The 41,351-nt window shown below is 70.6% G+C and carries 37 protein-coding genes and 1 riboswitch; of the genes, 9 read left to right on the top strand and 28 right to left on the bottom strand.

Features of this window, described 5'->3' with window-relative positions:
* Nucleotides 1–153: 153 nt before the first annotated feature.
* From AB0C82_RS00985 to AB0C82_RS01045, 13 genes are all read right to left on the bottom strand, one after another.
* Nucleotides 154–816 carry a hypothetical protein gene (locus tag AB0C82_RS00985; protein WP_362834960.1) on the bottom strand — a complete coding sequence of 221 codons (663 nt, stop codon included), beginning with the start codon at nt 814–816 and terminating at the stop codon, nt 154–156.
* Nucleotides 817–851: 35 nt separating this feature from the next.
* Nucleotides 852–1,430, bottom strand: a complete 579-nt coding sequence (locus AB0C82_RS00990; RefSeq protein ID WP_362834962.1) for a GNAT family protein — start codon at nt 1,428–1,430, stop codon at nt 852–854.
* 16 nt (nt 1,431–1,446) lie between these two features.
* On the bottom strand, nt 1,447–3,690 hold the full coding sequence (locus tag AB0C82_RS00995) for an MMPL family transporter (RefSeq protein ID WP_362834964.1): 2,244 nt from the start codon (nt 3,688–3,690) through the stop codon (nt 1,447–1,449).
* Nucleotides 3,691–3,991: 301 nt separating this feature from the next.
* Nucleotides 3,992–6,100: a phosphocholine-specific phospholipase C gene (locus AB0C82_RS01000; protein WP_362834966.1), complete on the bottom strand. Its 2,109-nt coding sequence runs from the start codon at nt 6,098–6,100 to the stop codon at nt 3,992–3,994.
* A gap of 225 nt (nt 6,101–6,325) precedes the next feature.
* Nucleotides 6,326–7,834: an Asp-tRNA(Asn)/Glu-tRNA(Gln) amidotransferase subunit GatB gene (gene gatB / locus AB0C82_RS01005; protein WP_362834968.1), complete on the bottom strand. Its 1,509-nt coding sequence runs from the start codon at nt 7,832–7,834 to the stop codon at nt 6,326–6,328.
* A 16-nt stretch (nt 7,835–7,850) separates the two neighbouring features.
* Nucleotides 7,851–8,084: a hypothetical protein gene (locus AB0C82_RS01010; protein WP_362836957.1), complete on the bottom strand. Its 234-nt coding sequence runs from the start codon at nt 8,082–8,084 to the stop codon at nt 7,851–7,853.
* Nucleotides 8,085–8,089: 5 nt separating this feature from the next.
* Nucleotides 8,090–9,592 (bottom strand): Asp-tRNA(Asn)/Glu-tRNA(Gln) amidotransferase subunit GatA, encoded by a 1,503-nt coding sequence (gatA, locus tag AB0C82_RS01015; RefSeq protein ID WP_362834970.1) that lies wholly within the window; start codon nt 9,590–9,592, stop codon nt 8,090–8,092.
* Nucleotides 9,593–9,597: 5 nt separating this feature from the next.
* On the bottom strand, nt 9,598–9,894 hold the full coding sequence (gatC, locus tag AB0C82_RS01020) for an Asp-tRNA(Asn)/Glu-tRNA(Gln) amidotransferase subunit GatC (RefSeq protein WP_003966094.1): 297 nt from the start codon (nt 9,892–9,894) through the stop codon (nt 9,598–9,600).
* Nucleotides 9,895–10,081: 187 nt separating this feature from the next.
* Complete coding sequence (locus AB0C82_RS01025; RefSeq protein WP_362834972.1) at nt 10,082–12,250, bottom strand: bifunctional diguanylate cyclase/phosphodiesterase; 2,169 nt, start codon at nt 12,248–12,250, stop codon at nt 10,082–10,084.
* Nucleotides 12,251–12,601: 351 nt separating this feature from the next.
* The gene (gene ligA, locus AB0C82_RS01030) at nt 12,602–14,794 is read right to left on the bottom strand and encodes an NAD-dependent DNA ligase LigA (protein WP_362834974.1); all 2,193 of its coding nucleotides are present in this window, start codon (nt 14,792–14,794) and stop codon (nt 12,602–12,604) included.
* 30 nt (nt 14,795–14,824) lie between these two features.
* Nucleotides 14,825–15,850, bottom strand: a complete 1,026-nt coding sequence (locus AB0C82_RS01035; protein ID WP_362834976.1) for a methionine synthase — start codon at nt 15,848–15,850, stop codon at nt 14,825–14,827.
* Between the two features lie 35 nt (nt 15,851–15,885).
* The gene (locus AB0C82_RS01040) at nt 15,886–16,575 is read right to left on the bottom strand and encodes an SDR family oxidoreductase (RefSeq protein ID WP_362834978.1); all 690 of its coding nucleotides are present in this window, start codon (nt 16,573–16,575) and stop codon (nt 15,886–15,888) included.
* 29 nt (nt 16,576–16,604) lie between these two features.
* A complete protein-coding gene (locus AB0C82_RS01045) occupies nt 16,605–17,144 on the bottom strand; it encodes a TIGR00730 family Rossman fold protein (protein WP_362834980.1) in 540 nt (179 codons plus the stop codon).
* Nucleotides 17,145–17,231: 87 nt separating this feature from the next.
* Between AB0C82_RS01045 and AB0C82_RS01050 the strand changes: the two genes are divergently transcribed.
* Together AB0C82_RS01050 and AB0C82_RS01055 are read left to right on the top strand one after the other, a co-directional pair.
* Entirely contained in the window at nt 17,232–17,567 is a 336-nt protein-coding gene (locus AB0C82_RS01050) for a DUF427 domain-containing protein (RefSeq protein ID WP_362834982.1), read from the top strand.
* 106 nt (nt 17,568–17,673) lie between these two features.
* A complete protein-coding gene (locus AB0C82_RS01055; RefSeq protein ID WP_362834984.1) occupies nt 17,674–18,474 on the top strand; it encodes an alpha/beta hydrolase in 801 nt (266 codons plus the stop codon).
* Between the two features lie 12 nt (nt 18,475–18,486).
* Here AB0C82_RS01055 and mnmA read toward each other — a convergent pair whose 3' ends face one another.
* Nucleotides 18,487–19,617 carry a tRNA 2-thiouridine(34) synthase MnmA gene (gene mnmA / locus AB0C82_RS01060; RefSeq protein ID WP_362834986.1) on the bottom strand — a complete coding sequence of 377 codons (1,131 nt, stop codon included), beginning with the start codon at nt 19,615–19,617 and terminating at the stop codon, nt 18,487–18,489.
* 61 nt (nt 19,618–19,678) lie between these two features.
* Here mnmA and AB0C82_RS01065 point away from each other — a divergent pair, with 61 nt between their 5' ends.
* Nucleotides 19,679–20,371, top strand: coding sequence for a peptidoglycan recognition family protein (locus AB0C82_RS01065; protein ID WP_362834988.1), 693 nt, complete (start codon nt 19,679–19,681; stop codon nt 20,369–20,371).
* On the opposite strand, the gene AB0C82_RS01070 is transcribed toward AB0C82_RS01065, so the two are convergent.
* The 3 genes from AB0C82_RS01070 to AB0C82_RS01080 form a co-directional block, all read right to left on the bottom strand.
* Nucleotides 20,364–21,533 carry a cysteine desulfurase family protein gene (locus AB0C82_RS01070; RefSeq protein WP_362834990.1) on the bottom strand — a complete coding sequence of 390 codons (1,170 nt, stop codon included), beginning with the start codon at nt 21,531–21,533 and terminating at the stop codon, nt 20,364–20,366. The two genes, AB0C82_RS01065 and AB0C82_RS01070, sit on opposite strands and share 8 nt — an antisense overlap.
* Before the next feature lie 144 nt (nt 21,534–21,677).
* The gene (locus tag AB0C82_RS01075) at nt 21,678–22,025 is read right to left on the bottom strand and encodes a DUF4190 domain-containing protein (protein ID WP_362834992.1); all 348 of its coding nucleotides are present in this window, start codon (nt 22,023–22,025) and stop codon (nt 21,678–21,680) included.
* A 34-nt stretch (nt 22,026–22,059) separates the two neighbouring features.
* Nucleotides 22,060–22,215 carry a hypothetical protein gene (locus tag AB0C82_RS01080; protein WP_362834994.1) on the bottom strand — a complete coding sequence of 52 codons (156 nt, stop codon included), beginning with the start codon at nt 22,213–22,215 and terminating at the stop codon, nt 22,060–22,062.
* Nucleotides 22,216–22,320: 105 nt separating this feature from the next.
* Between AB0C82_RS01080 and AB0C82_RS01085 the strand changes: the two genes are divergently transcribed.
* Nucleotides 22,321–22,947, top strand: coding sequence for a TetR family transcriptional regulator (locus tag AB0C82_RS01085; protein WP_362834996.1), 627 nt, complete (start codon nt 22,321–22,323; stop codon nt 22,945–22,947).
* A 93-nt stretch (nt 22,948–23,040) separates the two neighbouring features.
* Here the strand turns inward: AB0C82_RS01085 and AB0C82_RS01090 are convergent, their stop codons facing one another.
* Nucleotides 23,041–24,024, bottom strand: a complete 984-nt coding sequence (locus AB0C82_RS01090) for a LuxR family transcriptional regulator (RefSeq protein ID WP_362834998.1) — start codon at nt 24,022–24,024, stop codon at nt 23,041–23,043.
* A 141-nt stretch (nt 24,025–24,165) separates the two neighbouring features.
* Between AB0C82_RS01090 and AB0C82_RS01095 the strand changes: the two genes are divergently transcribed.
* A complete protein-coding gene (locus AB0C82_RS01095) occupies nt 24,166–25,578 on the top strand; it encodes an aminopeptidase P family protein (RefSeq protein ID WP_362835000.1) in 1,413 nt (470 codons plus the stop codon).
* 18 nt (nt 25,579–25,596) lie between these two features.
* Here AB0C82_RS01095 and AB0C82_RS01100 read toward each other — a convergent pair whose 3' ends face one another.
* The 10 genes from AB0C82_RS01100 to AB0C82_RS01145 form a co-directional block, all read right to left on the bottom strand.
* A complete protein-coding gene (locus tag AB0C82_RS01100) occupies nt 25,597–26,457 on the bottom strand; it encodes a thioesterase family protein (RefSeq protein ID WP_362835002.1) in 861 nt (286 codons plus the stop codon).
* Nucleotides 26,458–26,542: 85 nt separating this feature from the next.
* Nucleotides 26,543–27,202: a trimeric intracellular cation channel family protein gene (locus tag AB0C82_RS01105; protein ID WP_362835004.1), complete on the bottom strand. Its 660-nt coding sequence runs from the start codon at nt 27,200–27,202 to the stop codon at nt 26,543–26,545.
* 19 nt (nt 27,203–27,221) lie between these two features.
* Complete coding sequence (locus tag AB0C82_RS01110) at nt 27,222–28,481, bottom strand: dipeptide ABC transporter ATP-binding protein (protein WP_362835006.1); 1,260 nt, start codon at nt 28,479–28,481, stop codon at nt 27,222–27,224.
* Nucleotides 28,482–28,507: 26 nt separating this feature from the next.
* Nucleotides 28,508–29,608 (bottom strand): ABC transporter ATP-binding protein, encoded by a 1,101-nt coding sequence (locus AB0C82_RS01115; protein WP_362835008.1) that lies wholly within the window; start codon nt 29,606–29,608, stop codon nt 28,508–28,510.
* Nucleotides 29,605–30,603, bottom strand: a complete 999-nt coding sequence (locus AB0C82_RS01120) for an ABC transporter permease (RefSeq protein WP_362835010.1) — start codon at nt 30,601–30,603, stop codon at nt 29,605–29,607. The genes AB0C82_RS01115 and AB0C82_RS01120 overlap by 4 nt, the downstream gene beginning before the upstream one ends.
* Nucleotides 30,604–30,720: 117 nt before the next feature.
* The gene (locus AB0C82_RS01125) at nt 30,721–32,514 is read right to left on the bottom strand and encodes an ABC transporter substrate-binding protein (RefSeq protein WP_362836959.1); all 1,794 of its coding nucleotides are present in this window, start codon (nt 32,512–32,514) and stop codon (nt 30,721–30,723) included.
* A gap of 58 nt (nt 32,515–32,572) precedes the next feature.
* Complete coding sequence (locus AB0C82_RS01130) at nt 32,573–33,571, bottom strand: ABC transporter permease (RefSeq protein WP_362835012.1); 999 nt, start codon at nt 33,569–33,571, stop codon at nt 32,573–32,575.
* Between the two features lie 352 nt (nt 33,572–33,923).
* Nucleotides 33,924–34,727, bottom strand: a complete 804-nt coding sequence (locus tag AB0C82_RS01135; protein WP_362835014.1) for an enhanced serine sensitivity protein SseB C-terminal domain-containing protein — start codon at nt 34,725–34,727, stop codon at nt 33,924–33,926.
* Between the two features lie 143 nt (nt 34,728–34,870).
* On the bottom strand, nt 34,871–35,641 hold the full coding sequence (locus AB0C82_RS01140) for an enhanced serine sensitivity protein SseB (RefSeq protein ID WP_362835016.1): 771 nt from the start codon (nt 35,639–35,641) through the stop codon (nt 34,871–34,873).
* Between the two features lie 79 nt (nt 35,642–35,720).
* Nucleotides 35,721–36,425 carry an AAA family ATPase gene (locus AB0C82_RS01145; protein ID WP_362835018.1) on the bottom strand — a complete coding sequence of 235 codons (705 nt, stop codon included), beginning with the start codon at nt 36,423–36,425 and terminating at the stop codon, nt 35,721–35,723.
* 129 nt (nt 36,426–36,554) lie between these two features.
* A riboswitch (glycine riboswitch) is annotated at nt 36,555–36,652 on the top strand.
* 155 nt (nt 36,653–36,807) lie between these two features.
* Here AB0C82_RS01145 and gcvT point away from each other — a divergent pair.
* The 4 genes from gcvT to AB0C82_RS01165 all read left to right on the top strand — a co-directional run bounded on the left by gcvT (nt 36,808) and on the right by AB0C82_RS01165 (nt 41,307).
* Complete coding sequence (gene gcvT / locus AB0C82_RS01150; RefSeq protein ID WP_362835020.1) at nt 36,808–37,935, top strand: glycine cleavage system aminomethyltransferase GcvT; 1,128 nt, start codon at nt 36,808–36,810, stop codon at nt 37,933–37,935.
* A gap of 118 nt (nt 37,936–38,053) precedes the next feature.
* A complete protein-coding gene (gene gcvH / locus AB0C82_RS01155; RefSeq protein ID WP_362835022.1) occupies nt 38,054–38,431 on the top strand; it encodes a glycine cleavage system protein GcvH in 378 nt (125 codons plus the stop codon).
* A gap of 18 nt (nt 38,432–38,449) precedes the next feature.
* Complete coding sequence (gene glyA / locus AB0C82_RS01160; protein ID WP_362835024.1) at nt 38,450–39,709, top strand: serine hydroxymethyltransferase; 1,260 nt, start codon at nt 38,450–38,452, stop codon at nt 39,707–39,709.
* Nucleotides 39,710–39,921: 212 nt separating this feature from the next.
* Nucleotides 39,922–41,307, top strand: a complete 1,386-nt coding sequence (locus AB0C82_RS01165) for an L-serine ammonia-lyase (protein ID WP_362835026.1) — start codon at nt 39,922–39,924, stop codon at nt 41,305–41,307.
* Nucleotides 41,308–41,351 lie beyond the last annotated feature (44 nt).

Consider the following 41,351-nt stretch of genomic DNA (forward strand, 5'->3'; position numbering starts at 1 on the left):
GGCGAGTGCCGCATCTCCAGGCGGCGGGAGCCTTAGAAGGGCGTTCCCGATGCCCTACGCCGCACCGGGACCCGGGGCGGATGCCCTAGGCGGGTCGGGGACACCGGGCGCGGGACCGGACCACGGCTCCGGCCGGTGCCTCTGGGGGGAGCGTCAGCCGCCGGTCGTGGCGGCCGCGGAGGGCAGCGAGACGAACAGGTCGAAGTACATGCCCACCGAGATCAGTACGCCGAGCACGCCGAGGGCGACTCCCGCCAGGGCGACGGCGCGGATCCAGCCGGGCTGCGGGTGCCTGGCGGGTGCGCCGAAGGCGGGGCGCACGAGGACGAAGACGCCGACCAGCAGGGCGAGCAGCGCGAACAGACCGTTGACCAGGGCGGTGGTGTGCCAGGCGTCCCCGTAGATCTCGGAGATCTGCTGGGCCGCGCTGCCGCCGCCGGAGGTCTTGATCTGACCGATCAGGGTCTCCCTCTCGGCGGCGATGCGACCGGTCCAGGCGCCGGTGAGCGAGACGATGCCGAGTCCGGCGGCGACGACGGCCGCGGCGCCGGCGCCGAGACCGGAGGCGGCTGCCGCCTCGGCCTCGGCGTACTCGTCGAGCTCCAGGTCGTCGTCGTCCGTGAGGTCCGCGGCGCCGTCGCTGACGTCGTCGTTCGCGTCGTCACCCGCCTCGTCGTTCGCGTCGTCGCTCGCGGTCGTACCGGTGCCGGCGGCCCCGGTCGTGTCCTTCGTGGCGATCGTGTCAGTCGCCGTCTTCTCCTCGCGGTCGTCGTCGACGGCGGGAGCGGCGGAGTTCTTGGAGGTGGAGGTGTTCATGCGCCGCACGCTAGGGGTCCTGGATGAGAACCCTCTTAACGTTCGGCCCCGTCCGGCTGCCCGTCGCGCCGAGCACGCCATTCCGGCGCCAGGACGGACCAGATCTCCGAATCGTGACGCTCTCCCCGGTAGAGGTAGCGCTCGCGCATCACTCCGTCGCGCGTCATCCCGAGGCGCTCGGCGACCGCGATGCTGCGGTGGTTCGCCGAGGAGGCGACCCACTCCACCCGGTGCATCCCCCGCGCGTCGACCGCCCAGTCGATCAGCTTCCGCATCGCCCGGGTGATCAGACCACGCCCCTCCCCCGCCGGTTCGAGCCAGCAGCCGACCTCACAGTTGCCGGCCGCGGCCTCGAACGTACGGAACAGGACGCCGCCGACCAGCGTGCCGTCCAGCCAGATGCCGTAGAGCCGGCCGGTGTCGGCCGCCTGGCTGTCCGCGTACCGCTGGAGCAGGGCCCGCGCCGAATCGAGGTCGGCCGCGGCCGCGGCGAAGGGGATCCAGGGGTCGACGAGCTCGCGCGCCCGGTCCATGTGGTTCAGGAACTCCTGCGCCTGCCAGGTCTCCAGCGGGCGCAGCTCCGCCCCGTCGTCACCCAGGGATATCGCGAACATCATGCTCCTCCGGTGGTCAGTGAACGGGCTCGGCGGGCTCGGCCCGGCCGGGCCGGTGCTCCGTTTCCCCGTCCTCACTCGAACGCGTCCCCGGGATCTTCGCATGTGCCGGCTCACGGTCCGGCGGCTCGATGCTGATCCGTGGCAGCCGCCGGTCCAGCCAGCCGGGCAGCCACCAGTTAGCACCGCCGAGCATGTGCATCAGGGCGGGTACGAGCAGGGTGCGCAGGACGAACGCGTCCAGCGCGACGGCCACGGCGAGCGCGATGCCGAACATCGCGATCACGCGGTCACCGCTGAGCACGAAGGCGAGGAAGACCGAGATCATGATCACTGCGGCCGAGTTGATCACCCGGCTGGTCTCGGCGAGGCCGACGCGGACCGCCCGCCTGTTGTCGCCGGTCTCCAGCCACTCCTCGTACATCCGGCCGACCAGGAAGACCTGGTAGTCCATCGAGAGCCCGAAGAGCACCGAGACCATGATCACCGGCAGGAAGGGTTCGATCGGTCCCGCGCTGCCGAGCCCCAGCAGCTCGCTCCCCCATCCCCACTGGAAGACCGCGACCACGACGCCGAAGGAGGAGGCGACGGCTGCCACGTTCATCACGGCGGCCTTCAGCGGAATGCCGATCGAGCGGAAGGCCAGCAGCAGGAGCAGACAGCCGAGTCCGATGACCACGCCGACGAAGAGGGGCAGCTTGTCGACGATGATCTCGGCGAAGTCGTCGTAGCTGGCGGTCACACCGCCCACATGGGCCTGGAGCGAGGTGTTCTCCACCGCCCCGGGCAGCACGTCCGCCCGCAGCCGGTCGACGAGCTCACTGGTCTGCTGCGACTGCGGCGCCGAGTCCGGAACGACGGTGACGAACGCCGTGTCGCCGCTGCTGTTGTACGTCACATGGCTGACCGAAGCGACGCCCTCGGTGTCACGCAGGGTGTTGGGCAGCGCGTCCAGGGCGAGCCGGTCATCGGCGCCGTCCAGCTGGGCGGCGATCGTCAGCGGCCCGTTCACCCCGGGCCCGAAGCCCTCGCCCAGCAGGTCGTAGGCCTGCCGGGTGGTGGCGGTCGCGGGATTGTTCCCCTGGTCGGACGTGCCCAGATGCAGCCCGAAGGCGGGCAGGGCCAGGACCAGCATCACCACGGCGGCGACCGCGCCGAGCAGCTTGGGGTGCCGTTCCACGAAGGCGGACCAGCGGGCGGCGAAGCCGGTCGGCAGCTCGGGCTGCGGCCCCTTCTCGGCGAGCTGCCTGCGCTCGCGCCGGCTCAGGGCACGCATCCCGATGAAGGAGAGCAGTGCGGGCAGCAGGGTCACGGAGGCGGCGACGGTCAGCACGACGGTGAGAGAGGCGGCGATCGCGACCCCGTTGAGGAACCCGAGCCGCAGGACGAGCATCCCGAGGAGCGCGATGCAGACGGTGGCCCCGGCGAAGACGACGGCGCGGCCGGTCGTCGCGACGGCGTTCTGCGCCGCTTCGGTGACCGGGAGTCCGCGCTTCAGGCCTCTGCGGTGCCGGGTCACGATGAACAGCGCGTAGTCGATGCCGACGCCGAGCCCGATCAGCATTCCGAGCATCGGGGCGAAGTCGGCCACCGTCATCACATGGCCGAGCAGCACGATGGCCGCGTAGGCCGTGCCTACCGACACGAGCGCGGTGGCGATGGGCAGCATGGCCGCTGCGAGCGAGCCGAAGGCGAGGAAGAGGACGACCGCCGCGACGACCACCCCTATGGCCTCGCTGAGGTGGGCCGAGGGCGCTTCGGTGAGGGCGACGGCCGAACCCCCGAGTTCGACCCGGAGCCCGTCGCCCGACGCCGCCTTGGCGGTGTCGACGAGGGCCTGCGCCTGTTCCGGCGCGATGTCGTCGGCCTGCTGGTCGAAGGTGACCGTGGCGTACGCGGTACGGCCGTCGGCACTGATCTGGCCGGCGCCCTCGGCTCCGTACGGACCGGTGACGCCGCCGATGCCGGGCAGCTCGTCGATCGCGTGGAGTGTCCTGGTCATCGTCTGCTCGACGTCGGTGGCTCTGACGGTGGAGCCGCTGGTGTGCCAGACGACGGTGTCGGTGTCACCGCCGAGATCCTTGAAGCCCTGCTGGAGGAGGGCCGTGGCACGGCCGGACTCGGTTCCGGGCACCTCGTAGTCGTTGGAGTAGGCAGAACCCGCGAAACCCGCTGCGGTGGCCGCGCCGCCGAGGGCGAACAGCCAGATGAGGACGGCGACGAGCCGGTGCCTGAGACACCAGCGGGCAATGGCAGCCAACGGACGTGCTCCCTGAGGGTTCGTGGTTCTCCATCGGGAGGTATAGGGAACTTCCCGTCAAAGAACTCATGACCTGAGAACTGTCACTCTGACAGCCAAACCTGATCGTTTGCCCCTTTCGTGTCGATGCTCACAAGGGTTGATATTTCCCCTACACGCCCCATTGGCCCCATACGCTTACGCCCCAGTGACCCCACCAGCCCCACCTGCCCCACCGGCCTACGCGTCCCTCTGACACACGCGTGGGCGGGCGCCCGGTCCGGCGCCCGCCCACCCGTCAGCCCGCGTCGGCAGTCTCGTGTCAGCCCGAGACGCTCGCCCTGCCGTTCTCGATGTGGCCCATCAGCCGCCGCCGGAACGCCGTGTCGCCGTCGACCGAGACCGCAAGGTCGTACCAGCCGCGCGCGTCGGCCGCCGAGTGCACGACCGTACGGCTGCGCCCCGGCTTCACCGTGATGCGCCGGGTCCAGCCCCGCAGATCCTCCTCGTCGACGTACCCGAGAGGCCGCACGGTGAAGGTGAGCGTCCGCCGGCCCGTGTTACGCAGAGTGAGATACAGATCCCGCTCATGGGCGTCGAGCCGCGAGCCGACCTCCGCGTCGCCCCCGGCCGCACCCTCGAACTCGCGACGGAAGCCGTTCGGCCCGGTGATCGTGAACCGGTAGGCGTCCCCGGTGAGGGGCACCGTCCACTGGGCCGTACCCCTCACATCGCGGTGCTGCGGGGCGGGGAACTCACCGGCGTAGGGATAGAGCGTGAAGTGCGCCGAGGAGCGCCCCGAGTTGCTGAGACCCACCTGCACGGCCCCGTCCGTGACCCATGCCTGCGCGTCCGGCTGGTAGGGCAGCGGCCTCGCGGGACGCGTCCCTGCCTCCGGTACGGGCATCCGCTGGACGGCCGGCGGCTTCGGCTGCCAGCGTCCGCCGAACACCGGAACGGCCGCCGGGCGGTCCACCTCCGGCTGCCGCCCGCTCCGCGAGAAGTCGAACGCGGAGGTGAGATCGCCGGTGACCTTGCGCCGCCAGTCGCTGATGTTCGGCTCCTTCACCCCGGTCCACCGCTCCAGGAAACGGATCACCGAGGTGTGGTCGAAGACCTCGGAGCAGACGTGGCCGCCGATGGTCCACGGCGAGACGACCAGCATCGGCACCCGCACACCGAGCCCGGTGGGCTTGCCGTCCCAGCGCTCATCGGCCACCTCGGGCGGCGCGACGGGCGGCGGCACGTGGTCGAAGAATCCGTCGTTCTCGTCGTAGTTGACGAAGACCGCGGTGTGCCGCCACACCTCGGGGTGGCGGCCCAGCGCGTCGAGCACCTTGTAGAGGATCGTCGCGCTGTGCACGGGGGAGGAGACGCTCGGGTGCTCGGAGTCCACGGCCGACGGCACCAGGTACGAGACCTCGGGCAGCGTCCCCGCCGCCACGTCCTGGGCGAACCGGTCGGCCAGCGTGCCCGTCTCCACCCGGCGCAGCCCGCGCTCGAAGAGGCTCCGCTCGGCCTCCGGCAGCGTCGCGACACCCTCTTCCAGGAGCCCGAGCAGACGATCGCGCTCGCTCGCGTCGTCCGTCTCACGGACCACCGCGTAGAAGGACTCCATGAAGGTGTGGCCGTCGGCCTTGGCGAGGGCCTTGCGGGCGATCGCCTTGAAGGTGGCGAAGAACTCGATCTGGTTGTCGGTGAAGTTCTCCCACTCCGTGTACGTCTGCCAGCTGCGCCCGGCGGCCTCCAGCCGCTCCGGGTACGTGCTCCAGCCGTATCCGGGGTGGGCGTCCTCGTCGTACGCGTCGTTGCCGACGGCCCGCTTGCCGTTCGCCTCGAATCCCGTCTTCCCGCTCCACAGGTGGTTGCGGTTGGGGCTGGTCGAGGTGTGGACCGACGAGTGGTAGGCGTCACACACCGTGAAGGTGTCGGCCAGTTCGTAGTGCAGCGGGATGTCGCGGCGGTCGTAGTACGCCATCGTGGCGGCCGTCTTCGTGGTGACCCAGCCGTTCATCCACCCGCCGGCCCAGGCCCGCCCGCCACCGCTCCAGGAGTGGTCGAGCGCGCCGATGTACTGAAGATCCTTCTTCTGCGTCTCGGCGGCCTCACGCACCGGGAAGGGCAGCACGGACGTGCCCGGCGGGCCGGGCTGCTCGAAGACGGGCCTGCCCGAGGGCAGCTCGACCGCGTTGCGGTCGCCGAAGCCGCGTACCCCGCGCAGCATCCCGAAGTAGTGGTCGAAGGAGCGGTTCTCCTGCATGAGGATCACCACGTGCCTGATCTCGTCGAGCCCGCCGGACCCCGCCGTGCGGGCGGGCTGCGCGGCGATGGCGGCCTGGAGCGACGGCGGCAGGAACGATCCGGCTGCCGCCGCGCCGAGCGCGCCGCCTCCGAGGGCGAAGAGCCGTCGCCGTGAAAAGTCCGTGGTCAAGTGAGCCTCCCGAATCGGTCGTACGCCGGGAAGCTAGCCAACCGAGGTGGCGGCCTGAAGACCGCCGAACGGCACAGCGATGAACGTCCGAGAAGCCACCCCGAAAGTCCACGTCCACCCCGGATTCCGGCGCGTACGCGGGAGCGGTGACCCGGAGCGCGCGAAAGGGCGGTGCCCCCGGAAATCGGGGTGCACCGCCCTTCGCGCAGCCGGTACGCCGGAAGGTCAGCCTTCGACGCCGAGCTTCTCCAGGATCAGCTCACGCACGCGGGCCGCGTCCGCCTGGCCGCGCGTGGCCTTCATGACCGCGCCGACGAGTGCGCCGGCGGCCGCGACCTTGCCGCCGCGGATCTTGTCCGCGATGGCCGCGTTCGCGGCGATGGCCTCGTCCACGGCCGTGCCCAGAGCGCCCTCGTCCGAGACGACCTTCAGACCGCGCTTCTCGACGACCGCGTCCGGGTCGCCCTCGCCCGCGAGGACGCCCTCCAGGACCTGGCGTGCCAGCTTGTCGTTGAGGTCGCCCTTGACGACGAGCTCGGCGACCCTGGCGACCTGGGCAGGGGTGACACCCAGTTCGTCGAGGGCACGGCCGGTCTCGTTGGCGTTACGGGCGAGCTCGCCCATCCACCACTTGCGGGCCTGGTCGGCCGGAGCGCCCGCCTCGGTCGTGGCGACGATCAGGTCGACCGCGCCGGCGTTGAGGATGGACTGCATGTCGTGCTCGGAGACACCCCACTCCTCCTTGAGCCGCGCGCGGCGCAGCCGCGGCAGCTCCGGGAGGCCCTTGCGGAGCTCCTCGACCCATTCGCGGGCCGGGGCGACGGGCACGAGGTCCGGCTCCGGGAAGTAGCGGTAGTCCTCGGCGTTGTCCTTGATGCGGCCGGCCGTGGTGGAGCCGTCCTCCTCGTGGAAGTGCCGGGTCTCCTGCACGATCGTTCCGCCGGAGTTCAGCACCGCGGCGTGGCGCTGGATCTCGAAGCGGGCGGCACGCTCGACGGAACGCAGGGAGTTCACGTTCTTCGTCTCGGAGCGCGTACCGAACGCCTCCCGGCCGTGGGGCCTCAGCGACAGGTTCACGTCGCAGCGCATCTGGCCCATTTCCATCCGGGCTTCCGAGACACCGAGCGCCTTGATGAGCTCACGGAGCTCGGCGACGTACGCCTTGGCGACCTCGGGGGCGCGTGCGCCGGCACCCTCGATCGGCTTGGTGACGATCTCGATGAGGGGGATGCCCGCACGGTTGTAGTCGAGCAGGGAGTGGGACGCGCCGTGGATACGGCCGGTGGCACCGCCGACGTGCGTCGACTTGCCCGTGTCCTCCTCCATGTGGGCGCGCTCGATCTGCACACGGAAGATCTCGCCGTCCTCCAGCTGGACGTCCAGATAGCCGTCGAAGGCGATCGGCTCGTCGTACTGGGAGGTCTGGAAGTTCTTCGGCATGTCCGGATAGAAGTAGTTCTTCCGGGCGAAGCGGCACCATTCGGCGATCTCGCAGTTCAGCGCGAGGCCGATCTTGATCGCGGACTCGACGCCGATCTCGTTGACGACCGGCAGGGCGCCGGGCATCCCGAGACAGACCGGGCAGGTCTGCGAGTTGGCGTCCTGCTTGAGCTCTGTGGAGCAGCCGCAGAACATCTTGGTCTTGGTGCCGAGCTCGACATGGACTTCGAGGCCCATGACGGGGTCGTACGTCGCGAGGGCGTCCTCGTACGACTCCAGGTCAATGACAGTCACGGTGAAACTTTCCCTCTCAGCCCAGCAGGACGTCGTCGTCGCCGAGACGCTTCAGTTCGCGATAGAGGATCGCGAGGCCGGTGACGATGGCCGCGGCGGACACCGCGGCGTCGATCAGGCGCAGCACGTCGTTGTCGTTGCGCGCGAGCTTCGCCTGCTTGGCGACGCTGATCGCGCCGAACGCGGTGCTGCCGAGCGATACGTACAGCCCGGTCTTCGACTTCTTGAAGTTCGTGGCCTTCTTTGCCATTGCACTCACAGCGACGGAGCCTCCTCAAGCAGCGGGTGCCCCCACTGTTCCACGAAGGCGGCCTCGACGGCGGCTCCGACCTTGTACAGCCGGTCGTCCTTCATGGCGGGAGCGATGATCTGGAGCCCCACCGGAAGCCCGTCCTCGGGGGCCAGGCCGCAGGGCAGCGACATGGCGGAGTTGCCGGCGAGGTTGGTCGGAATGGTGCACAGGTCCGCGAGGTACATCGCCATCGGGTCGTCGGCACGCTCGCCGATCGGGAAGGCGGTGGTGGGCGTCGTCGGCGAGACGATGACGTCCACCTGCTCGAACGCCTTCTCGAAGTCCTGCGTGATCAGCGTGCGGACCTTCTGGGCCGAGCCGTAGTACGCGTCGTAGTAGCCGGAGCTGAGCGCGTACGTACCGAGGATGATGCGGCGCTTGACCTCGTCGCCGAAGCCGGCCTCGCGGGTGAGCGCGGTGACCTCCTCGGCGGACTTCGTACCGTCGTCGCCGACCCGCAGGCCGTAACGCATGGCGTCGAAGCGGGCCAGGTTCGACGAGCACTCCGACGGCGCGATCAGGTAGTACGCCGACAGCGCGAGGTCGAAGGACGGGCAGTCCAGCTCCACGATCGTGGCACCGAGCGACTTCAGCAGCTCGACCGACTCGTTGAAGCGCTGGACGACACCGGCCTGGTAGCCCTCGCCCGAGAACTGCTTCACGACGCCGACGCGCATTCCCTCGACGGAGCCGTTGCGGGCGGCCTCGACGACCGGCGGGACGGGGGCGTCGATGGACGTGGAGTCCATCGGGTCGTGTCCCGCGATGACCTCGTGGAGCAGGGCCGCGTCCAGGACCGTACGGGCGCAGGGGCCGCCCTGGTCGAGGGAGCTGGAGAACGCCACCATGCCGTACCGGGAGACGCCGCCGTAGGTGGGCTTGACGCCGACGGTGCCGGTGACGGACGCGGGCTGGCGGATGGAACCGCCGGTGTCCGTACCGATGGCGAGCGGGGCCTCGTAGGACGCGAGCGCGGCCGAGGAGCCGCCGCCCGAGCCGCCCGGGATCCGGGTGAGGTCCCACGGGTTGCCGGTGGGGCCGTAGGCGCTGTTCTCGGTGGAGGACCCCATGGCGAACTCGTCCATGTTGGTCTTGCCGAGGATGACGACGTCGGCGGCCCTGAGCTTCTGGGTCAGCGTCGCGTCGTACGGCGGGATCCACCCCTCGAGGATCTTCGATCCCACGGTGGTCGGCATGTCCTTCGTGGTGAAGATGTCCTTCAGCGCGAGCGGGACGCCGGCCAGCGGGCCGAGCTTCTCGCCCGCGGCCTTCTTCGCGTCGACGGCGCGGGCCTGCGCGAGCGCGCCCTCGCGGTCGACGTGCAGGAAGGCGTGGACCTTCTCGTCGATCGCGTCGATCCGGGCCAGGTGGGCCTCGGTGACCTCGACGGCCGTGAGCTCGCCCGAAGCGATCTTCGCGGCGATCTCGGCTGCGGTCAGCTTGATGATGGTGCTGATGTCCGTCATGACTTTTAGTCCTCCCCCAGGATCTGCGGCACCTTGAAACGCTGCTGCTCCTGGGCCGGGGCGCCGGAGAGCGCCTGCGCGGGGGTGAGCGACGGACGGACCTCGTCCGCGCGCATGACGTTGGTCAGCGGCAGCGGGTGGGAGGTCGGCGGTACGTCTTGGTCGGCGACCTCGGAGACGCGGGCGACCGCGCCGATGATGTCGTCGAGCTGACCGGCGAAGTGATCGAGCTCTTCGCCCTTCAGCTCCAGACGCGCCAGCCGGGCGAGGTGGGCGACCTCCTCGCGCGTGATGCCAGGCATGCAGCGATCCTCAGGGTTCGGTGTGTGGTTTTGGCCCAATCCTATGGGGTCGCCCGCGTCACGATTTCAAGCCCGCCCGGGCAGGCCCGTCAGGCAGCCCCTGCCACCCGCTGAGGCGCTTGCGGCGATTGAGGACAAAGCGCCCACCACGGGTCCCCTCGCGGGCCCGCCCGCACGCCCCGCCGCGTCAGGCCGTCGCGGGGCCGGACACCGCTCGCCCCGTGGGCCGGTGCTCCAGCTCGGGGACCCCTGCCACCCCTCCCGCCGCACCCGCCGCCGCTGCCCTGGCCGCGGCCTCCAGCTCCGCGGGACGCCGCCAGCCGTGCTCGCCGCGCGCCCGCAGCCAGGCCGTCGTCTCCTGGGGCGGCATCGCGGCCGCCACCAGCCAGCCCTGGACCGCGTCGCAGTGCAGGTCCCGCAGCCGCTCCCAGGTCTCGTCGTCCTCGACGCCCTCCGCCACGACCAGCAGGCCGAGCGAGTGGGCCAGGTCGATGGTGCAGCGGACGATCTCCGCGTCCTCGTGGTCCACGGCCAGCCGCGCGACGAACGAGCGGTCGATCTTCAGTTCGCTGACCGGCAGCTTCCGCAGGTGGACCAGTGAGGAGTAGCCGGTGCCGAAGTCGTCCAGGGACATCTTCACGCCGTGTCCGGTCAGCCCGGCGAGCGTGTCGGCGGCGCGCTGCGGGTCCTCCAGGAGCACGTGTTCCGTTATCTCCAGCTGAAGGGCGCCGGCCGGCACCCCGTGCCGTGCGAGCCGGGCGGCGACGCTGCCCGCGAAGCCCGGCGTGTGGACGTCGCGCGGGGAGACGTTGACCGCGACCGGGACGTACAGCCCCTGGGCCCGCCAGCGGGCGACCTGGGCCAGCGCCGTCTCCAGGACGTACTCGGTGAGGTGCGGCATCAGGCCCGAGGACTCGGCGATCGCGATGAACTCGTCCGGGGGGACCCGTCCGCGCTCCGGATGCACCCAGCGCACCAGGGCCTCCAGACCGGCGACCTGGCCGTCGAAACGCACCTTCGGCTGGTAGTGAAGCTCCACCTCGCCCGCGTCCAGGGCGCGGCGCAGGTCGCCGAGGAGACCGAGCCGGTCCGGGGTGTTGCTGTCACGCTTCGACTCGTACACCTCGACGCCCGTACGGTCCCGCTTGGCCTGGTACATCGCCACGTCCGCCCGTCTGAGCAGGCCCTCGGCGTCCAGCGCGTGATCGGGATAGACGGCGACGCCCGCGCTCGCCTCCAGCACCAGCGTGAGGCCGTCGAGGTCGAGCGGCGAGGACAGCTCAGCGACCAGGTGACGGGCGACCCGCTGGGCGCTCGTCGTGGAGTCCGCGGCCGGCAGCAGTACGGCGAACTCGTCGCCGCCCAGCCGCGCGACCTCCGCCCCGCGGGGCAGCGCCAGCCGCAGCCGGTCCGCTATCTGCAGGAGCAGCCGGTCCCCGGCCAGATGACCCAGGGTGTCGTTGACGGCCCGGAACCGGTCGAGGTCGATGAGGACGAGCGCCGACCGCGAGCCGACGCTCTCGGCCTCCTCGAGCGCCGTCCAGGTCCTCTCCAGGAGCCACTGGCGGTTGGGAAGTCCGGTCAGCGGGTCCCGCAGCTGCTCCTCGGCCCGTGCGCGGGCGATCCAGAGCGTGGAGTCCAGGGCGATCAGCGGAACCGCGAAGAGCGGCAGCAGGATCGGCATGGCGACCGCGACGACGCAGATCAGCGGGGCGATACCGAGCAGGGCGACCGCCACCAGCCCCTGGCGCAGCAGCGCCGTGCGGGCGATCGTCGGCAGTCCCCCGCCCTGCTGCGCCCTGGCGTACCACAGCAGGACCCGGGTCGCCAGGAGATAGGTGGAGGCGGCGAGCAGGACTTCCGGCAGGGCGTCGATGCCCCAGTCGAGTGGCCGCCAGGGCCGTTCCACGGTCGGCACCTCGCCGAAGGCGGCCAGGACGAGCGCGGCGGCGCCGATGCCGAGTATGTCGACGGCGCCGTGGAGCATCCCCTGCCACCAGCGGTGGCGGCGGGCCGTCCCGACCAGCACCACGACGACCAGGCTGACCAGACCGGCGGGCACCCAGCCGTAGACGAGCAGTACGGCCAGAGTGAGGGCGGCCCCCGAACCGGTGCCGCCCCACCAGCGGTCGCGTCCGAGCGCGACCAGATGACCGACGATGATTCCGGTCAGCAGAGCGAGCGACCAGCCTGCCGTACCGTCCGGGAAGAGTGCGTGCCGGTCCTGCACCGTGCGGTAGAACCCGGTCGCGAGCTGGATGGCCGCGATCGCCACAACGACGGCTCCCACCCGGGGAGTGAGGCCGACGAAACCTTGCAGGCGCGACACCGGTGAGGCGCTCTCGGTCGGTTTCATTCCGTCCCTCTCACAGCCGGCAGTGCAGATGTCACGCCATGGCCGCCGCTGTCATGGCGCTACGGCCCATTTCCCACCACGCAGCCGTGCACGGCAGGTGCACGTTCAACAGTAGGCCGCATAAGGCCTCCACGGGCAGCGCTCTACAGCTCTTGCCCGAATGCGAACCGACGGCCCGTCAGCCTCTGCTATGCGCCGAACGGGTGACATCGGCCGACAAGCCGGGGCCACCCGCGCCCTCTTGTCCGCCTTCTTCCCCTCTCCCCCCGCGGCCACTCACTGACGGCGTGTCGATGGCATATCGATCGGTCCGGAGCCCGGTCGGATATCGGGTCAGGTAGGGATACGCGGTCATCCCCCGGCCGGAAGCGCTGCCTCACGCGCCGCGTCGGGGCCCTGTCCGAGCAGGACGGCGAAGCCGCCCTCGTCGAGCACGGGCACCTTCAGCTGCATCGCCTTGTCGAACTTGGAGCCCGGGTTGTCGCCCACCACCACGAAGGAGGTCTTCTTGGAGACGGATCCGGTGACCTTCGCCCCCCGGCTCTGGAGTGCCTCCTTGGCGCCGTCCCGGGTGTGGGAGGCCAGCGTGCCGGTCACGACGACGGTGAGCCCTTCCAGCGGGCGCGGACCCTCGTCCTCCCCCGCACCCTCGTCCTCCATCCGGACGCCGGACTCCCGCCACTTGCGCAGGATCTCGCGGTGCCAGTCCTGCGCGAACCACTCCTTGACCGAGGCGGCGATGATGGGACCCACCCCGTCGGCCGCGGCCAGCTCCTCCTGCGACGCCTCGTCGATCCGGTCGATGGAACGGAACTGGCGGGCCAGCTCCTCGGCGGCGACCGGACCGACGTGCCGGATCGAGAGCCCGGTGAGGATGCGGGCCAGCGGCGCGGTCCTGGCGGCGGCGATGCCCTCCAGCATCGCCAGGGCGTTCTTCTTCGGCTCGCCCTGCTGGTTGGCGAAGACCGTCGCGATCTTCTCCTCGCCGGTCTTCGGGTCGCGCTTGGGCAGTCCGCTGTCCTGGTCCAGGACATAGGCCCGGATCGGCAGCAACTGCTCCACCGTCAGACCGAAGAGGTCGCCCTCGTCCAGCAGGGGCGGCTCGGCCGGCTCCAGCGGCTTGGTCAGGGCCGCCGCCGCCACATAACCGAAGTGGTCGATGTCCAGGCACTTGCGGCCCGCGAGATAGGCGACGCGTTCACGCAACTGGGCCGGGCAGGAACGTGCGTTGGGGCAGCGGAGGTCGATGTCGGCCTCCTTCATCGGGCGCAGCGCGGTCCCGCACTCGGGGCACTCCGACGGCATCACGAACGGCCGCTCGCTGCCGTCGCGCAGGTCCACGACCGGTCCCAGAATCTCCGGGATGACGTCGCCCGCCTTGCGCAGCACCACGGTGTCACCGATGAGGACGCCCTTCGCCCTCACCACGTTCTGGTTGTGCAGGGTGGCGAACTCGACCTCGGAACCGGCCACTTCGACCGGCTCGACCTGGGCATACGGGGTGACCCGGCCGGTGCGACCGACACCGACCCGGATGTTCACCAGCTTGGTGTTGACCTCCTCCGGCGCGTACTTCCAGGCGATCGCCCAGCGCGGGGCGCGCGAGGTGGAGCCCAGCCGGCCCTGGAGCGGGATCTCGTCGAGCTTGACGACGACGCCGTCGATCTCGTGCTCCACCGAATGCCGGTGCTCGCCGAAGTGGGCGATGAACTCCCTTACGCCGTCGATGGAGTCGACGACCTTGTTGTGCCTGGCTGTGGGCAGGCCCCACTCCCGCAGCAGTTCGTAGGCCTGCGACAGCCGGTCGATGTCGAAGCCCTCACGGGCCCCGATGCCGTGCACCACCATGTGCAGCGGGCGGGAGGCGGTGACCTTGGGCTCCTTCTGGCGCAGGGAGCCCGCCGCGGCGTTGCGCGGATTGGCGAAGGGTTTGTCGCCGGCCTCCACCAGCCGGGCGTTGAGCCCTTCGAAGGCCTCCATGGGGAAGAACACCTCCCCGCGGATCTCGACCAGCTCCGGAATCCGCTCACCCCGCAGCCGGTGCGGGATCTCGGCGATCGTACGGACGTTGGGGGTGATGTCCTCGCCCGTGCGGCCGTCGCCACGGGTCGCCGCGCGGGTCAGCCTGCCGTGCTCGTAGGTGAGGTTGACGGCGAGGCCGTCCACCTTGAGCTCGCACAGGAAGTGGTATCCGCCGGTGCCGACGTCCCTGGCGACGCGCTCCGCCCAGGCCGCCAGCTCCAGGTCGTCGAAGGCGTTGTCCAGCGAGAGCATCCGTTCGCGGTGCTCGACGGAGGTGAACTCCGTGCGGTACGGCCCGGCTACCTTCTGGGTCGGTGAATCCGGCGTACGCAGCTGCGGATACCGCTCCTCGATCTCTTCCAGCTCGCGCATCAGCCGGTCGAACTCGGCGTCGCTGACGACCGGCTGGTCCTTCACGTAGTACCGGAAGCGGTGCTCCTCGACCTGCTCGGCAAGGAGTGCGTGCCGCTCCTGCGCCTCCGCCGGCACCGCGATCTGCTGCGCCTGCTCTTCGCCGGCCATCGTCCTGTCCTCCCGTTGACCCGTGCCCCGTTACTCAGGGTTGTCTGCGAGCGATCTCGCGGCCCGGGCGCAGTGGGCGAGCGCGGCACGCGCGTACGCGGGCGAAGCCCCCGCGAGCCCGCACGACGGAGTGAGCACGACGGACTCGGCGAGAGTCCCCGGATTCAGCCCCAGCCTGCTCCACAGCGTCCTGACACCCATGACGCTACCGCCAGGGTCCGACAATCCGTCCGAGGCCGCGTCGGTGCCGGGCACCACGCCCAGGAACAGCTGGGTGCCGCCCTCGACGGCTTCCCCGATCGCCTCCTCCTCACGCTCGGTGAGGAGTGAGAAGTCGAGCGAGACGGCGTCCGCGCCTGCCCGGCGCAGCAGCGCGAGGGGCACCTCGGGCGCGCACGAGTGGACGACGGTCGGTGCCTCCCCGTTCACCGCCAGCACGTCACGCAGCCCCGCCTCCACGACCTGCCGGTCCACGGCCCGGTAGGTGCGGTAGCCGCTGGCCGACCTGACCCGCCCCAGCAGCACGGCGGTCAGGGAGGGCTCGTCGAGCTGGAGCACCACCTCGGCGCCCGGCACCCTGCGCCGCACGTCGGCGAGGTGCCCGCGCAGCCCCTCGGCCAGCGAACCCGCCAGGTCACGGCAGGCGCCCGGGTCCCCGAGCATGGCCTCGCCGCCCCGCAGTTCCAGTCCGGCGGCCAGCGTCCACGGGCCGACGGCCTGGACCTTGACCAGCCCCTCGTAGCCCTGGGTGAACTCCTCCAGCGCGTCCAGGTCCTCGCCGAGCCAGGAGCGGGCCCGGCGGGTGTCGCGCCCCGGCCGGTCACTGATGCGCCATCCGCTCGGCTCGACGTGGCCGAACATCTCGACGAGCATCCCGATGGTCCGCCCGGTCATGTCGGCGCCGGGGCCGCGGGCGGGCAGTTCCGCCAGATACGGCATTCCCTGGCCGTCGGCGAAGGACCCGGTGACGGTCCTGGCCGCCTCCCGGGCGTCGCCTCCCGGCATGGACCCGATTCCGGTGGCCGGGCACCCGCTGAACTTGCTCTTCTCGCTCACGCCGGAAGCCTACGGCCCACACCCGGCAGGCTCCGTCAGCGGCCGGGGCGGACCGTCAGGTCGTTGACCTCGGCGTCGCGCGGCAGGTCGATGGCCATCAGGATCGTGGCGGCCACCGACTCGGGGTCGATCCAGCGCGAGGCGTCGTACTCCTTGCCCTCCTGTTGGTGGACCTTCGCCTGCATGGGGCTCGCCGTGCGGCCCGGGTAGACGGAGGTCACCCGTACGCCGTTGCCGTGCTCCTCGTGGCGCAGCGAGTCGGCGAGGGCCTTCAGGCCGTGCTTGCTCGCCGCGTACGCGCCCCACTCTGCGTGCGCGTTGAGCCCGGCGCCCGAGTTGACGAAGAGGACGTGGCCCTGGCTCACGCGCAGCTGCGGCAGCAGCAGGCGGGTGATCTCCGCGGGGGCGACCAGGTTGGCGTTGAGCTGGAAGTGCCATGCCTTGGGCGTCAGGTCGCCGATCGGGCCGAGCTCGACGACGCCCGCGATGTGCTGGAGCGAGTCGAGCCGGTCCGGCATGGTCTGCTGCCCGAACGCCCAGGAGAGACGGTCGGGGTTGCCGAGGTCGCCGACGAGCGTGCGCGCACCCGGGTACAGGGCGGCCAGCTCCCTGGCGCGGCCCGCGTCGCGGGCCAGCAGCCAGAGTTCGTCACCGCGCTCCTGGAGGCGGCGGGCGACGGCTGCCCCGATGCCGGAACCGGCACCGGTGATGAGATGAGTAGGCATGGCACCCATGCTCCCATCACCCGGTCCCGTCATCGCACCCCGGCGGACTCCTCCAGATAGGCGAGGGCACCCACGCCGTCCTCCGCGAAGAAGACCAGGTCGGTGAGCGGCATCGGCAGGAAGCCCTCCTCCTCCATGCGCCGGAACTGCTCGCGCAGCCCGTCGTAGAAGCCGGCGGTGTTCAGCAGGACGACGGGCTTGGTGTGCTTGCCGTGCTTCTTGAGCTCCAGGATCTCCGTGGCCTCGTCCAGCGTCCCCGTCCCGCCGACCATGATCACGACGGCGTCGGACTTCTCCAGCAGCAGGGCCTTGCGCTCGGCCAGGTCGCGCGCGATCACCATCTCGTCGGCGTTCACGCGCGCCTTGGCGGCCAGGAAGTCCACCGATACGCCGACGAGCCGCCCGCCGGACTCCTGCACGCCGTCGGCGACGACCTTCATGAGTCCGCTCTCGGAGCCTCCCCAGACCAGGGTGTGCCCTCCCTTGCCGAGCAGTTCGGCGAATTCCCGGGCGGGCCGGGTGTAGCGGACGTCGAGGTCGGCGGCGGAGAGGAAGACACAGATGTTCATGCGCTCACGGTACGAGCCGCACCGGCAGTTCACAGGGGTGGGGTGCGGGCGGGGAAGAATCCGGCCGCTCCCGCCGCTGTTGTCCGTATGACTTCCCTGCGAGGACACCGCATCACCGTGGAGCCCGGAACCGAGCACGTGCGGGCGGTGCGCGACGGACAGGTGCTCGCCGAGAGCCGGCGCCCGCTCGTGCTGCGCGAGACGGGCTGCCCGGTCCGCTACTACCTGCCGCCCGACGACGTCCGTACGGAGCTGCTGACGCCTTCGGACTCCCGTACGCACTGTCCGTTCAAGGGCGACGCCTCCTACTGGTCGCGGCCCGGCGCCACGGACCTGGTGTGGGCCTATCCGGATCCCAGACCCGAAGTCGCCGCGATCAAGGACCACTTCTGCTTCTACGACACCGAGATCGTCGCCGATTGATCACCGACCGTCCGTCAGCACGCCTGCCCGTCATGGGAATTGAAGTTCTCCGAGAACTTCTCGGCCGCAGCGATGAGTTTCCGCGGGCGGCGCGGTCCACCCTCACATGGACAAGACTCCCTCGCGCGACGGCACCACGATCGCGTACCGCCGCCAGGGCGGCGGGCCGCCGCTGATCCTGGTCGGCGGGGCGCTGAGCACCGCGGCGACCGACGCTCCGCTGGCATCCCTGCTGGCGCCGCACTTCACGGTCGTCACGTACGACCGCCGGGGGCGCGGCTCCAGTGGTGACGGCGGGCCGTACTCGGTGCGGCGCGAGATCGAGGACCTGGCCGCACTGATCGGGGCGGTGGGCGGCGCCGCATCGGTCTTCGGGATGCTCTCCGGCGGGGCGCTGGCCCTGGAGGCCCAGGCGGCGGGTCTGCCCGTCGGCCTGCTGGCGGTGTACGAGCCGCCGTACACGCCGGGACCGGGCGGTCTGCTGTTCAAGGCCCGCTGCACCGCGCGCCTGCACCGACTGCTGTCGGCGGGCGACCGGGGCGGGGCCGTGGAGCTGTTCCTGTCCATGACGGGCGTCGGACAGGAGACGATCGGCCGGATGCGGTCCGCGCCCCTGTGGCGCGGCCTGGAGTCGGTGGCCCACACTCTCGCGTACGACGACGCCCTGCTCGGTGACGGCGCCGTACCGTCGGACCGGCTCGCGTCCGTCACGGCCCGCACCCTGGTGGTCTGCGGCGGCTTCAGCCCCGCGCAGGTCCGTACGACGGCCCACGCCCTCGCGGACGCGGTCCCCAGGGGCCGTCACCGCACCCTGACGGGTCAGACGCGCGAGCTGGCTCCCCAGGTGATCGCCCCCGTCCTCGCGGACTTCTTCGGGAAGGACGCGTACCTGCCCCAAGCCTCGTGACCCGGCGGGCGGTCAGCTCGCCCGGGCGGTCTCCCGGCGCACTGTCGTCGCGATGGTGGCCGAGCCGACCACCCGCGTCCCGTCGTACAGCACGACAGCCTGGCCGGGGGCCACGCCACGTACCGGCTCGGTGAACGAGACGTGCAGCGTGCCGTCGATCAGTTCGGCACCGGCCTCGGTCTCGCCGCCGTGGGCTCGCAGCTGCGCCGTGTACGTACCGGGGCCCGACGGGGGCGTGCCGCACCAGCGGGGCCTGATGGCCGTCAGCGCGGTGACGTCGAGGGCCTCGACCGGGCCCACCGTCACGGTGTTGTTCACCGGGGAGATGTCCAGGACGTAGCGCGGCTTGCCGTCCGCGGCGGGGTGCCCGATCCGCAGGCCCTTGCGCTGGCCGATGGTGAATCCGAAGGCGCCGTCGTGCGTGCCGAGCTTGGCGCCCGCCTCGTCGAGGATGTCGCCCTCCGCCTTGCCGCCCAGGCGGTCGGCGAGGAAGCCCTGGGTGTCGCCGTCGGCGATGAAGCAGATGTCGTGGCTGTCGGGCTTCTTCGCGACGGCCAGACCGCGGCGCTCGGCCTCGGCGCGGATCTCCTCCTTGGTGGTGAGGGTGTCACCGAGCGGGAACATCGCGTGGGCGAGCTGCTTCTCGTCCAGGACCCCGAGCACGTAGCTCTGGTCCTTGGCCATGTCGGACGCGCGGTGAAGTTCGCGGCTGCCGTCCTCGTTCAGCACGACGGTGGCGTAGTGGCCGGTGCACACGGCGTCGAAGCCGAGGGCGAGGGCCTTGTCCAGGAGCGCGGCGAACTTGATCTTCTCGTTGCAGCGCAGGCACGGGTTGGGGGTGCGGCCCGCCTCGTACTCGGCGACGAAGTCCTCCACGACGTCCTCGCGGAAGCGTTCCGCCAGGTCCCAGACGTAGAAGGGGATGCCGATGACGTCCGCCGCCCGGCGGGCGTCACGGGAGTCCTCGATGGTGCAGCAGCCGCGTGCTCCGGTGCGGAAGGACTGCGGATTCGCGGAAAGGGCGAGGTGCACACCGGTCACGTCGTGCCCTGCCTCGGCGGCGCGGGCCGCGGCGACGGCGGAGTCGACACCGCCCGACATGGCGGCGAGGACACGGAGGGGGCGCTGAGAAGTCTGAGTCATAGCCTCACCAGGGTACGGGTCGCCGGGAACCGAATGCTCGCGGATAAGCGTTGTCGATCACATGGGGACCAGAGGAAGCGCTGCGGCGAAGGGCTCGAAGCCCGCGCGCGGCATCGGCCGGCGCGCTGTACTGATCGGCGGCGCGGTGACGGCCGTGGGCACGGCCGCACTGGCACGAGACGAGCTGAAACGCGTCTGGTGGCGGGTGCCTGGCGTGCGGAAGCCCCGTAAGGCGGGAGAGCTGGACTTCGCGGCGGCCCAGTGGGTGGCGGCCTCGGAGGCGAACTGGCGGATGGCGGACCGCCCCGACGACTACGGCATAGACCGCGTGATCATCCACGTCACCCAGGGGAGCTTCCGCAGCGCGGTCAGGGTCTTCCAGGACCCCGGGCACGGTGCGGCGGCGCATTACGTGGTGGGCCAGGACGGCCGGGTGGCGCAGATGATCCGCGAGCTGGACGTGGCGTTCCACGCGGGGAACCGCTCCTACAACGAGCGCAGCATCGGCATCGAGCACGAGGGGTTCGTGGACCGTCCCCGGGATCTCACCCCGGAGATGTACGCGTCGTCGGCGCGCCTGACGGCCGCGATATGCGAGCGGTACGGGATCCCCGTCGACCGCGAGCACATCATCGGGCACGTGGAGGTCCCGGGCACGGACCACACGGACCCGGGACCGCACTGGGACTGGGACCGCTACCTGAAGCTCGTCCGGGCGGTGCGGCCGTCCCCGTCGAAGGGCGCCGCTAGCTGAGGCCCGCCGACCTGGCGCGCTCCACCGCCGGGCCGATCGCGCGGGCCACCTCCTCGACGTCCTTCCTGGTCGAGGAGTGGCCGAGCGAGAAGCGCAGGGTGCCGCGGGCCAGGTCCGGATCGGTGCCGGTCGCCAGGAGTACGTGGCTGGGCTGGGCGACGCCGGCCGTGCACGCGGAGCCGGTGGAGCATTCGATGCCCTGTGCGTCCAGGAGCAGGAGGAGGGAGTCGCCCTCGCAGCCCGGGAAGGTGAAGTGGGCGTTGGCGGGGAGCCGGCCGCCCGGGGCCGGATCGCCGCCGAGGACGGCGTCGGGCACGGCCGAGCGCACGGCTGCCACGAGCTCGTCCCGGAGCGCGCCGATCCGGTGGGCGAAGTCCTCGCGCCCCTCGGCGGCGAGCCGCCCGGCGACGGCGAAGGACGCGACGGCCGGCACGTCGAGGGTGCCGGAGCGCACATGGCGTTCCTGTCCGCCGCCGTGCAGGACGGGCACGGGGGTGTACTCGCGGCCCAGGAGCAGCGCCCCGATTCCGAACGGGCCGCCGATCTTGTGGGCGCTGACGGTCATCGCCGCCAGTCCCGAGCGGGCGAAGTCGACTTCGAGCTGACCGAACGCCTGCACCGCGTCGGCGTGCATCGGCACGTCGAACTCTCGGGCCACTGCGGCCAGTTCACGTACCGGCATGATGGTGCCGATCTCGTTGTTCGCCCACATCACGGTGATCATCGCGACGTCGTCGGGGTCGCGGACGACGGCCTCGCGCAGCGCATCGGGGTGGACGCGTCCGTGGCCGTCGACGGGGAGGTAGTCGACGGTGGCGCCCTCGTGTTCGGCGAGCCAGTGGACGGCGTCCAGTACGGCGTGGTGTTCGACGGGGCTGGCGAGGATCCTCGTGCGGCGGGGGTCGGCGTCGCGGCGGGCCCAGTAGAGGCCCTTCACCGCGAGGTTGTCCGCCTCGGTGCCGCCGGAGGTGAGGACCACCTCGCTGGGCCGTGCGCCGAGGGCGTCGGCGAGGGCTTCTCTCGACTCCTCGACGGTACGGCGGGCCCGGCGCCCGGCGGCGTGGAGGGAGGACGCGTTGCCGGTCGCGGCGAGCTGGGCGGTCATCGCAGCGATCGCTTCCGGAAGCATCGGCGTGGTCGCGGCGTGGTCGAGGTAAGCCATGGTGGGCTCGATTCTACGAGCCGGGGCGTGCCCCGCGTCGGGCGCATCACCGCGGGCCGTCCCGCACGCCCGGGCGCCGTACGGTCCACCCCGCCCCGGAGCCCGGTCCGGTGTGCGGAGTGCGCGTGCGACGCGGCCCTGCTGTCAGCCTCCGAGGCTCCAGGAGACCGTGCCGTTCGCGGTGACGAGGACGGCCAGGACGACGAGGTCGGCGATACCGAGGGCGAGACCGAGCAGGGCGCGGCCGCGGCGGGCGGTGGAACGCGCCAGAGCGATGAGGGCCATGGTGATGGCGACCGGCCCCAGCAGGATGTTCATCACCAGCAGGCCGGTCAGTCCGAGCACGAAGGAGGCGACGGCGAGGCCGTCGGCCTCCCGGCCGCGGGGCCTGCGGGTGTCGCTCGGCGATGCGGGCGGGGTGGTCGTGGAGGATCCGGCGGGCCGGGCACCGGCCGGCTTCCCGGCGGGGCGGGCGAATGCGGTGAGTGTCATGACGGGCTCCTCGGAGGCGAGCGGTGACGACGGGTCAGCGGGTCCGGCGGGCGAGGCGTTCGCGTACCGCGAAGACCGCGAGCCAGCCGCCGATCACGGCGCAGGCGGCCAGCGACACGGCGGGCGGGAGATGGGCGACGGCTCCGAGGACGATCCCCAGGAGCAGCAGTGCGGCGACGAGGACAAACATGTGCGGCCTCTCTGTGAGCGCTTGAGAGTACGAGTGTTCACTGACTCATCAGCCTAAACCGCATGACCCTTCCTTCGTTGGGAGAACGGTTGTTTACTGAATGGCATGAGTCACACCGCCGGCATCCGCCAGGCCCAGAAACTGAAGACGCGCCAGGCGCTGCTGGACGCCGCACTCGGCCTGCTGGAGCACCAGAGCCTGAGCAGCCTCGGGCTGCGTGAGGTGACGCGCGCGGTGGGCGTGGCCCCGACCGCCTTCTACCGCCACTTCGAGGACACGGCGGCGCTCGGCGTGGCCCTGGTCGACGAGACACTGGGCAGCCTGCACGGCATGATCGGCGCGATCCTCGCCGAGACCGGCGACAGCGATGTCCGTCTGGACCGGAGCGTGGAACTGATAGCGCGCCATGTCGACGAGCAGCCTGCCCACTTCCGCTTCATCGCCCGCGAGAAGCACGGGGGCGTCGGACCGGTCCGCGCCGCCATCGCCGCCCAGCTCGCCCTGTTCGCCGAGGAGGTCGCGGCGGCACTGGCCACCGAGCCGAAGTCGGAGGGCTGGAACCAGGAGGACCTGCTGATGCTCGGCGGGCTGTACGTGGACCACATGGTCCTCACAGCGTCCGCCCTCCTGGAGGCGGGACCCGAGGGCCGGCGCGAGGTGATCCGGGTGGCCCGCCGCCGGTTGCGCCTGGTCACCCTGGGCCGGGTGCACTGGCTGGACGAGGGCTCGTAGAGGAGTGCGCACCGCCCGTACCAGGGCGCGGCGCTCACGGGATCGGCACCACCGACGGGAGCGGCGGGCGGGGCCGCTCGCACCCGTGACCGGTCAGAGCCATCCGCTGCGCTGCGCCTGCAGGGCCATCTGGAAGCGGTTCGCGGCGCCCAGCCGGGCCATCAGGATCTGCAGACGGCGGAACAGGGTGCGGCGGCTGACGCCCAGTTCACGGGCGATGACCTCGTCGCTCGCACCGCCCGCGAGGAGCCACAGGAGGCGGCGGTCGGCGGGCGGCAGGCCACCAGGGGCGGTGGTGCGGCCGTGGAACGGCAAGGCGTTCTGCCAGGACTGCTCGAACAGCGCGATGAGCGCGGACAGGAGACCGCAGGGCTGCACGACCAGCATGGTGTGGTGCACGTCGGCCTCTCTGATCGACAGGGACACGAGCGCGTACGCCTCGTCGATGATCACGAGTTTGACCGGCACCGACGGCAGCACCCTGGCCTGTTCGCCCGCCTTGACGCACGGTTCGATGACGTCCTTCAGGCGCCCCGGATGCTCCAGCGACTCCCGCGAGTACACGACGCGCTGCGTCACACCCCGGGCGAGCGTGGCCAGCGCGTCCTCCGTGGTGCCGGGCTGGGTGAAGTACGGCGGAGATTCGAGCTGCCGGATCTGCGTGCGGGCGCTCGCCCAGGCCTGACGGATCCTGCGGCCGACGGCGTCGCCGGTGACGGCCTCGACGAGGTGATCGTCGTACTCGGCGAGGCGCTGCCGCCGGAACGACTCGAACGCGCCCCCGACGGCGATGCGCGACTCCTCCACCTCGGCCGCCCGGTGCCGGGCGAGGACCTCCAGGCCGGCGGCCGGCGGCACGGGGGCCACCACGTCCTCACCCACCTCCGCGGCGCCCGCCAGTCCGGCGTCGACCAGCGCCCCGTACGCCGTGGTGAGTTCCGCGCCGCCCAGACCGGCTGCGGCCCCCACGTCGACGAGCGGAGCGGGAGCCAGCTCCAGCAGCGCCAGATAGACCTGGCCCGCGGCCTGATCGACTCCCAGGAGCCGAAGGGCGTCGCCGAGTTTCTCGTTCGTCATACGCGGCATTATCGACGCCGCCCCCGGACGTGGGTGGCCGATCCGTGCCACTGGCACTCCTGGGCACCGGGCACGCGTCGTGCGGCCTACCGTCCTGGCACCGGCGGTTGCCGGCCATCCCTCCAGAGGAAGGTGTACGACGTGGCGAAGGGCCGGAAGAACGGTCTCTACTCAGGGATCTCCGAGGAACTGTCCGCTCTGATGCGGACGGGCTGGGCGGACACCGAGCAGCACGGCCTGCGGCGCGACGAGCAGGCTCCGTACGCTGCCGTCCGCCGCGAAGCGCTCTCCGCGCTCTTCCCCGGTGAGCGCCTCGTGATCCCCTCCGGGAACCTCAAGGTCCGCTCGAACGACGACACCTACGCGTTCCGCCCGTACTCGGGCTACGTGCACATGTCCGGAGACCGGGCCCGGGACGGCGCCCTCGTCCTCGAACCCCGCGCGGACGGCGGCCACGACGCGTACTGCTACCAGCTGCCGCGCGACAGCAGGACCGACGACGAGTTCTGGACCGGCGCCACGGCCGAACTGTGGATGGGCCGCAGGCGTTCCCTCGCCGAGGCGGAGCTCGTGCTCGGCCTGCCCTGCCGCGACGTCCGCAGGGCTCCGGAGGACCTGGCGGCCGCCTCCGGTGCGCCGACCCGGATCGTGCGCGGCCTCGACCCGTCCCTGGAGGCGGCCGTCACGTCCGAGGAGGAGCGCGACGCCGAGCTGGAAGGGGCGCTCAGCGATCTCCGTCTCGTCAAGGACGCGTGGGAGACCGTCGAGCTCCGCAAGGCGGTCGACTCCACCGTGCGCGGATTCACCGATGTGATCGGCGAGCTCTCCAGGGCGGTCGCGTCGTCCGAGCGGTGGATCGAGGGCACGTTCTTCCGCCGCGCCCGGCTGGAGGGCAACTCCGTCGGCTACGGCTCGATCTGCGCGGCGGGCGAGCACGCCACGATCATGCACTGGACGGACAACGACGGCCCGGTGCGCCCCGGCGACCTGCTCCTGCTCGACGCCGGCGTGGAGACGCACACCCTCTACACCGCCGACGTCACGCGGACGCTTCCGATCGACGGCACCTTCACCCCTCTCCAGCGCACGGTGTACGACGCGGTGTACGAGGCCCAGGAAGCCGGGATGGCCGCCGTCAAGCCGGGTGCCGCCTACCGCGACTTCCATGAGGCGGCCCAGCGCCATCTGGCGGTCCGGCTGGTCGAGTGGGGCTTCATCGAGGGTCCCGCCGAGCGCGCGTACGACCTCGGCCTCCAGCGCCGCTTCACCATGGCGGGCACCGGTCACATGCTCGGCCTGGACGTCCACGACTGCGCGCGGGCCCGGAACGAGGCGTACGTCGACGGAGTGCTGGAGCCCGGCATGGTGCTCACCGTCGAGCCCGGCCTGTACTTCCAGCCGGACGACCTCACCGTGCCGCAGGAGTGGCGCGGCATCGGCGTCAGGATCGAGGACGACCTGCTCGTCACCGAGGACGGCCACGAGAACCTGTCGGCGGGGCTGCCCCGGTCGGCGGACGACGTCGAGGAGTGGATGGCCCGCCTGGCGGGCTGAGCTCCCTGGTGTGCCGCCTCAGCCGCGCGGGGCCCTGGCCAGCTGGCGGGACTGGGCGACCAGGCGGCCCGCGCTGTCCCAGACGTCCGCGTCCTCCTCCAGGAACCCGCCCGCGAGGTTGCGGGTGGTGATGGAGACCCGCAGCGGTCCGGGGGCCGGGCGGCAGCGGATGTGGGTCGTCAGCTCGATCGTGGGCGTCCAGCCCTTGAGGCCGAGTTCGAACGAGGTCGGCGGCATGGCGTCCACCGTGAGCAGCAGGGAGAGCGCGTCCGCGTCGCGGCCGTCCGCCAGGCCGAACCAGCCGCGCATCTCCCCCTTGCCGGACGGGGCGCCGACGGCCCAGCCGACCGTCGCGGGGTCGAGCTTGATGGCGAGGCGCTCGGTGATCGCGGAGCTGCCGGGGATCGGGGCCGGTCCGTCGCCCGTGCCGAGGCAGTTCTCCAGCGGCGGGATCGCGGGCGGCTGCGCCGAGGTGCGGATGTCGTCGGTGAGCGCGTCCAGGTCGCCGTAGGTGGCGAGGACGCGGATGCGCTCCGTCTCGGTGCCGTCCTCCGCGTACTGGAAGAGGGAGGCCTGGCCGGTGGAGAGCGTGCGGCCGGTGCGGACGACCTGCGTACGGATCACCGCGGGGCCCGGCTCGGAGGCGGTGAGGTAGTGCGCCGAGACCGAGAACGGGTCGGCGTGCGGGAGCGCCTGTCCGAGGGCCCGGCCGAGCATGGCCAGCAGGTAACCGCCGTTGACGGCGTGGATGATCGTCCAGCCGGCGGAGAGTTCCGCGTCGTAGACACCTTCCTCGCGCAGCGTGACAGCGGTGTCCCGGTCGAACTCGCTGTCCCCGATGGTTGCCTGCGCCGTCTGCGTCCGCGTTGCCTGTGACATGGGATGCACGGTACACCGATTGTATTACTGAGCGGTAGCTTTTTGCCTCGCCCGATCGTGACAGCCCTGAGGGCCGCCCCGTCCTTCAGCCCTCATCGGCCGTCGCCGAGCGGCGGTTGTACGCACGGGGCGCCCGCCAGTGGAAGCGCATCGCCAGCAGCCGCAGCGCGAAGGCGGTGATCACGGCCGCACCACTGGTGAAGGCGTCGAGCGCGTCGAAGCGGATGCACAGCGCGACAATCGTGGCCCCGACGATCGCGGGCACCGCGTACAGGTCGCGGTCCCAGCGCAGCAGCGAGGGCACCTCGTTGGCCAGTACGTCGCGCAGGACACCGCCGCCGACCGCGGTGGTGAGCCCCAGGGCCGCCGATGCGGTCAGGCCGAGGCCGTACTCGTACGCCTTCACCGTGCCGGTGACGCAGAAGAGCCCGAGACCGGCGGCGTCGAAGACGTTGACGCCGACCTGGATGCGCTCGACGTGGGGGTGCAGGAAGAAGACCAGACCCGCCGCGAGCAGCGGGGTGGTGAAGTAGCCCAGATCCGTGAACGCGGCGGGCGGAACCGCGCCGATGATCACGTCACGGAACAGCCCCCCGCCCAGCGCTGTCGCCTCGGCGAGCACCGCGATGCCGAAGACATCGAAGTTCTTGCGTACGGCGAGCAGTGCGCCCGAGATCGCGAAGACGAAGATTCCGACGATGTCGAGCGCATGCTGGACGGAGGGCGTGAACAGTTCGAGGAGCACCCGGGCAATTGTGCCCGTACTACTCCTTGGGGCTGTCCCCCGGCTCCTGGGTCTCCTTCGGAGCCGCGGGTTCGGACGCGGGTTCCGCGGCGGCTTCCGCAGGCGCCGGCGAAGCCGCTCCGGTGGTGGCTCCGGCAGCCGGCTCCGCGGCGTCCGGCTCCGGCTCCTTCTTCAGGGCCACGATCTCGATGGCCTCCCGCGCCGTCGCCAGCACGGTGTCGCCCGGGACCTGGTCCGGCGCGTTCTCCGGGTGGTGGCAGGCCACCTGGTGCCCGGTCTTCAGGGCGACCAGCGGCGGTTCCTGCACGGAGCAGACCTCCGTCGCCTTCCAGCAGCGGGTGTGGAAGCGGCAGCCGCTCGGCGGGGAGATGGGCGACGGGACGTCACCCTTGAGCAGGATCCGCTCGCTCTTCGCCGACCGGCGCTTCGGGTCGGGGATCGGCACGGCCGACAGGAGCGCCTTGGTGTACGGGTGCATCGGCGCCTTGTAGAGCGACTCGCGGTCGGCCAGCTCCACGATCTTGCCGAGGTACATCACCGCGATCCGGTCCGAGACGTGCCGGACCACCGAGAGGTCGTGGGCGATGATCACGTAGGTGAGGCCCAGCTCGGTCTGGAGGTCGTCCAGGAGGTTGACGACCTGCGCCTGGATCGAGACGTCCAGCGCGGAGACCGGCTCGTCGGCCACGACCAGTTTCGGGTTGAGCGCGAGCGCCCTGGCGATCCCGATGCGCTGACGCTGGCCGCCGGAGAACTCGTGCGGATACCGGTTGTAGTGCTCGGGGTTGAGGCCGACCACCTCCAGCAGCCGCTGCACCTCCTTCCTGACGCCGCCCTCGGGCTTGACGCCCTGGAGCTTGAAGGGGGCTCCGACGATCGTGCCGATCGTGTGCCGCGGGTTCAGCGAGGAGTACGGGTCCTGGAAGATCATCTGCATGTCCCGGCGCATCGGGCGCATACCGCCCACACCGAGGTGCGTGATGTCCCTGCCCTCGAACTCGATCGTGCCGGCCGTGGGTTCGAGCAGCCGCGTGATCAGCCGGCCCATCGTCGACTTGCCGCAGCCGGACTCCCCGACCACACCCAGGGTCTCCCCCGCGTGCACCTCGAAGTCGATCCCGTCGACGGCCCGCACGGCTCCGGTCGTGCGCTGGAGCAGGCCCTTCCTGATGGGGAAGTGCTTCTTCAGACCGCTCACCCGGAGCAGCACCTCCGGGGAGGCACCCTCTCCGGCGGCCCGCTGCGCGGGAACGCCGACGCTGTTGTCCTGGCTCGTCACGGCTTTGTCCTCGCTTTTGTCCTCGCTCACAGCTTGGGCGCAATCTCTTCGGTCCAGATACGCTCCCGCTGCTCCTGCGACATGTGGCAGGCGGCCGAGTGCCGGCTGCCGACCTCCAGCAACTCGGGCCGTACGGTGCGGGTGACGTCGTCCTTGGGCAGATCCGCGTACGGGCAGCGCGGGTTGAAGGCGCAGCCCGACGGGATGTTGATGAGCGAGGGCGGGGAGCCCTTCACCGGAATGAGCCGCTCGGTCTGGTCCCGGTCGAGGCGCGGCATGGAGCCGAGCAGTCCCCAGGTGTAGGGGTGCCGCGGCTCGTAGAACACCTTCTCGGCCGGTCCGCGCTCCACGCAGCGCCCGCCGTACATCACGAGGATGTCGTCGGCGAGCTCCGCCACGACGCCCAGGTCGTGCGTGATGACGATGACCGCGGAGCCGAACTCCGTCTGCAGGTCCCGGATCAGGTCGAGGATCTGCGCCTGCACGGTCACGTCGAGAGCCGTGGTCGGCTCGTCGGCGATCAGCAGCTCCGGGTTGTTGACCAGCGACATCGCGATCATCGCGCGCTGGCGCATTCCGCCGGAGAACTCGTGCGGATAGCTGTCGACCCGCTTGTCGGGCTGCGGGATACCGACCCGGTCGAGCATCTCGACGGCCCGGGTGCGGGCCGCCTTCTTGGTGACGTCGTGGTGGACCCGGTACGCCTCCACGATCTGCTTGCCGATCGTGTAGTACGGGTGCAGCGCGGACAGCGGGTCCTGGAAGATCATCGCCATGTCCCGGCCGCGGAGCTTGCGCACCTCGTCCGGGTCGCTGGAGAGCAGTTCCTTGCCGTTCAGCCAGATCTCGCCGGAGAGCTGGGCCTTGCGCTTGCCGTACTGGCCGGCGGTGTGCAGACCCATGATCCCCAGCGAGGTCACGGACTTGCCGGAGCCGGACTCGCCCACGATGCCGAGGGTCTTGCCCTTCTCCAGCGTGAAGCTGAGCCCGTCGACCGACTTGACCAGGCCGTCGTCGGTCGGGAAGTGCACCTTCAGGTCGCGGACGTCGAGGAAGGCGCCGGATGCGGGCGAGGCGGAGGCGACGGGCTCGCCCAGGGCGGCTCCGCTCGTGCTCAGCTCGGTCATGACAGCCTCACTCGGGGGTCGATCACGGCGTACAGGATGTCCACGACGAGGTTGGCGATGATCACCGCGAGCGAGGTGATCAGGACGACGCCCAGGATCACCGGCAGGTCGCGCTCCCTGATCGCCGCGAGCACCGCCTGGCCGAGGCCGGGAAGGCTGAACGCGGTCTCGGTGAGGATCGCCCCGCCGATGAGTGCGCCGAGGTCCATGCCCAGCATCGTCAGGATGGGAGTCATGGTCGAGCGCATGGCGTGCTTGCCGATGACGACCGGCTCGCTCAGGCCCTTGGCCCGGGCGGTACGGATGTAGTCCTCGCCCATGACTTCGAGCATGGTGGCCCGCGTGATGCGGGCGTACATCGCCGCGTACAGGAAGGCGAGGGTGACCCACGGCAGCAACATGCCCTGGAGCCAGCCGGTGGGACTGTCCCCGAACGGCACGAAGCCGGAGTCGATCCAGCCGAGCCCGTAGTCGAAGATCGCGAGGGAGGCCATGGCGGTGAAGTAGATCGGCAGCGAGACGCCCGCGAGCGCGACGACCATGGCCGAACGGTCCCACGCCGTACCGCGCTTGAGGGCGGACAGCACGCCGGCCGCGACACCGCCGAGCAGCCACAGGACGGCCGCGCCGAGCGCGAGCGTCATGGTGACCGGCAGACGGTCCGTGAGCACCGGCCAGATGGCCTGCTCACTGCGGAAGGAGTAGCCGAAGCAGGGCGCGGCGCAGTTCGTGACGTCGCCGCCCGAGGCGTAGGTACGCCCGACGAAGATGCCCTTGAAGAACTCCAGGACCTGAATGAGGATCGGTTCGTCCAGCGCGAGCTTCTGCCGGATCCCCTCCACCGCCGCCGCGTCCGAGGTCTTGCCCACGTACATCGTGGCGGGGTCGACGCCGGTCCACTGGGGGATGAGGAAGAAAATGCAGAAGACCACCACGACGATGACCACAAGCATTACTGCGACGGCCATGAGCCGCCTGATGAGGTATGTGAGCACTGCTCTCGGCCCGGCGGGGGACCGCGGGCCACCGGAGGTCGTCCGATGGCCCGCGGCCGCACCGCTCCGGCCTTCACCTGCCTTTCGTGCCGTACGGCGGGTGTGCCGGTGTGGTGGTTACTTCACAACGCCCAGGCTGGTGAAGTCGTACGTGCCGCTGTAGGCGTCCGTCGTGTAGACGTTCGTCAGTCGCGGGGAGCGCCAGTTGATGAACTTCTCGAAGACGAAGGGCAGGTAGTACGCGCCCTCCATCACCTGGTGGTTGATCTCCGTGGCGATGGCCTTCTTCTTCTCCGCGTCGAGCTCGACGGAGAACTTGTCGAAGTTGGCGTCGATCGCCTTGTCGTCGATCATGGCGAAGTTGTTGTTGCCGCTCTCGAGGATGTAGCTGCTGTCCCAGAGGGGCGCGCCGTAACCCTGGACCGAGGGGAAGTCCGGTCCCCAGCCCATGATGATGATTCCGTAGTTCTTCTTCTTGACCACGGACGGGTTACCGATGATGCCCGAGGTCTGCGAACCGTCGTACTTGTCGATGTCGACCTTGATGCCGACCTTGCCGAGCGACGCCTGGAGCGACTCGGCGGTGGCGACCTCGACCGGCTTGTTGTTACGGACGGCGATGGTGGTGGAGAAGCCCTCGGGCTTGCCGCACGCCTTCAGCGCTTCCTTGGCCTTGGTGACGTCCGGCGCGCCGTCGTTGGCGGCGAGACCGTACGGGTCGTACTTCTGGCCCTCGGAACCGGGCACCGACGGGGGCAGCATGTTGGTGCCGATGTCGCCACCGGCGACCGGGCCGCCGCGCGCGGTCTGGAGCGACTTGTGGTCGGCTCCGTAGATGACGGCCTTGCGGCAGTCGATGTTGTCGAACGGGGCGACGTTCTGCGGGAAGACCGCGTAACGGATGTAGCCCGAGACCGGGTTGTCCAGGTTCTCCTTGTGCTCCTTCAGCGCCTTGATACGGCCCTGCGGGGAGAGACCCGTCTGGTTGATGTCCAGGTCGAAGTCGCCGGCGATCAGACGGTTGTCCATGTCGTCCGCGTTGGAGAACAGGTTCAGCGTGATCTTGTCCGGGAGCGCCTTGCGGACCGGGTCGGAGGACTGCTTCCAGTTCTCGTTGCGGACCAGCACGACGGACTTGCCGGGCGCGTACGACTCGAACTTGTACGGGCCGGAGGAGAACGGCTTCAGGCCGTACTTCGACTTGGTGTCCTTGTCCTGGCGGACCGGCGAGGACGAGGTCAGCGCGAGGATCTCCTCGAAGTCCGAGTTCGCCGTCGGGAGCTTGAAGATGATGGTCTTCTCGTCCGGCGTCTCGATGGCCTTCAGGCCCAGCTTGTCCTTGGAGGTGTCCTTGTACGGACCCTTGTACTCGCCCTTGGGGTCGAGGATGTCACGCAGGTAGACCGGGCCACCGGACAGCACGTCCTGCGCCCACTGGCGCTCGATGCCGTACTTGATGTCCTGGGAGGTGATCGGCTTGCCGTCCTCCCACGTGACGCCGTCACGCAGGGTGTACGTGTACGTCTTGCCGTCGTCCGTGATCTTGGCGCGCTCGGTGGCGAGGTCCGGCGTCAGCTCGGCTCCGGCCTTGCCCGGCTCGGCCTTGCCGGTGACCAGCTGGCGGCTGTAGTAGCGCATGAAGTTCCACACGAAGCCGTAGTAGCCACGCGTGGTGTCCCACGAGTCGGCGTCCTGGGCGCCGGCGAACTTCAGCGTGCCGCCCTTCTTCGTCGAGGGGTTGGCGATCTTGTTGTTGGCCGCGTCGAAGCCGGCCGCCGACGTCTTGCCCTTGCCGTCCTTGCCACCGCTGTCCTCGCCGCCGCCGCACGCAGCGGTGGAGAGCAGCGCCGCGACCACGGCAGCAGCGGCCACTGCCTGCTTGCGCCGTGCGTTCCGTCGGGTAGTCACGATTCGGATCCTCCGTGTGTAGAAGCGGCCCGTGCGGTGCACGGGCTTCGCGGTACGGCAGTTAGCGGGTGCCCTTCGGGTCGAGCGCATCGCGTACGCCGTCGCCGAAGAGGTTGAAGGAGAGCACGGTGATGAAGATCGCCACACCCGGGACGACCATGTACATGGGGTCGGCCTCGTAGTAGCTCAGGGCCGCGGACAGCATCTCGCCCCAGGAGGCGGACGGCGGCTTCACTCCGACACCCAGGAAGCTCAGGGCTGCCTCGGTGAGGATGTTGGTCGGGATCATCATCGTGGCGTACACGATGATGGGCGCGACGAGGTTGGGCAGGAGCTCCTTGAAGAGGATGTAGATCCGTCCGGCCCCGAGGCTGCGGGCGGCGTCCACGTACTCGCGCTCGCGCAGCGACAGCGTCTGGCCCCGGACGACCCGGCCGACGTACGGCCAGCCGAAGAATCCGATGACCAGGATCATCACGAAGAGCCTGACGCCGGTACCGGTCAGGCCCAGCATCTCGTTCGGCATGACGGAGACCAGCGCGATGATGAACAGGAGCTGCGGGAAGGCGAGCAGCATGTCCATCACGCGGCTGATGATCGTGTCCAGCCAGCCGCCGAAGAAGCCCGCGAGCACACCGAGAACGGTGCCCAGCACGATGGCGACCACGGCGGAGGCGAAGCCGACGAGCAGCGAGACCTGGGCGCCGTAGACGATGCGGGCGAAGATGTCGCGGCCGCTGACCGGCTCGACCCCGAGCAGGTGCTCTGAGCTCATCCCGCCGAACGATCCGATGGGCGTGGAGAAGAGAGGGTCGATCAGGTCCTCGTGGCGCTCGTACGGCGACTGCCCGACCAGACTCGTGATCAGTGGCGCCAGCACGGCGACGAGGATGAGCAACAGCACCACGACGCCACCGCCGAGAGCCAGCTTGTCCCGCTTCAGGCGCTCCCAGGCGATGCGGCCCAGGGAGCGGCCCTGCACCGCCTTCTCCGGGACGCCGGCCTCGAATCCCGGCGTCGGGGCCGCTTCCGTTGTCGGCTCGTGAAGTGGTGCCGTCATCGTGCCAGGGACCCCTCTCAACCGGCGGTGGCCGGTACACACTTGCCGCTGTGGCGGCGTGATCAGTCCGTTTGTGTTCAGGGACGGAACATCCCTTGTTGCGGGAGTCTTCATCGGGGCCGCGACAGGTTGCCAGACTTGACGGTGAATGGATGCCTAACCGTGATGCACCAGGGCCGATCCGTTATCCGGACGCCCGTGAACGCCCCCCGGACGCCGGGAGGTTGACGTGGATTAGGGCACGGATCACCGCTTAGGCCCCGTTGGGTGGCACCGGACCACAGAGGGGCCGAAATGCAATTCGCCCCCCGAATGGGGGGCGAAACGCCTGGATGGGACGAACCGAGGGGCTCTAGAAGCCGCGCGGGGCCTGACCGGCGGCCGGGGGGTATCCGTAGCCGGGCGCGGCCGGCGGCTGTCCGGCCGGGGCGTGCGCCTCGCGGTCGTAGAACGGCCGGGAGTTGGCGCGGAGCCACATGGCGACGGGGTCGTACTCGTCGGACATGGAGACGGTGGAGACGGGCAGGCCGTCGGGGACCGTGCCGATCGACTGCTGCATCATCGCCCGCACGGCGTCGACGGACGGCCGGCCGGTGTCGTAGAGGTCGAGGCCGATCGCGAGGTACGGGACGCCGAGGGCGGGCTGCACCCAGGCGCGGCGCAGGGAGCGGACGGCCGGGGTGCGGTGGGCGTTCTGCGTGAGCATGGCGTAGAACTGCGGGATCTCGATGGCGGGCTCGGAGAGCCTCAGCGGTCCCGCCGGCATCCGGTCGAGGCCGGTGGCGATCCGGCGCAGGTCGAGCCAGGGGATGCCGACGCCGCCGCCCGGGGCGTGCGGGTTGAGCCAGATCCCCCAGCGGTCGGGGAACAGCGCGCGGGCGATGTCACGTCCGGTGACCAGCTCGTGGGCGCGGTTCCAGCCACTGGCGGAGAGCTCCTGGGCGGAGGTCACACAGGGGGCGTAGCCCAGCCCGTCGACCTCCATGTTCCCGTACTGGGCGTCGGGGGAGCCCGCGGTGCCGTGCCAGAGCAGCATCCAGACCCGGCCGTCGGTGAGTGCCTGGAGCAGGGCTTCGTACGCGTCGTAACGCCCGGGCGTCACCTGGCCCAGCATGTGCTCGATCTGCCCGGCCGCCGCGGTGCCTGACGCGCTCACCCTGGGTCCCGCCCCTCATCGATCCGCTGTGTCGCCCCGCCACTTCCGGGCATACGGGTGCGACCCCGCCATGCCATCAAACCAGCTTATGCCTCGCTTCTGACACCGACTTGACGGCGGTCGGTGTCCTTCGCGCCGCCGGATCAGTGTCCTTCGCGCCGGTAGAAGGGACGTACCTTCGCCAGCATCCAGTCCCCCACCGGGTCCTGCGCCACGTCCAGGAGCACGAGATTGACCGGCCAGGGCGGCTGGACCCGGCCGAGCGCGCGGCCGAGTGCGTCCATCGGGGCGCTCTGCCCCGCCCCGTCCCACGTGGCGAACTCGACGCCGACGAAGAGGACGGGGTCGCCGCCCTCGATGGTTGCGAGGGCCCTGCGGGCGGTGCTGACGACGCCGCTCGCCTGGAACTCGCCGGACACCGCGGCGAGGAAGTCGACCGGGTCCTCCTGCCAGTCGGGCTCGTAGAGCGTGACCCGGCCACCGCTGGCGGGCCCGTCCAGCGGAGTGCGCCCCGCCCGGCACAATTCGGCCACGGCGGGCGGCGGCAGGGGGAGGCCGACCGCGCCACCCGGATTCACCGCGATGCCGACCTGCGGGGGCAGCCCGCGGGCGAACTCGCGTGCGGGCGCCACGGCGAAGGAGAGGTGTGTGCCGACACACAGCAGGAACTGCGCCTCGGAGCTGTAGACGGGGACGTACGCCGCGCCGTCGATGTCCATCATCGGCAGGTCGAGGTCCGCGCTGGCGGGATTGCCGCCGTTGGGCAGCGGCACCCAGACCTGGCTCCGGCCGAGCACTTCGAGCAGCCGGCCGGCCGCTTCCGGGACGCCGAGGGAGGCGACCAGGACTTCTTCGAGCTCGTTGGCCGGCCAGCCATGGTGCGGCTGCGTCTCGAACGGCGCCGGATTGTCCACTGGTCCCCTGCTTCCCCTCTGGTCCTGCCTTGCGCCAGCGATCGTAGACGAGCGGCCCTCACCGGCCGGGCGGGAGACCTCAGGCCCGTTCGAACGTGATCCGGTCGAGGGCGTCCGCGGCCTCGCGGTCCAGCAGCACCGCCGAGGCGCATCCCGCCGGAAGCAGACCGGTCTCCGTGTCGCGCATCAGCCGGCCGACGGAGCGACGGTGCCGGGCGAAGGCGTAACCGGAGACTCCGCGTCCACGCTCGCGCTGGCCCTCCCTGGCCACCTCGGGGGTGACGTCGAGCAGGACGAGGTGCAGGATGCGGCCCCGGCGACGGGCGTCCCGGGCCAGCCAGCGCCGCACCCACGTCTGCGTGCCGCAGTCGTGGACCACGACGGACTCACCGGAGCGCAGGGCCCGCCAGAGCCCTGTGTAGTGGGCGGCCCTGACGAGCGGGCGGTAGAGGGCGTACGGGAGTAAACCGGGCAGGGCGCGGGCCCAGCGGTCCCTGGTGTCCTGGGAGTCGATCGCCCGGTCCGTCACCGTGCGGCGGATCAGGGTCGACTTGCCGCTGCCCGGCAGTCCCGAGACGACCACCACGTCGCCCGCGGCGAAGTCCAGGCTGCGCGGACCGCGCCCGTCCCGGCTGCGCAGGTCGCGCACCACGGGCGCGTGCGTGCCCAGTGTTCCGCTGCGGACGGGTACCGCCTGCTGCGGTGGCACCGCGCCGTGCGCGGCTCCCGCTGTCGTCGCGTAACGCTGCAACGTCGTCGCCTCCCCCTGTCCGGTGACCCACATCTGCCCAAGAAGTGTAAAGAAAAGGTAATGCGGCACAACCGGCTCACCCGCCCGTATCCGTCGGGACCGGACGCCCCACTCTCCCGCATGGCGTGCGATGATGACCCCGCCAACTGCATACCGGCCGTTTGAATCCGCGCGGGAGAGTTCCGGACACTGTGTGTGCCGGGCGCCGAAGGAGCAAGTTCCTCCCTTGAATCTCTCAGGCCCCGTACCGCGTGGATGAGGCAGATCTGAAAAGCGAGCCGTTCCGCGGCTCCACCCAAGGTGCAAGCCGACCTCTGTAGGGAAGACCCCTTCAGGGCCTCTCGGCGAACCTCTCAGGTTCCGATGACAGATGGGGAGGGATCGTCCTCTGTCGTCATGCCCTGGAGCCGTATCGATGAGCACTGCCCCGAGCACCTCCCCCCGCCACACCGCGCTGGACGCCCTGCACCGTTCGCTGGGCGCCACCATGACCGACTTCGCCGGCTGGGACATGCCGCTGCGCTACGCCAGCGAGCGCGACGAGCACAACGCCGTGCGTACGAAGGCCGGTCTCTTCGACCTGTCGCACATGGGTGAGATCACGGTCACAGGTGCGCAGGCCGTCGACCTGCTGAACCACGCGCTCGTAGGCAACATCGCCACGGTCGGCCTCGGCCGCGCCCGCTACACCATGATCTGCCGCGAGGACGGCGGCATCCTGGACGACCTGATCGTCTACCGCCTCGGCGAGACGGAGTTCATGGTCGTCGCCAACGCGGGCAACGCCCAGATCGTCCTCGACGCGATCACCGAGCGCGCCGCCGGGTTCGACGCCGTCGTGCGGGACGACCGTGACGCGTACGCGCTGATCGCCGTCCAGGGGCCGGAGTCCCCCGGCATCCTCAAGTCCGTCACGGACGCCGACCTGGACGGTCTGAAGTACTACGCGGGCCTGCCCGGCACCGTCGCCGGTGTCCCCGCCCTGATCGCCCGTACCGGATACACCGGCGAGGACGGCTTCGAGCTCTTCGTCGCCCCCGAGCACGCCGAGCAGCTGTGGAAGGCCCTGACCGAGGCGGGCGCCCCGGTCGGCCTGATCCCGTGCGGGCTCTCCTGCCGCGACACGCTGCGCCTGGAGGCGGGCATGCCGCTGTACGGGCACGAGCTGACCACCGCGCTGACCCCGTTCGACGCGGGTCTCGGCCGGGTCGTGAAGTTCGAGAAGGAGGGCGACTTCGTCGGACGCGAGGCCCTTCGGGCCGCCGCCGAGCGCGCCGAGACCGCTCCTCCGCGCAAGCTCGTCGGCCTGGTCGCCGAGGGCCGCCGGGTCCCGCGCGCGGGCTTCCCCGTGGTCTCCGACGGCAAGGTCGTCGGCGAGGTCACCTCGGGCGCCCCGTCGCCCACCCTGGGCAAGCCGATCGCCATGGCGTACGTGGACGCGGCGCACGCCACGCCCGGGACCGCCGGGGTCGGCGTCGACATCCGGGGCACCCACGAGCCGTACGAGGTCGTGGCACTGCCCTTCTACAAGCGTCAGAAGTGACCACAGCGCCTGAAGCGGCACCGGGGACATCCCGGGGCTCCCGGCGTGACGCAGTCGCGTCTCACACCGTAAGACCACCGTTCATCAGCACTCCCCCGCGTACAGGAGAATTCAGGTCATGAGCAACCCCCAGCAGCTGCGGTACAGCAAGGAGCACGAGTGGCTGTCGGCCGTCGAGGACGGTGTGGCCACGATCGGCATCACCGAATTCGCCGCCAACGCGCTCGGTGACGTCGTCTACGCCCAGCTCCCCGAGGTCGGTGACACGGTGACCGCGGGCGAGACCTGCGGTGAGCTGGAGTCGACCAAGTCGGTCAGCGACCTGTACTCGCCGGTCACCGGTGAGGTCACCGCGGCCAACCAGGATGTCGTGGACGACCCGTCGCTGGTGAATTCCGCTCCCTTCGAGGGCGGCTGGCTGTTCAAGGTACGCGTTGCGGACGAGCCGGAGGACCTGCTCTCCGCGGACGAGTACACCGAGTTCTCCGGCAACTGAGACCCAAGGGATCCCCTGATGTCGCTTCTCAACTCCTCCCTCCACGAGCTGGACCCGGACGTCGCCGCCGCTGTCGACGCCGAGCTCCACCGTCAGCAGTCCACCCTCGAGATGATCGCCTCGGAGAACTTCGCTCCGGTCGCGGTCATGGAGGCGCAGGGCTCCGTCCTCACCAACAAGTACGCCGAGGGCTACCCGGGCCGCCGCTACTACGGTGGCTGCGAGCACGTCGACGTCGTCGAGCAGATCGCGATCGACCGCATCAAGGCGCTCTTCGGCGCCGAGGCCGCGAACGTCCAGCCGCACTCCGGTGCGCAGGCCAACGCCGCCGCGATGTTCGCGCTGCTGAAGCCGGGCGACACGATCATGGGCCTGAACCTCGCCCACGGCGGTCACCTGACCCACGGCATGAAGATCAACTTCTCCGGGAAGCTCTACAACGTGGTCCCGTACCACGTCGACGAGACCGGCGTCGTGGACATGGCCGAGGTCGAGCGCCTCGCCAAGGAGTCCAAGCCGAAGCTGATCGTCGCCGGCTGGTCCGCCTACCCGCGCCAGCTCGACTTCGCCGCCTTCCGCCGCATCGCGGACGAGGTCGGCGCGTACCTGATGGTCGACATGGCGCACTTCGCCGGTCTGGTCGCCGCGGGTCTGCACCCCAACCCGGTGCCGCACGCCCACGTCGTCACGACCACCACGCACAAGACCCTCGGCGGTCCGCGCGGTGGCGTGATCCTGTCGACGCAGGAGCTCGCCAAGAAGATCAACTCTGCGGTCTTCCCCGGTCAGCAGGGTGGCCCGCTGGAGCACGTGATCGCGGCCAAGGCCGTCTCGTTCAAGATCGCGGCGGGCGAGGAGTTCAAGGAGCGCCAGCAGCGCACCCTGGACGGCGCCCGCATCCTCGCCAAGCGTCTGGTGCAGCCGGACGTCACCGAGGTCGGCGTCTCCGTCCTCTCCGGCGGCACGGACGTGCACCTGGTCCTCGTCGACCTGCGCGACTCCGAGCTGGACGGCCAGCAGGCCGAGGACCGGCTCCACGAGCTGGGCATCACGGTCAACCGGAACGCCATCCCGAACGACCCTCGGCCGCCGATGGTCACCTCGGGTCTGCGGATCGGTACGCCGGCCCTGGCCACCCGCGGTTTCCAGGCCGAGGACTTCGCCGAGGTCGCCGAGATCATCGCGTCGGCCCTGAAGCCGTCGTACGACGCGGACGACCTGAAGGCCCGCGTCGTCGCGCTGGCCGGCAAGTTCCCGCTGTACCCCGGCCTCAAGTAGGGCGTGCCCGGCGGATCAGGGCCGCGACCCCGGCCATGATCCGCCGGGTACGCCCCCGGCCATCCGCAGTTTGCACATCCGGTGGGGGCACCGCGCACACTGAAGAGTGAGCACGGTGCCCTCATCGCTGCCCCGCGCTCCGCGGGCCCGCCGGCCCGTCCCGCACCACCCGGCAGACAACGGCGTCTACCAACCCCTTTAGGAGTACTCCCGTGGCCATCTCGGTCTTCGACCTCTTCTCGGTCGGCATCGGCCCGTCCAGCTCCCACACCGTCGGCCCGATGCGCGCGGCGCGTATGTTCGCCCGCCGCCTGAAGAACGAGGGCCTGCTGGCCCACACCGCTTCGATACGGGCCGAGCTGTACGGTTCACTCGGCGCGACCGGCCATGGGCACGGCACCCCCAAGGCCGTCCTGCTCGGCCTGGAGGGCGAGTCGCCCCGCACGGTCGACGTCGAGGGCGCCGACGCGCGCGTCGAGGAGATCCGCTCCTCCGGGCGCCTCAACCTGCTCGGGATGCACGAGATCCCCTTCGACACCGACGAGCAGCTGGTCCTGCACCGCCGCAAGGCCCTGCCGTACCACGCCAACGGCATGACGATCTTCGCGTACGACCACGAGGGCGCCCCGCTCCTGGAGAAGACGTACTACTCGGTCGGCGGCGGCTTCGTCGTCGACGAGGACGCGGTGGCCGGGGAGAACCCGATCGTCCCGGATGACACCGTGCTCAAGCACCCCTTCCGCACCGGCGACGAGCTGCTGCGCCTCGCCCGCGAGACCGGCCTGTCCATCTCCTCCCTGATGCTGGAGAACGAGAAGGCCTGGCGCACCGAGGCCGAGATCCGCTCCGGTCTGCTGGACATCTGGCGCGTCATGCAGGCGTGCGTCGCACGCGGCATGGCCACCGAGGGCATCCTGCCCGGCGGTCTGAAGGTCCGCCGCCGCGCCGCGAACTCCGCCCGCCAGCTGCGCGCCGAGGGCGACCCGCAGGCGAACGCCATGGAGTGGATCACCCTCTACGCGATGGCGGTCAACGAGGAGAACGCCGCGGGCGGGCGTGTCGTCACCGCCCCCACCAACGGCGCCGCGGGCATCATCCCCGCCGTTCTGCACTACTACATGAACTTCGCGGCCGGCGGCTGCACCGAGGCCGAGAAGGAGGACAGCGTCGTACGCTTCCTGCTCTCCGCGGGGGCGATCGGAATGCTGTTCAAGGAGAACGCCTCGATCTCCGGCGCCGAGGTCGGCTGCCAGGGCGAGGTCGGCTCCGCCTGCTCCATGGCGGCGGGCGCCCTCGCCGAGGTGCTCGGCGGCTCGGCGGAGCAGGTGGAGAACGCCGCGGAGATCGGCATGGAGCACAACCTGGGCCTGACCTGCGACCCGGTGGGCGGCCTCGTCCAGATCCCGTGCATCGAGCGCAACGGCATGGCGGCGGTCAAGGCCGTCACCGCGGCGAAGATGGCGCTGCGCGGCGACGGCACCCACAAGGTCTCCCTCGACAAGGTCATCAAGACCATGAAGGAGACCGGCGCCGACATGAGCGTCAAGTACAAGGAGACCGCGCGCGGCGGTCTCGCGGTGAACATCATCGAGTGCTGAGATCGCGGGGCGGGCGGGGCTCCGGCCGGCCGGAGCCCCGCCCC

This window comes from Streptomyces sp. NPDC048560 (genome assembly GCF_040650955.1).
Lineage (GTDB): Bacteria > Actinomycetota > Actinomycetes > Streptomycetales > Streptomycetaceae > Streptomyces.

Bases quoted from the DNA above. Each gene is read 5' to 3' on its own strand.
- AB0C82_RS01115 (WP_362835008.1), bottom strand. From the start codon at position 29,608: ATGACCGAGCTGAGCACGAGCGGAGCCGCCCTGGGCGAGCCCGTCGCC.
- AB0C82_RS01055 (WP_362834984.1), top strand. From the start codon at position 17,674: ATGGACAAGACTCCCTCGCGCGACGGCACCACGATCGCGTACCGCCGC.
- AB0C82_RS01050 (WP_362834982.1), top strand. From the start codon at position 17,232: ATGACTTCCCTGCGAGGACACCGCATCACCGTGGAGCCCGGAACCGAG.
- AB0C82_RS00990 (WP_362834962.1), bottom strand. From the start codon at position 1,430: ATGTTCGCGATATCCCTGGGTGACGACGGGGCGGAGCTGCGCCCGCTG.
- AB0C82_RS01130 (WP_362835012.1), bottom strand. From the start codon at position 33,571: ATGACGGCACCACTTCACGAGCCGACAACGGAAGCGGCCCCGACGCCG.
- gcvT (WP_362835020.1), top strand. From the start codon at position 36,808: ATGAGCACTGCCCCGAGCACCTCCCCCCGCCACACCGCGCTGGACGCC.
- AB0C82_RS00985 (WP_362834960.1), bottom strand. From the start codon at position 816: ATGAACACCTCCACCTCCAAGAACTCCGCCGCTCCCGCCGTCGACGAC.
- AB0C82_RS01010 (WP_362836957.1), bottom strand. From the start codon at position 8,084: ATGGCAAAGAAGGCCACGAACTTCAAGAAGTCGAAGACCGGGCTGTAC.
- gatC (WP_003966094.1), bottom strand. From the start codon at position 9,894: ATGCCTGGCATCACGCGCGAGGAGGTCGCCCACCTCGCCCGGCTGGCG.
- AB0C82_RS01100 (WP_362835002.1), bottom strand. From the start codon at position 26,457: ATGTCACAGGCAACGCGGACGCAGACGGCGCAGGCAACCATCGGGGAC.
- AB0C82_RS01040 (WP_362834978.1), bottom strand. From the start codon at position 16,575: ATGCCTACTCATCTCATCACCGGTGCCGGTTCCGGCATCGGGGCAGCC.
- AB0C82_RS01090 (WP_362834998.1), bottom strand. From the start codon at position 24,024: ATGACGAACGAGAAACTCGGCGACGCCCTTCGGCTCCTGGGAGTCGAT.
- gatA (WP_362834970.1), bottom strand. From the start codon at position 9,592: ATGACGGACATCAGCACCATCATCAAGCTGACCGCAGCCGAGATCGCC.
- AB0C82_RS01075 (WP_362834992.1), bottom strand. From the start codon at position 22,025: ATGACACTCACCGCATTCGCCCGCCCCGCCGGGAAGCCGGCCGGTGCC.
- AB0C82_RS01045 (WP_362834980.1), bottom strand. From the start codon at position 17,144: ATGAACATCTGTGTCTTCCTCTCCGCCGCCGACCTCGACGTCCGCTAC.
- glyA (WP_362835024.1), top strand. From the start codon at position 38,450: ATGTCGCTTCTCAACTCCTCCCTCCACGAGCTGGACCCGGACGTCGCC.
- AB0C82_RS01065 (WP_362834988.1), top strand. From the start codon at position 19,679: ATGGGGACCAGAGGAAGCGCTGCGGCGAAGGGCTCGAAGCCCGCGCGC.
- AB0C82_RS01070 (WP_362834990.1), bottom strand. From the start codon at position 21,533: ATGGCTTACCTCGACCACGCCGCGACCACGCCGATGCTTCCGGAAGCG.
- AB0C82_RS01080 (WP_362834994.1), bottom strand. From the start codon at position 22,215: ATGTTTGTCCTCGTCGCCGCACTGCTGCTCCTGGGGATCGTCCTCGGA.
- AB0C82_RS01025 (WP_362834972.1), bottom strand. From the start codon at position 12,250: ATGAAACCGACCGAGAGCGCCTCACCGGTGTCGCGCCTGCAAGGTTTC.
- AB0C82_RS01085 (WP_362834996.1), top strand. From the start codon at position 22,321: ATGAGTCACACCGCCGGCATCCGCCAGGCCCAGAAACTGAAGACGCGC.
- mnmA (WP_362834986.1), bottom strand. From the start codon at position 19,617: ATGACTCAGACTTCTCAGCGCCCCCTCCGTGTCCTCGCCGCCATGTCG.
- ligA (WP_362834974.1), bottom strand. From the start codon at position 14,794: ATGGCCGGCGAAGAGCAGGCGCAGCAGATCGCGGTGCCGGCGGAGGCG.
- AB0C82_RS01145 (WP_362835018.1), bottom strand. From the start codon at position 36,425: ATGTGGGTCACCGGACAGGGGGAGGCGACGACGTTGCAGCGTTACGCG.
- gcvH (WP_362835022.1), top strand. From the start codon at position 38,054: ATGAGCAACCCCCAGCAGCTGCGGTACAGCAAGGAGCACGAGTGGCTG.